Raw genomic sequence first — 57,671 nt, forward strand, 5'->3', positions numbered from 1 at the left:
CCCTGGCCGAGGCCGCCCGCAGCGAGGGCGAGGTGCAGCCCGTGGCCGGCCGGGTCGTCGTCGGCAAGACCGTCAAGCTCGCCTACCTCTCCCAGGAGGTCGCCGAACTCGACCCCCGGCTGCGGGTCCTGGAGGCCGTCCAGCAGGTGCGTGAGCGCGTCGACCTGGGCAAGGGGCGCGAGCTGACCGCCGGGCAGCTCTGCGAGACGTTCGGCTTCAACAAGGACAAGCAGTGGACGCCGGTCGGTGACCTGTCGGGCGGTGAGCGTCGCCGCCTCCAGATCCTGCGCCTCCTCATGGACGAGCCGAACGTCCTCTTCCTCGACGAGCCCACCAACGACCTCGACATCGAGACCCTCACCCAGCTCGAGGACCTCCTCGACGGCTGGCCCGGCTCGATGATCGTCATCTCCCACGACCGTTTCTTCGTCGAGCGGACCACGGACCGGGTCTTCGCGCTCCTCGGCGACGCCGCCCTGCGGATGCTCCCGCGCGGCATCGACGAGTACATCGAGCGCCGGCAGCGGATGGAGGAGACCGCGGCGGCCTCGGCTCCGGCGGCCGTCGTGAAGCCCGCGGCCGAGAAGAGCGCCGCCGACCAGCGGGCCGCCAAGAAGGAACTCCAGAAGATCGAGCGGCAGTTGGACAAGGTCTCGGAGAAGGAGTCCAAGCTGCACGCCCAGATCGCCGACAACGCCACCGACTTCGAGAAGGTCGCCAAACTCGACGCCGGGCTGCGGGAATTGGTGGGCGAGCGCGAGGAACTGGAGCTGCGGTGGCTGGAACTCGCCGAGGACGCGTGAAGGGTGCGTGAAGGCGCATAACGACGGCATCACAGGCCGGTCCTCCCTTGGGAACAGGGGTGGATCGGCCCCGGGAGCCGTCCGGCACGGGTGATAGAAAGAGCCGTCTGAGAACTTTCTGAAGACGGCTCCGGGCGGGTCACTGACCTGGGGGCGTGGCTAAAAAACAGTGACATAGGGGGAACACGCTGATGGCTCAGCCGCCCAATCAGCCGCCGCAGCCGGGTGGTTTCGGAGCACCGCAGGACCAGCCGCAACAGTCACAGGCACCACAGGCGCCGCAGCCGCCGCAGGGTGGCTTCGGCGCGCCCCAGTTGCCGCCGCAGCCGCCTCAAGGCCCGCCCGCCCAGCCGCCGCAGCCGGGTTACGGCTATCCGCAGCAACCGCCGCAGCAGCCCGGCCCGTACGGTCAGCCGCCGCAGGCCGGTCCGTACGGTCAGCCCCAGCAGCCGGGCCCCTACGGCCAGCCCGGCCAGCCCGGGCCCTACGCCCAGCCGGGGCCGTACGGTCAGCCGAGCGGGCCCTACGGCCAGCAGCCCGGTTACGGCTATCCGCAGCCGCCCCAGTTCCCCGGCGCGCCCGGCGCTCCCGGGACCCCGCCCGGCGGGCGCAACCCCTTCAAGGGGCGGCCCGCGCTGGTGGTCGGGGCTGCGGTGGCGGCGCTGCTGGTGATCGGCGGGACGGTGTTCGCGGTCACGAACGGCGACGACGACGGCGGCAAGAAGCCGATCGCCGGGCCGAGCGACGACGGCAAGGCCACGACGAGCGGCGCACCGGCGAACCCCGGTGACGGCAGCGGCGACGGCGGCGAGGACACCCAGGACTTCAACGCGGACCGCAAGGCCGGCGAGGCGAAGGTGCTCTGGTACAAGGAGGCGCCCGACGCGCCCGCCTCGGGCGCCGACGCACCCGGCATGTGGATCACCTCCAAGACGGCCGTGAAGGCGGCGTACAAGGAGGTCGTCGCGTACGACGTCGGCGACGGCAAGCCCACCTGGGACACCATCGCCCTTCCGCAGAAGATCTGCGCGGTCACCCCGCAGAAGACGGCGGACGACAAGGTCGTCGTGGCGTACATGAGCGGCACCAGCGACCGCGCCAAGTGCAACCAGCTCCAGCAGATCGACCTCGGCACCGGCGCCAAGGGCTGGAAGGGCGTGGTCGCGGACGGCGCGCTGTTCGACAGCGCCATCAGCATCGAGCTGTCGCTGTCCGGCAACACCCTGATGGTGGGCCGCTCGCAGTCCGGCACGGCGTACGACGTCCGTACCGGCAAGAAGCTGTACGACAAGCAGAAGTACGGCGACTCCTGTTTCCCGACGGCGTTCGCGGGCGGGGCCCGGCTGATCGCGGTGGCGTCCTGCGACGCGACCGAGGCCAACGAGCACGACGAGATCCAGGAGCTGGACCCGGCGACCGGCAAGGTCAAGTGGACCCAGAAGTTCGACAAGGGCTGGTCGGTCGCGAAGACGTACTCGGTCGACCCGCTGGTGGTCTACAGCACCAACGAGGACAAGAACACCTGGAACATCGCCACGTTCAAGCCGGACGGCTCCTACCGCTCTCAGGTCGGCTTCGACGAGGACTTCGCGCCCGACTGCGACTCCGGCTTCCTCCAGCGCAACCTCACGGGCTGCACGGGCACGGCCTCCGACGCGAACACGCTCTACCTGCCGACCGAGTCGAGCAGCGGTCCCAACGAGATCGTGGCGATCGACCTCTCCACCGGCAAGGAGAAGTGGCGGGTGAAGTCCCCGACCGACGAGGCGATGCTGCCGGTGAAGGCCGAGGGCGGCAACCTCGTCGCGTACGTCGAGCCGTCGTACGACGGGGCCGGCCGGGTGGTGGGCATCCCGACGGCCGGGTCCGCCCACACGCCGACGACGCTGATGCAGCTTCCCGAGAGCACGGCCGAGATCGAGGACAGCTTCTACTCGCGTGACCTCGCCTGGGTCGACGGGCGCCTCTACCTCTCCTCCACCCGGCTGACGGGCAACGACGACTCGAAGGAGAAGCTGATGCTCGCCTACGGCAAGTGAGGCGACCCACCGCCTTCCCCGCCCCGTCGACGTCCCCGCCCGTCCGCCCGAGCTTTCCCGAGCGTTCTCCCGAGGTATCCACACCATGACCCAGCCGCCGCCCCCACCGCCGAACCAGCCCCCGCAGCAGCCGCAGCAGGGCGGTTTCGGCCCGCCCCGGCCGCCGCAGGACACGCCGCCGCAGGACGCCGTGCCCAAGGACGCGACGCCTCAGGACGCCGCGCCGCAGCCTCCCGCCCCCAACCTGGCGAAGGCCCCGGAGCCGGGCTACGGCTACCCGCAGGCGCCCCAGCCGGGCCAGGCGCCCCAGCCGGGCCAGGCGCCCCCGACCCCGGCGGCTCAGCCGTCCCAGGCTCCTACGCCTCGGCAGACGCCTCCGCCCCCGGCCCCGTCCGGGCCCCCGCAGCAGCCCCAGCCGGGGTACGGCTACCCGCAGGCGCCGGGCCAGCCGGCACCCCCGGCCGCCCACCCGGGTTACGGCTATCCGGCCCAGCCGGGCGCGCCCGCGCCCTCCGCGTACGGTCAGCCCCAGCAGCCGGGCCCCTACGGGCAGCCGACGCCCCCGTACGGCCAGCAGCCCGGCTACGGCTACCCGGGTCAGCCGGGTCAGCCGGGTCAGCCGGGTCAGCCGGGGTATCCGGCCGCGCAGGCGGGTTACGGCTACCCGGGGCAGCCCACCATGCCCATGCACCCGCAGGCCGGCGGCCCCGGACAGGGACCGGGCGGCGGCGGCAAGAAGTTCAACGCGCAGGTGGCGATCATCGTCGGGGCGGTCGTCGCGATCGCGCTGATCGTCGGCGGCGGCGTCTGGTACGCGAAGTCGAGTGACGGCGGCAAGAAGGAGGAGAAGAGTACGGCCGGCCCGACCGGCGGCGGTGACACCGGCGGCACGGGAGGCACCGGCGGCACGTCCTCCGGCGGCACGGAGAAGGTGCCGGCCGACCCCGCCTCGGACGTCCTCTTCAAGATCCCGATGCCCGTGATCAAGAAGGACGACAGCGTCGGCGTCAAGGGCTCCTGGCTGACCGACAAGGCGTACGTGAAGACGGGCGTCAACGAGGTCGCCGGCTACGACCTCGACAAGGGCACCAAGCTCTGGTCGGTCCCGCTGCCCGGCCCGGTGTGCGAGGCCAGCAGGTTCGCGACCGACGACTACCGCACGGCGGTCACCTTCCAGGCGAGCGCGGCCGACACGGCCGCCTGCGACCAGGTGGCGGCGATAGACCTCGCCGCGGGCAAGCAGCTGTGGAAGAAGACCGTCAACTCCGGTGACTACCCGATCAGTTTCAATAACGTGACGGTCAGCGCGAACACGGTCGCCCTCGGCAGCACCAACGGCGGCGCCGCCTTCGACATCGACTCCGGCAAGGTGCTGTGGTCGCCGAAGCCGGCCGACACCTGCTACGACTCCGGCTACGGCGGCGGCCCGAAGCTGGTGGCGGTCCGCAAGTGCGGCGCGTACGACAACCCCGAGCTGCAGATCCAGACCATCGACCCGGTGTCCGGCAAGGTGATCTCCGAGTACAAGCTGGCCACGGGCATCGACTACGCGTCCGTCGTGTCCAGCGACCCCCTGGTGGTGGCCGCCGACGTCGGTGACAGCGCCGGTGACGGCAGTGGCATCTCGGACTTCTTCTCCATCGACAACAAGACCGGCAAGCTGCGCACCCGCATCTCGGTCCCGGGCGACGAGTACGCGGCCGACTGCGAGGGCATCACCAGGATCGAGGCCTGCACGGGCCTGGCCGTCGGCAACGACCGGATCTACGTCCCGACCGAGGAGCACGACGGCACCGGCGAATACAGCCGGACCAACGAGGTCATCGCCTTCGACCTGGCCACCGGCAAGCAGACCGGCCAGCGCGCGGACGCCGGGGACGGCTACACGATCTATCCGCTGCGCATGGACGGCAGCAACCTGATCGCCTACAAGCGGCCGCCGTACGACAAGGGCGGCCAGGTCGTCAGCATCGCCGGAGGCTCCTTCAAGGAGACCAAGCTGCTGGAGAACCCGGCCACCGACGCGGTGCACGACCTGGAGACCAGCATGTCCCCGGAGTACTCCGAGGTCCTCTTCTCCCAGGGACGCCTGTACATGTCCGAGGTGTACGCCGACGACGGCTCGCTCTCGAGCGGTGATCCGCAGTACCTCGCCGTCGCGTACGGTGCGGGCAGCTGATCATCTTAATCGCCGTGACGGCCCCGCCCCTGCTCAGGGGCGGGGCCGGTCACTTATCGCTCATGACCCTCGAAAGCGAGGAATTTCGGCGATCCGGGGCACTTCTCACCAGTAGGGGGAGCGCAACGTCGAACAAGCGTGTAGCTTCCGGGGGCATGAAGGACGGGGTGCCGGGGGGCGCCCTTTGTTGGTCCGTGTGAGTCCGTGTGAGCCCGTGAGGGCATCCATGGGGGGACTGGGGGGTTGCTCGTTGGGAGTGCGGCTGATGGTGGTCGACGACCACCGACTGCTCGCCGAGGCACTGGCCTCGGCGCTCAAACTGCGGGGGCACCGGGTGCTCGCCGCGGCGGCACCGGCCGCGGGCGCGGCGGAGCTGGTGATCACCCGCGCCCCGGAGGTGTGTCTGCTGGGTACGGCGGTCCCGGCCGAGCCGGGCATCTTCGACCCGGTGGTCCGCATCAAGCGGGAGCGGCCACAGGTGGCGGTCCTGGTCCTCGGCCCGGTACCGAGCCCCCGCGGCATCGCGGCGGCCTTCGCCGCCGGCGCCTCCGGCTACGTACGCCACGACGAGCGCATAGAGGGCGTGGAGCGGGCCATCATGAAGGCGCGGGCGGGCGAGGCGGCGGTGGCTCCGACGCTGCTGCAAGGCGCGTTCAGCGAACTCCTGAACCCGGCGGCCCAGCCGGACGACGAGGGCCAGCGGCTGCTCCAGATGCTCACGCCCCGCGAGGTGGAGGTCCTGGTCCGGGTCGCGGACGGCGAGGACACCCGCCTGATCGCCGCCGGCATGGGCATCGCCCCCTCCACGGCCCGCACGCACGTCCAGCGGGTCCTCATGAAACTCGGCGTCGGCTCCCGCCTGGAAGCGGCGGCCCTCGCGGCCCGCACGGGCCTGCTGGACCGCGCGGGACCACTGCCGCACACGTCCCGGAACAGGGAAACGGGTACGGGGCCGGAGCTCTGACGAACTCCGGCCCCGTGTCCGGGGAGTCGCGGGCGGGTCAGCCGAAGCGCAGCTTCGTCGTGGCCCACGCGCTGTCCGCGCTGATCACCGCCGTGCCCGTGCCGATCACCGCGGCACCGCCCTTGTAGAAGTAGACGCTCCCGGCGCTGGACAGGGCCCAGAGGTCGGGAACGCCGTCGTTGTCGACGTCCGGGGTGCCGTACAGGTGGCTCGTGGGCACCGTGGTGGTCGACCATCCCTCGGCGTAGACCTCGTCGGCGCCCGTCTTGGAGGCCGCCGCCGTCGACAGGGAGGCGATGGTGGAGCCCCCGGCGCTGTCCTTGACGCCGAACCGCAGGTAGAGACGGCTGGAGGAGCCGGATCGCCACAGCAGGTCGGGGGCGCCGTCGGCGTCGTGGTCGCCGACCGAGACGAGGTCGCGGTCCAGCCACGCCGTGGAGGCGATCTTGGTGACTGTCAGGAACGTGGCGCCGGTGTAGCCCTCGAAGGCCCAGAGCTCACCGCCGGTGGCGGTGGCGAACAGGTCGACGCGGCCGTCCGCGTCGTAGTCGCCCACGATGATCTGGTCGAAGGTCGCCGGGTCCGGGGAGCCCGAGGGGAGCCGGACGGTCATGCGCCGGGAGATGTCGACGCTGCCGTACCCGTCGCCGGGGTAGACGTACAGCTTGCCGTCGGGCATCCGGGAGAAGACGTCGCCGATGCCGTCGGCGCCGAGGGCGTCGCCGCCGTGGGCGATCAGCGCCGCCGTGCCGTCGGCACCCACCCAGTAGGCCGGCGCGTGGTCCACGCCGTCCTCGTCCGGGTCGGAGAGCAGGCCGACGCCGTCGTCGTGGGCGGCTTCCATGCCGACGTGCAGGTCACCGGCGGTCGACGAGGGGTACATCCACAGGTTGCCGCCCGAGCTGATCGCGAACAGGTCGGGGGTGCCGTCACCCGTGGTGTCGCCGTCCTCGTCGGCGGTGTCGCGCGGGGTGACGTAGAACAGGTACTTCGTGCCGATCGAGACATTGCCCGCGCTGTCCACGGCCCGCGCGTACAGCACGTTGGGGCCGGCGAGCGGCGGCGGCAGCGACACGGTCGTCGAGGCGCCCGCGGTGACGGTCTTGCTGCTCGCGTAGGTCGTGGTGTTGAAGGACCACTGGAACTTGGTGACGTCGGTGTCCTCGTCCGGCGCGAAGGTGAAGTTGCCGGACGTGCCGAACTTCACCGTCGACCAGACCGAGCCGTCCTCGTCCGCCGCCGGGAAGGCGGTGGAGGTGATCAGCGGCTCGTTGGGCACGCTGCTGTCGTAGATGAACCGGCACACGTACGGATCGGAGGTCGGCGCGTACGGCGAGGCGGCCCCGCTGGAGTCGATCGCGCGCACCCGCCACGAGTACTGGTAGCCGTTGGTGAACGACGACTTGGCGACCGTGACCGACGCCTTGCCGGCGCTGGTGACCGTGACGTTCTTGTCGAGGATCTTGCTGTCGCCGTAGCCGGTCCGCCACAGCTCGAAGTCCAGGTACTTCAGGTCCTGGCGGGTGGAGATGTCGTCCGGGTCGGAGGAGGCGGCCGACAGCACGAGATCGCGTTTGCCGATGTGCAGGTACGGGGTGGTGCGGTCGCAGGTGCCGCCCGGCGTCTGGACGACCGAACTCGGCGTCTTCGGCTTGCGGTTGTAGACGAGGGTGAGCTTGGGGGCGCTGTCGCCCTCGGCGCGGAACTTCTTCCAGGCGTACGCCGAGTCCTCGGTGCTGGCCCGCAGTCCGATGGTCATCGAGGACCAGCCGCCGTCCGCCGCGTCCTGCGCGACCGACTTGGCGTCGTAGCTGACGTAGGAGTCCGGGCAGGAGGAGTTGTAGCCGTACGCGAAGGACTTGGTGCCGATCTCCGACTTCCAGTCCGGCTGGTTGTTCCACGTGGTCTTGGAGGAGATCCCGGAGGTCAGCCACACCTGGGTCTCGCGCGCGGAGCACGACCAGGAGTAGGTCTCGCGCAGCCGGATGGAGGCCGAGGAGATGCTGGCGCCCTTGATGCTGGTGGACCAGCCGAGCTTGAAGAACGAGCGGGACAAGCCCCAGGTGGTGGACTCGAAGCCGACGCGGGCCTCGGTGGTTCCGCTGTTGTAGTTGGCGCCGTCGTAGAAGCTGGAGCTCGGGTACTTCTTGTAGGCCGTGGTCCAGTTCTTCGTCTTGCCGTAGATCGTGGGGTCGACGAAGACCGGGTAGACGGTGTCCGCGTCCGTGAGCAGGTCGGTGTCCGGCACGATCGACAGGGCGGTGGAAGCGGTGCCCGGGGCGCTCAGCTCGGTTCCGGCGAGCGCCAGATGGGTGCCCGGGTCGGGGCCGGCGAGGCCCGGCAGGGCGAACACCTGGGCGTCGGTGAGCGCGGCGGACGACGCCTGGCGGAAGGCGGCCGGGTCGGCGGTGGCCGCGCCGGTGTCCCCGGTGGCGGGATTCTCGGTGGTGGTCGCCGTCGGCGCGTCGGTGTCCTGTCCGTCCTCGGGCGCGGCGCTCTCCTCGCCGACCGGCGCGCCGGGTTCCTCGGAGTACGACGGGGCCGGCTCGGCGGCCTCCTCGGTCGGCTCGGGGTCGGCGCCCTCGGTGACGGCGTACGTGCCGGCGGAGTCCCACAGGTAGGGGGTGGGGGAGACGGCGATCTCCTGGCCGTCGCGGTCCGTGCCGGTGACGATCTTCGTGACGGGGTCGAGGTGGAAGGTCAGGTCGGGGGAGGAGAGCCCGTAGGACAGCCGGGTGAGCGCGGGGTCGGCCGCGGCCTCGGCGCTGTGCACGACGAGGACGTGGCTGAAGCCGCCGGCCTGGGCCGTCAGCATCAGGTCGACGCCGTCGAGGACCTCGCGGTACAGCGCGCTGGCCCCGCTGACCGCCGGCTCGGGCAGGGTGCCGGGCCAGCTCAGGGTGATCTCGTGGCCGCCGCTGGTGAGGGTGGCGAGCTCGGAGAAGCCCTCCGTGGCGTCGGCGACCCGCACGGCGTCACCGCCGCGCGCGACGGTGTAGACGGCGGGGCGCACGACCGTGGACGCCGGGCCCGTGCCCGAGGCGCCGCGGCCGTCCGTGCTCTTCGCGCCGCTCGCGCCGCTTCCGCTGCCCTTGCCTGCCTTGCCGCCGGCCGAGAACACCACGGGATCGACGGTTGCCCTGGCGGCCCAGCCCTGTGCGGTCCGGGCCAGGCTCGTGTCGATGGGCTTCCAGACCCCGTTCACCCGGGCCCGCACCGGCGCCCCGTGGGCGACCAGCTCGAAGCTGCCGTCCGGGCGCGCGTACGTCGTGGACGTCTCGTCCCGCATCGCGGTGACCTCGACGCGCTTGCCCGCCGCGACGGCCCGCGCCTGCGCGGCGTCCTGGTCCAGCGGACGGGCGGCGGCCTTCTTCGTCCCGGCGGGGGCGTCGGCTGCGCCGGGGTCGTCGAACAGCGGCACGGCCAGCAGCCCGACGCCGATCGCGCCGGCGACGGCTGCGGCGACCCCTGCCCGGCCGCGCCCGGACGCGGGCAGGCCGAAGCGACGACGTTCCATGGGCTTGCGCCCCCTCCCCCTGAAATCCCGGGCGAGCCCGAGATTCTGTGAATGAGCTATGTCGCTCCCGGGGATCTGCTTTTCGCATTCCACGCCCGGAAAGCGCGCACCAGAGCATCGCCGATGCCGTGGAGATTGCGCCACACCGCTCGGTCGCCTTTGCCTTTCCGTGACCTTGGAGGTGAGGCGAGGCGGCCCTCGCGTACGTCTAACAGGTGGGGCTGAGCAGGGAGTTCGCGTCCCGGGCGTCTTGCGCCAAACGATCACAATTTGCCCATGCGTGGCAGTGCATTGACCGGCATTTGACCTGGTCTTTCAGTTATTGAGCCATGCACGTATCTTTTTCTGCGGACTGCGGAATTTCTCCGGTGAGCTAAATCACGCGCCTTCTCGGACCTGTTGACTTTCCATGAAGATTTGCCAGAACATTCGTGCTCATCAATGGCCGGAACTGTGGGCGCGGGGGCTGTCGCTGTGTGGGGATCGCTGTCATGGAGCGGCAGGGGGTGGCGTGTGAGCACACGTGCCGAACGCCGCAGACGGGCGCGGATGCGCGCCGGTGTGGTCGGTGCGCTCGCCGTGGCGCTGGTGCTGGGCGTCTCGCCCGCCGCCGTGGCGCTGCCGCCGGGTGACGACCGAAGCGGCGTCGACCTGGTCGACCTGCCGGACGCCGAGCAGGCGGAGGGCGAGGAGGGCGGCAATCTCGCCGAACTGACCACGGCCGAGGCCGAGCAGCCCGTCGAGTACGACCCGAGCCAGGTCACCGCCCCCGTCGGCGGCACCGCGACGAAGGACCTCACGGGCCTCGCTCCCGGCGACCTGGTCCCGCTCACCCAGGCTGACGGCAGCACGCTCCCCGTCGAGGTCGGCGCCCCCGAGGACGCCACGGCGGCCGAGGCCACGGCCCTGGAGGGCGAGTGGCAGGTCACCCTCGCCGGCCAGGGTGAGATCGCCACCACCGCCATCGAGGGCGTGGCGCTGACGGTCACCCCGCCGGCGGAGGCGACCGGCGACGCCGTGATCGCCCTGGACTACACCGACTTCTCCGAGCTGTACGGCGCGAACTGGGCGGACCGGCTGTCCTTCGTGCAGTACCCGGCCTGCTTCCTGACCACCCCGGACACCGAGGGCTGCTCGGAGCCGACCGAGGTCTCCACCGACAACGTGGTCGCGCAGACGGGCACCGACGCCGACGGCGACGCGGTGTTCGAGCGCCGCATCCTGGCGACCGTCGACACCGAGGTCCTCGCGGCGGGCGGCACCAGCGCTTCGACCGCGTCGACGGCCGCCGCCTCGGACGAGGGCACGGTCACCGACGGCGTGTACCGGAAGGCCGGTACGCAAGACGGCGCCCGGCTGGCGACGCTCGCCGCCGCGACCGCCGACGGCTCCGGCTCCTCCGTCCTCCTCGCCACCGACTCCGGCTCCGGCTCCAAGGGCGACTTCGGCGCGACCCCGCTGGTCAGCGCCGGTTCCTGGTCGGCCGGAGGCAACGCGGGCGGCTTCACCTACTCGTACTCCCTCCAGACCCCGAGCGTCCCCGGCGGCCCCTCGCCGTCGGTGTCCTTCGGCTACAACTCGCAGGGCGTGGACGGCCGCACCTCCGCCTCCAACAACCAGCCCTCCTGGGTCGGCGACGGCTGGGAGTACAACGCGGGCTCCATCACCCGCACGTACACCTCCTGCCGCGACGACCAGACGAACGGCAACAACACCAAGAAGACCAGCGACCTCTGCTTCGGCTCGTACAACGCCACGCTCACACTCGGCGGCACGACGACCGAGCTGGTCCTGCCCGACAGCGCGAGCAGCCCCTACGGCGACAAGTGGGTCACCGCGAACGACGACGGCTCGCGCGTCGAACTGCTGCGGGACACCGCCCTGGACAACGGCGACGCCGACGGCGAGTACTGGCGCGTCACCACCCGCGACGGCACCCAGTACTACTTCGGCAAGCACAAGCTGGCCGACGACTGGGCGAGCGGCGACCCGGTGACGAACTCGGTGTTCACCGCGCCCGTCGCCGGCAATCAGTACGGCGAACCCTGCTACATGGCGGGCGACTTCGCGGGTTCCTTCTGCGACCAGGCCTGGCGCTGGAACCTCGACTACGTCGTCGACACCAACGGCAACGCGATGACGCTGTGGTGGGCCAAGGAGACCAACCACTACGCGAAGAACAACAAGTACAAGACGCCCGTCTCCTACGACCGCGGCGGCTGGCTCAAGCGCATCGAGTACGGCCTGACCACGGCCGACCCGTACGCGACCCCGATCTCCAAGGTCACCTTCGACGTCGACGAGCGCTGCTTCAAGGAGGGTGAACTCGCCTGTACGGCGGAGGGCGACGAGAACGACAACTTCGCCTCCGGCGACTTCGCGAAGAACCGCATCTGGTACGACACCCCGGCCGACCTGTACTGCGCCGCCGGCAAGGAGTGCTACGTCCCCGTCCCCACCTTCTGGTCGCGCAAGCGGCTGGCCCAGGTGACGACGTGGACCCAGCGCACCCAGGGCTCCACGGCCCTGTCGAAGGTGGACAGCTGGACGCTCCAGCAGTCCCTGCCCGCCGACCTCACCGACGAGGGCACCGCCCTGTGGCTGGAGTCGATCACCCGCACCGGCTACGACACCGAGGGCGAGTCCCTCACCCTCAACCCGGTGCAGTTCCTCGCCAACAGCCAGCCGATGCCCAACCGGGTCAAGGAGGGCGCGAACGACCCGAACCCGGCCTTCGACCGGCTGCGCATCGCCCGCGTCGTCAGCGAGTACGGCGGCGAGACCGTCGTCACCTACAAGGCGCCGTCGGGCGCGTGCAGGACGGGCAGCGGCTTCCCCGCACCGGACGCGAACACCGGCCTGTGCTTCCCGGTGTTCTGGAACGCCGACCCGGACGTCGAGACCACCGACTGGTTCAACAAGTACGTCGTCGAGTCGGTCCAGGAACTTCCGGCGCTCACCGGCGTCGAGGCGATCACGACCACCTACGACTACCTCGGTGATGGGGCCTGGGCCCTGAACCAGGCCGAGTTCTCCAAGAAGAAGACCCGCACCTGGGACCAGTGGCGCGGCTTCGCCCGCGTGCGCACCTACACGGGCGCCGACAGCGACGCCGCGTACGTGTCCACCAAGCGCGGCATGACGGAGACCCGCTTCTTCCGGGGCATGGACGGCGACCCCCTCTCCGGGGGCGGCACCCGCTCGGTCACCGTCAAGGACTCCGAGGGCGTCACCGTCGCCACCGACGAGGAGCCGTTCGCCGGCCGCGTCGCGGAGTCGCTCACCTACGCCTCGGCGACCGCCGACACCTGGCTGACCAGGACCGTCGACAAGCCGAAGGCCGTGAAGCTGGCCTCCCGTGCCCGCTCCGGCGGCATCCCGGACCTCAAGGCCTGGCGGGTCCTCACCCCCGAGTCCCTGACCTACACCCGTTCCTCCGGCGCCGGCGACGACAAGCGCACCGTGCGCGTCCTGCGCACCGTCACCGACTACGAGGACACCTACGGCCTGCCGACGCAGGTCGCCGAGTACAACGACTGGTCGGCGGACTCCGCCGTCAACAACTCCGACGACGACACCTGCACGGTGATGTCGTACGTCCACAACACCGCCAAGCACCTCATCGGCCTGGACCGGCAGACCCTCACCACCGCCGGCACCTGCGCCCAGGCGGCCACGGCGACGGCGGCCGACTGGATCGACGGCTCGCGGGTCGCCTACGACGGCCAGGCCTACGACGCCGCTCCCACCAGCGGCAACGCCACCGCCACCTGGGCGATCACCGGCACCGGCGGCGGCTGGGTCAAGGACGGCGAGGTCACGTACGACGGCTACGGCCGCACGACGTCCACGAGGAACGCCGTGGCCATCGCCAACGGCGACACCGCGAAGGCCGTCACGACCTACGTCCCGGACACGGGCCAGGTCTTCCAGATCACCACCACCAACGAGCTGAACCAGAGCGAGACCAGCACGCTGGAGCCCGGCCGCGGGGTCGCCCTGACCGACCAGGACGTCAACGGACGCGTCACCACCTACACGTACGACGCCCTCGGCCGCGCCACCCAGGTGTGGAACCCGTCCCGCGCGACCTCCAAGTCGCCGTCGGCGAAGATCAGTTACGACACGACGATCGGCCAGCCGGTCTCGATCACGACCGAGTCGCTCACCGACAGCGGCGACTACGGCGTCTCCACCGTCATCTACGACGGCCTCGGCCGCGAACGCCAGAAGCAGGAACCGGCGGTCGGCGGCGGACGCCTCATCACGGACACCCTGTACGGCGCCAACGGCACCATCCGGCAGACCAACAACGCCTACTACGACAAGGACGCCCCCTCCACCGTCCTGTTCGAGCTGGAGTCGGACTACCAGGTCCCCAACGCGACGCTGTACGCGTACGACGGCCTGGGCCGCACCCTCACCGAGACCCCGTACCTCAACGGCACCGAGGTCCCGGCGAAGGCGAGCCGCTACGAGTACGGCCTCGACAACTCCACGGTGATCAACCCCACGGGCGCGGCCGCCCAGCGCACCTGGTCCGACGCGATGGGCCGCACGGTCCGCGTGGACACGTACACGGACGCGCTGCGCGCCGCCTACCGCTCGACGACGTACACGTACGACGAGCGCGGCGACCGGGTGGAGGCCAAGGACTCCCAGGGCAACGCCTGGACCTGGGAGTACGACGCCCGGGGCCGCGAGATCGAGGCGACCGACCCGGACGCGGGCACGACCACGACCGCGTACGACATCCTGGACCGGCCGCAACTGGTCACGGACGAGAACGCGGCCGTCTACACGGTCTACGACAAACTGTCCCGCCCGATCGAGCAGCACAAGGACTCCGCCACCGGCACCCTGCTGGCGAAGACGACCTACGACACGCTGATCGGTGGCGTCGGTCTGGCGACCTCGCAGACCCGTTACACGGACGGGATGGCCTACACCACGGCGGTGACCGGCTACACGGCCGACTACCAGCCGACCGGCCAGAAGATCTCGATCCCCGAGTCGGTGGCGCTCTCCTACGGCCTCCAGAAGGACTACGTCTACAGCTTCGAGTACTCGGACTCGGGCGTCGTCCAGGCGGTCAACCTGCCGTCGGTGGGTACCCTGCCCGCCGAGAAGATGGTGATCCGCTACAACGAGGACGGCCTGCCCGTCTCCACCTCGGGCCTGGCCTGGTACACCGCGCAGACCTCGTACTCCCCGTACGGCCAGGTCCTGCGCACGGCCAGCGGCGAGAACCCCAACCGTGTCTGGACGACCAACCTGTTCGACGAGGCGACGGGCGAACTGACCCAGAGCATCGTCGACCGCGAGTCGACCAGCGACACCACGGCCGTCACCGGCCACCGCGTCAACGCCCGTTCCTACGCCTACGACCCGGCCGGCAACGTCACGTCGATCGCGGACACCGCGAACTCGACGACCGACCGTCAGTGCTTCACCTACGACGCGCTGGGCCAGTTGAGCGAGGCATGGACCGCCCCGACCAGCTGCACGGCCACCGGCAAGACCGCGGCGGCCCCGAAGTACTCGGACGGCACGACCAATGTCACGGCGGCGAACAGCGGCTACTGGCAGTCGTACACGTACGACGCGATGGGCAACCGGAAGAAGCTCGTCGAGCACGACCCGGGGCTGGACACCACCAAGGACGCCACGACCGACTACACCTACGGCAAGGCGGACGGCACCCAGCCGCACACGCTGACGGGCATGTCGTCGACCTACAAGGCTGACTCGGGCGCACAGGTCACCAAGGCCACGAGCCTCACCTACGACGACGCGGGCAACACGCTCACGCGCACGTACGACGGCTCCGAGCAGGCACTGACCTGGACCTGGGACGGACAGGTCGAGAAGGCCACCGGCTTCGGCGAGAACGGCGCCGGCGCCTGGCTGGGCCTGGCGAACAAGTGCCTGGACCTGGCCGGCGGTCTGACCACGGCCGGCACTCCGCTCCAGCTGTACACCTGCAACGGGTCCAAGGCGCAGAAGCTCCGCATCGACGCGGCGTCCTCCGCGACCCCGTCGACGGGCGCGCTGAAGGTTCTGGGCAAGTGCGTGGTCCCGAAGGACAGCGGCACGGCGAACGGCACGCCGGTCGTCATCGCCGACTGCACCGGCGCGACCGCCCAGCAGTGGACGGCGACGTCCACCGGCACCCTGAAGCACGTCTCGTCGGGCAGGTGCCTGGACGTCCCGAGCTCCAACTCGGCCGACAGCACCGACCTCCAGCTGTACACCTGTGACGGTTCGGCGAAGCAGGCGTGGGCGCCGGACAAGGAGACCAAGTACGTCTACGGCGGTGACGGCCAGCGCCTGATGGCGATCTCCGCCACCGAGCGCACCCTGTACCTCGGCGAGTCGACGATCTCCGTCAACGCGGCCGGCGGTCCCGCCTACACCGAGCGCTACTACTCCCAGGCCGGCGCCCCGACCGTGATGCGCCACGCGCAGGGAACGGGCACGGCGGAACTGTCCGTCCAGATCACGGACCAGAACGGCACGGCGTACGCCAACGTGGCGCTGACGTCCGGGAACAAGGTCAAGTTCTCCAAGACGGACGCGTTCGGCGTGGAACGGTCGGAGCCGGGCACGTGGCGCTCCCACCAGGGCTATGTCAGCGGCGGAGAGGACACGAGCAGCGGCCTCGTCCACCTGGGTGCGCGGGAGTACGACCCGAACACGGGCCGTTTCCTGTCCGCCGACCCGGTCCTGGACATGGCCGACCCGGTCCAGATGAACGGCTACGTCTACTGCGAGAACAATCCGGCCACCTTCGCCGACCCGTCGGGTCTGGCGTCGGAGGGCGGCAGCGCGGAGTACGGAGGCCCCTCGGCGTCCGACGAGGCGTCGGCGAAGAAGACGCTCGCCACCTCGGTGGCGGATGTGATCCTGTCCATCGGCTGGGCCGCTCTGAAGGAGTTCGTCGGCTGGGACAGCGTGGTCGGCTGCTTCTCCCGAGGTGACGTCTGGTCCTGCGGCGACCTGTTCCTCAACGCCATCCCCTGGACGAAGGCGTACAAGGCCTTCGGCATCGCCAAGGCGGCGTACCGGATCGCCAAGGCGATCAACGCGCTGATGAAGGCCAAGGAGAAGGCCCGCAAGATCATCGAGCTGGCCCGCAAGGCCCGTGAGCTGGCCCGCAAGGCGGCCGAGGCCAAGAAGAAGGCGGCCGCACTCGCGGCGCAGCTCAGAAAGAAGGCCAAGGAAGCGGCGACCCGGCAGGCCAAGAAGGCTGCACAGAAGACGGGTAACGCGGTCCAGAAAGCGAAAAAGGCGGCTGCGAAGAAGTCGGAGCCGAAACCGCGGCAGGCGAGGGCGAAGGACGAGTCCGGGGGAGGCGGCAGCTGCTCGAAGAAGGAGGCCAACAGCTTCGTCCCCGGCACCCGCGTCCTGATGGCCGACGGCACCACCAAGCCGATCGAGCAGGTCGAGAACGGCGACAAGGTCCTGGCGACCGACCCGGAGACGGGTGAGACGGCCGTTGAGACGGTGACTGCCGAGATCGTGGGCGAGGGCGTCAAGCACCTGGTCAAGGTGACCGTCGCGATCGGCGACGGCGAGCGGACCGCCCAGGTGACGGCCACCGAAGGACACCCGTTCTGGGTCCAGGAGTTGGGCGAGTGGGTCGACGCCACGGACCTGCGGAGCGGTGAGTGGCTGCGCACCAGCGCCGGCACGTACGTCCAGGTCACGGCGGTCGAACGCTGGACGACCCAGCGGGCCACGGTTCACAACCTGACCGTCAGCGACCTCCACACGTACTACGTGCTTGCGGGTACGTCACCTGTCCTCGTCCACAACTGCGGCAGCGCGCCCAACCACGTCAAGCAGGCTCAGGACGAGCTGGCCGGTGAACGCCAGACGACCGGCCGGATCTTCGATGGAGACGGGAACGCACTCGGCGCGGACGATGGGGTGCACCAGCTGACCAGCGGTACGGACATGCTTTCTCCGCGAGCCAACGCCTATCTGCACCAGGCCGCCGGTAACGGCGTCGGGCCGCGCATCAACCCGCGCGGAAGGTATCCCCAGGACACCCACGTCGAGACCAAGTACGCGGCCTGGATGAGGGACAAGGGCATCACCGAGGTGGACGTGGTGATCAACAACGCGGCGGTGTGCAGTGACTTCCACAACTGTTCGACGGCGGTCAGGGCGATACTCCCGAAGAACTCCGTCATGAGAGTGTGGGAAGCCGGGGCCAAAGAGGCGAAAGAGTTTTGGGGAACAGCTTGATGCTCAACGTGCGGTCGGGCGCCACGTACTCCTACGCGCAGACGTGGCCCGAGATGGCTGAACTGATCACCCGGGCCGTCGAGGGGCAGCGGTTCGAGGTTCCGGGTGTCGGGGCCGGCGACAACGTGCTGTTCTTCTTCGCCGACCGGCGGCACACGGCGGACACCTACGACTGGTGGCCGGACAACCATCTGCACGTCAGCGTCAACGTGGCGACCGGCTACGGCGGCCTCGTCTGGTACGTCAGTCCGGATCGTGCCGATGCGGCAGGAGACGAGACGTCCCAGTGGTGTTGGGTCTCCGACAACCCCACTCCACCCGACTTCGATCCCCAGGTGCTCTCCGATCCGCACAGCCCGCTCTGTTTTCATCCGCGGAGCACGGTGCCCGTCGAGCAGATCCGGGCCGCGCTGGAGGAGTTCTGCCGTAAGGGCACGGGCGACCGGCCGGAGTCCGTCCGATGGGTACACGGTGAGATCAACGGCGAGCGGCTCGACGATGAGTAGCCGCACCGGGCGTCGAACTGCCTTCGGCACGGTGGCGGGGCTGTGCGCGCTGCTGTCGGCGTGTGACGTGGCGAGCGGTGGGGGTGGTGGCAGTGGCGACGGTCTGCTGAAGCCCACCGCGCAGCCGGGCGCCACGGTGCGGGCCGGCGGCCTGGGCAGCGCGGCGCTGGTCTCGCGCGACACGAGCGGCTTCACCGTGTCCACGCCGGACGACGCCCGCGAGGTGCAGGTCACGCAGGACGCCTGCGCTCCGCTGGCGTACGCCCTGTCCGGCACGGCCGTCGGCAAGCCGGCCACCACGGTCGTACGCAAGGCCACCGGCGAGGGCGCCACCGTCACCGTCGTCCTGGCCGAGTACGGGTCCGACCGGGCCCAGCAGGCGATGGACGCGATCGCCACCGCCCTCGACGAATGCGCGGCCGGCTTCACGGCCACGGTCGACGGCGACGAGCACAAGGTCGGCAAGGTCGCCCCGGAACTCGCTCCCGAGGGCGTGGATCAGGCGATGGCCGTCGGCGCGACGGTGGCTCGGTCCTCCGGCAAGGCCACCCCGACCAAGGCCGTGGTCCTCCGCTCGGGCAACACGGTCGCCTACCTCAGCGGCACGCCGTCGGTCCCGGCCACGGTCCTGGACGCCCAGTTGGTGAAACTGCGAGGCTGACCGCATGAAGCTGCGAGCGACGGTCCGGCGGGGTGTGCGCCTCGGCGTGACGATCGGCGCCTGGCCCGCGGGGATCGTCGGCACCCTGTGCCTGGTGGCGGCGTTCGTCTTCCTGACCGGCGGCCACGACGGCACCGCGGGGAAGCTGACGATCGCGGGCGCGTGCGCCGTGCTCGGCAGCATGGCGGTGGGCGTCACCCTGGGCACGGCCACCGGCCTCGCCCTGGCGCTCGCACCCCGCGGCCTCCTCACCCGCCCCCCGCTGCGCGGCCTGCTGGCGGCACTCACCGCCGGGCTGCCGGTCGCGGCCCTGTCCGTCGCCGCCCTCACCGGGGACGGCTACACCCTCGCGAGCTACCCGCCGTCGATCCACTTCCTCACCTGGTCGGCGACCCTGACGATCGCCCTGGTGGCGGCGGCCCGCAGCGGTGACATCGCCGGGTGCGGCGCCGGCTGCGGCGCCGATCTCTGACGGGCGCCGATGAGTTTCGCCGCGATCCGCGGTCAGAGATCATGACCGAACCGGCAGCGACGCCCCGACACCCCGAGGACCTCACATGCGCACCCTGATCAGCACCGCGTTCATCTCGCTCGACGGCGTCGTCGAGGCACCGGGCGGCGAGCCCGGTTACCGGAACGCCGGATGGACCTTCAAGGACATCGAGTTCCTGCCCGAGGCCTTCGAGATCAAGGGCCGGGAGCAGACCGAGGCCACCGCGATGCTGCTGGGCCGGACCAGCTATGAGGCGTTCAGCCCCGTGTGGCCCGACATGGCGGACTTCGCCGACTACAAGGTGATGCCGAAGTACGTCGTCTCCACCACCCTCACCGAGGACGACCTGGTGTCGAACTGGGGCGAGACGACGATCCTGCGCTCGCTCGACGACGTCGCCGCGCTGAAGGAGACCGAGGGCGGCCCGATCATCGTCCACGGCAGCGCCTCCCTCAACCAGTCCCTCTCGGACGCCGGCCTGATCGACCGCTACCACCTGCTCGTCTTCCCGCTCCTGCTCGGCGCGGGCAAGCGGCTGTTCAGCGCCACGGACAAGGACACCCAGAAGCTGAAGCTCGTCGAGCACGAGGCGTACGCCAACGGCCTTCAGAAGAACGTCTTCGACGTCGTCCGCTGAGGCGCGAGTCCGGCGCGTATCCCTGCCAGGAGGTGAGCGAGGGCGACGGGCGTGGCGGTGAGGGCCGTGTCCGGGGCGTCGCTCTCACGGAGGTGAAGGGCCACGGGGGCGGCGGAAGCGGCGAGTTCGACGCAGGTGTTGCCGTTGCCGCCGTCTGAGAACGTGGACTTCTGCCAGGACGCGGCGAGTTCGATGCACGTGTCCCCTTCGCCGCCGTCGGAGAACGTCGACTTCTGCCAGCGCAGGGTGTGGTTCATGAGGGCCTCACAGCTCCTTCGTCAGGCGGTGAATGAAGTCCCGCGACGTCAACGGGTCCAGCGACGCGTCCTCCACTCTACGAAGGAGTGTTCGGAGCCGGTCCAACTGTGGTTCCTCATCGATGAACACGACCCCGGTCGGGGCGTCCCGTAGGCCGGTGTCCAACCGAGGCACCGGGCCTCCCGCGTACACCATCGAGGCTCCGGCACCGGCGAAGCCGTCCTGATCGGTGGGGATGACCCGCACAGTGACGTGACCCTGCTCGATCTGGTCGAGAATCCAGCGGAGTTGAGATAGGGAGACCTGACGGTCCGCCACTCTGACTCGCAGGGCGAACTCATGGACGATCGTCTCGTACGGGGTGGACGCGACCCCTTCGATGACGGAGCGCCTCCTCGTCCGGTACTCGACCCGGGGCGCAAGTTCGCTCTCGGCCAGCTCCGGGCGCATGTACCTGAAGACTGCTCGGGCGTAGTCCGGGGTCTGGAGGAGGCCGGGGACGCGGTTGATGACGACCTCGCGTAGGAAAGCCGCATGATGCTCGGCCTCGGCCACATCCAGGTTCACCTGAGGCAGGACTCCCCGGTATTCGTCCCACCATCCACGTGAGCGATCGCCCGCCATGGCCGCGAGCGCGTCGATGAACGCCTCGTCCGTGCAGGCGTAATGCTCGGCGAGGCGTCGGATGCGCTCCGCGCTGACGGCCGCGATGCCTGCCTCCACCTGACTCATCTGGGCCGAGGTCGAGTTCAGGAACGCTGCGACCTCGCGGGCCTTGAGCCCCGCCGCCTCGCGCAGTTTGCGCAGCTCCGCGCCTAGGCGCACCTGTCGCGCGGTGGGATGGGCCCTCGCCGCCATGTGTTCCCCAACGTCCTTGTTGTTGTGCCTCGTTCGAGTGTCAGATTACGGCAGTGGCTTGCGGAGGCGAAAATTATCGCCTTACCGTCAGTGGCGCACCGCACACGCTGCGGAAGTGCACCGCTTCGTCCTGCCATGACGGCTGCGGCAATGCCACCGCGCGTAAATCCCCTCACTTCACTCGGAGTTGACGCATGTCCGATCCCTGGGAGTACTCCCTCCACATCCCCTGCGATCCCCGCGCTGTCACGGTCTGCCGCCGCACCCTGCGCCTGATCCTCACCCTGCACGGACTGATCCACCTCGTGGACACGGCGGAGCTGCTCGCCTCGGAGCTGGTCTCCAATGCCGTACTGCACACCAAGGGCCCCGCGTGCCTGCGTCTCCGTTTCCGGGACGGGGTCCTGCAGATCGGTGCCTGGGACGCGGACCCCGAGCCGCCCGAGCCGCCGGGACGGCTGGAAGGGCTGACCGAGGCCGAGAGCGGGCGCGGGATGGCCCTCGTCCGGGCCTGCTCGGACCTCTGGCACTGGCAGCCGCTGACCCGGATGGGGCATCGGGGCAAGCTCGTGTGGTGCGAGCTGGTGGCGGCATAAGGCTCAGTCCGTGGTGCAAAGCCGATAATCACGACATACGGTGCGTAACCGTAACGTCTCGCTCTGTAGCGAGGCACGCCATCCAGACGGAAAAGGGTATGCAATGCGCAAGCTCCGCAACACCGCTCTCGTGGCCGCCATGATCGCAAGCCTCGGCGTGGCCGGCGCCGGATTCGCCTCCGCCACGGTCTTCGGCGCGGACGGGGACTCCCGGGAGTGTGCCAACCACGTGGAGAACATCTCGTTCGGGCTCATCAACATCCCGAACCTGAACCTCCCGCTGCTCGGCCTCTCGTCGAACCAGGACGCGACCCAGCAGATCTGCAACAACGGGGACGACGCCATCAACGCGAACGTCGCCGACCACGAGTAGACGCACTGAGCCGGCTCCGGGATCCGGCGGATCGGATCCCGGGGCCGGCTCACCTCGCGACCGGGCCGCTACTCGCCCCGCGGGGACTCCCGGGGCCCCGGGGACTCCCCGCCCAACGCCTCCGGCGGCAGCGTCGGGGTGACCGGCGCCACGGGCCGCAGCTTCAGCCAGGCCAGGAAGAAGATGCCCAGGCCCAGCATGGCCAGGCCGGTCCACAGGTTGATGTTGATCCCCTGGGCCTTGTCGATCTCCGCGTCGCTGTCCGTGATGCCGGCGATCGTGACGATCACGCCGTAGACGACGAACAGGCCGCCGATGATGCGCCGCAGGTCGAAGATGCGGGCCGCGGTCGCGGACTTCTCCTCGAGTTCCGTGACCTCCCGCTGGAGGTCGGCCTCGGAGTACCCCGCCCGCCGCAGCCGCTCGGCAGCCTCGGCGCGCTCAGACGGTTCGAATTGCTCGGACATGGTCTCTCCAGTCTCCCGCGGTATTCGCGACCGGGCTCAGAACGAGAACGGGATGTAGCAGACGGCGGCCAGGACGATCGCGCTCCAGCCCAGCAGCGCCGGACGCCGATACCACGCGTCGTCGCCCGCCGCCGGCGGCTCCGCCATGCCGGGGGAGACGGTGCCGTAGACCAGGCCCTCGAGCTCCTCGGCCGGCTTGGGGGCGGTGAAGAGGGACACCGCGAACATGACCACCGCGCCCGCCACGAAGCCCGCGATCGCGGAGACGAAGTTCGCGCCCTGGTCGGTGGGGATGCCGATGATGTCCTGCTTGTAGAGGACGAAGTAGTTGACCATCGCGGCCGTCGTGCCCGCGAGCAGGCCCCAGAAGCCCGACTTCCTCGACGCCCGCTTCCAGAACATGCCGACGATGAAGACGACGAACATCGGCACGTTGAAGAAGCTGAACAGCGTCTGGAGGTAGCTCATGATGTTCGAGAAGGACGAGGCGAGGAACGCCGTGCCCACCGAGGCCGCCACACCGATGGCCGTGATGAGACGGCCGAAGCGCACGTAGTACGTGTCCTCCCGGCCCCGCACCACGTACTTCGCCCAGATGTCGGTCGTGAACACCGTGTTGAAGGACGACACGTTCGCCGCCATGCCCGCCATGAAGGCGGCCAGCAGGCCGGTCACCGCGATGCCCAGTACACCGTTGGGCAGCAGCTCCTGCATGAGGTACGGGATCGCGTCGTTGTACTGGAGATCGGAGTCGGCCGTGCCGATCTTCGGCACCAGCACCGCCGCCACCAGGCCCGGGATCATCACCAGGAAGACGATGAAGATCTTCGGGAACGCGGCGATGAGCGGGGTGCGCTGGGCCGCCGACAGGTTCTTCGCCGACAGGGCGCGCTGCACCTCCGCGAAGTTCGTCGTCCAGTAGCCGAACGAGAGGACGAAGCCGAGGCCCAGCACGATCGTCAGCCAGTTCGCGCCGAGCGGGTTGTCGCTGCCGATGCCCGTGCCGCCCCAGGCGGTGACGAAGTCGTCGCCGTGGGACTCGGTCAGGGAGTCCGTCAGGCCGTCCCAGCCGCCCACCTTCTTCAGGCCGAGCACCGACAGCGGGATGAGCGCCGCCAGGATCACGAAGAACTGGAGGACCTCGTTGTAGATCGCCGAGGAGAGACCGCCGAGCGTGATGTAGGCCAGCACGAAGGCGCCGGCGACCACGATCGCCACCCACTGCGGCCAGCCCAGCAGCGCCTCGACGACGATCGCGAGGGCGTACAGGTTCACGCCGGAGATCAGGATCGCCGCGAAGGCGAAGAGGGCCGAGCTCAACAGGTGGGCGCCCCGGTCGAAGCGCAGCAGCAGGAACTCGGGGACCGAGCGGACCTTGCTGCCGTAGTAGAACGGCATCATCACCAGGCCCAGGAAGACCATCGCCGGGATGGCGCCGATCCAGTACCAGTGGACGGTGTACGCGCCGTACTGCGCGCTGTTCGCGGCCATGCCCAGGATCTCGGTCGCGGCCAGGTTGGCCGAGACGAACGCGAGGCCCGTGATCCAGGCGGGCAGGGAGCGTCCGGAGAGGAAGAAGTCGAGGCTGGTCTTCACCGATCTGCGGGCGGCGAAGCCGATGCCCAGGACCACGACGAAGTAGATGCCGAGGATCGTGTAGTCGAGCCAGTTCGTCGGGAGGCGTAGCTCTGCCGCCAGCTGTGCTGCCGTGTAGGCCGGGTCTGTGGGGGTTCGCATGCCCTGCTCACTTCTTTTGGTGTTCTTTGTTTGGTTGTGACGATGACTCGCGTGGGGGTTTATGGTTTTATGTGTTTGGTTCTGTTGGAAGCTTCGCTAGGTGTACGGATCTAGGTCTGCGGGTCTAGAGGTACGGATGGAGAGTCGCGGTGAAGAAGACCTCGACCCGCTTGGCCGACGGTCGTGAGCTGATCTACTACGACCAGCGGGACGACTCGGTGCGCGACGCGGTGGACAGGCGTCCGCTGGACCCCACGGTCACCACTTCGGAGGTACGGCGGGACCCCCTGCTCGGCGATTCCATCGCCGTGGCCTCGCACCGGCAGGGGCGCATCTACCACCCGCCGGCCGACGAGTGCCCGCTCTGCCCCTCCCAGGGCGACCGGCTCAGCGAGATCCCGGACTCCTCGTACGACGCCGTCGTGTTCGAGAATCGTTTCCCCTCGCTGGCCGGCGACTCCGGGCGCTGCGAGGTGGTCTGCTTCACCTCCGACCACAACGCGTCCTTCGCCGACCTCACCGAGGAGCAGACGCGACTGGTCCTCGACGCGTGGACGGACCGGACGTCCGAGCTGTCGCATCTGCCCTCCGTGGAACAGGTGTTCTGCTTCGAGAACCGTGGCGCCGAGATCGGCGTGACACTGGGTCACCCGCACGGGCAGATCTACGCCTACCCGTTCACCACTCCGCGCACCGCCCTGATGCTGCGTTCGGTCGCGGCGCACAAGGAGGCGACCGGCGGGGAGAACCTCTTCGACGCCGTCCTGGAGCGCGAACTCGCCGACGAGCGGGTGGTCCTGGAGGGTGAACACTGGGTCGCGTTCGTGCCGTACGCGGCGCACTGGCCCTACGAGGTGCACCTCTACCCGAAGCGCCGGGTGCCGGACCTGCTCGCCCTCGACGAGGAGGCGCGCACAGAGTTCCCCCAGGTCTATCTGGAACTCTTGAGGCGCTTCGACCGGATCTTCGGCGAAGGTGAACCGCCCACGCCGTACATCTCCGCCTGGCACCAGGCGCCGTTCGGCGCGCTGGAGGAGTTCGAGGGTGTCAACCGGGACGACTTCGCGCTCCATCTCGAGCTTTTCACCATTCGCCGCACTTCCGGCAAGCTGAAGTTCCTCGCGGGCTCCGAATCAGGCATGAACGTCTTCATCAACGACGTGCCGCCGGAGTTCGCGGCCCAGCGACTGCGAGAGGTAGCGAGTTCATGAGCGGGACCACCGGAACGAGCGGCAAGTATCTGGTCACGGGCGGCGCGGGCTACGTCGGCAGCGTGGTCGCCCGGCACCTGCTGGAGGCCGGCCACGAGGTCGTCGTCCTCGACAACCTCTCCACCGGTTTCCGCGAAGGCGTCCCGGCGGGCGCCTCGTTCATCGAGGGCGACATCCGCGACGCCGCCAAGTGGCTCGACGACTCCTTCGACGCCGTGCTCCACTTCGCCGCGTTCTCGCAGGTCGGCGAGTCCGTCGTCAAGCCAGAGAAGTACTGGGACAACAACGTCGGCGGCACCATGGCCCTGCTCGGCGCCATGCGCGAGGCCGGCGTGCGCAAGCTGGTCTTCTCGTCCACGGCGGCGACCTACGGCGAGCCGGAGCAGGTCCCGATCGTGGAGAGCGCGCCGACGAAGCCCACGAACCCCTACGGCGCCTCCAAGCTCGCCGTCGACCACATGATCAGCGGCGAGGCCGCCGCCCACGGGCTCGGCGCCGTCTCCCTGCGGTACTTCAACGTGGCCGGCGCGTACGGCGAGCAGGGCGAGCGCCACGACCCCGAGTCGCACCTCATCCCGCTCGTCCTCCAGGTCGCGCAGGGCCGCCGCGAGGCCATCTCCGTCTTCGGCGACGACTACCCGACCCCCGACGGCACCTGCGTCCGCGACTACATCCACGTCGCCGACCTCGCCGAGGCCCACCTCCTCGCCGTCGCCGCCGCCGAGCCGGGCGAGCACCTCATCTGCAACCTCGGCAACGGCAACGGCTTCTCCGTGCGCGAGGTCATCGAGACCGTCCGCGAGGTCACCGGCCACCCGATCCCCGAGGTCGTGGCCCCCCGACGCGGCGGCGACCCGGCCACCCTGGTCGCCTCGGCGGCCACCGCCCGTGAGCGGCTGGGCTGGAACCCGTCCCGCGCGGATCTCGCGGGTATCGTCGCGGACGCGTGGGCGTTCGCGCAGCACATCGCAAGCAGCGCAAGGGAGTCGTAGTGGGGGCACAGGAAGTTCGCGAGGGTTTCGTCCGGCTGTACGGGGCCGAGCCCGAGGGCGTCTGGGCGGCGCCCGGCCGCGTCAACCTCATCGGCGAGCACACCGACTACAACGACGGCTTCGTGATGCCCTTCGCGCTGCCGCACATCGCGGTCGCGGCGGTCGCACGGCGTACCGACGGTGTGCTGCGGCTGCACTCGGCCGACCTCGACAGCGGCGTCGCCGAACTGCGGCTGGACGACCTGGCGCCCGAGTCCGACGGCAGCTGGACGGCGTACCCGGCCGGAGTCGTCTGGGCGCTGCGCGAGGCCGGCCACCAGGTGACCGGCGCCGACATCCATCTGTCCTCGACGGTTCCGTCGGGCGCGGGTCTGTCGTCGTCCGCGGCGCTGGAGGTCGTCGTGGCCCTGGCGCTGAACGACCTCTACGACCTCGGGCTCCAGGGCTGGCAGCTCGCCCGCCTGTGCCAGCGCGCCGAGAACGTCTACGTCGGCGCGCCCACCGGCATCATGGACCAGACGGCGTCCGCGTGCTGCGAGGCCGGCCACGCGCTGTTCCTCGACACCCGCGACCTCTCGCAGAAGCAGATCCCCCTCGACCTGGCCGCCGAGGGCCTGCGCCTGCTCGTCGTCGACACCCAGGTCACGCACGCCCACAGTGGTGGCGAGTACGGCAAGCGGCGGGCCGGCTGCGAGAAGGGCGCCGCCCTCCTCGGCGTCGACGCGCTGCGCGACATCGCGTACGCCGACCTGGACGCGGCCCTCGACCGGCTCGGCGACGAGGAGGAGGTCCGCCGCCTGGTCCGCCATGTGGTGACGGAGGACCAGCGCGTGGAACAGGTCGTCGCCCTGCTGGAGGCGGGCGGCGACAGCCGTGCCGTCGGTCCGATCCTGACGGCGGGCCACGCCTCGCTCCGGGACGACTTCCGGGTCTCCTGCCCCGAGCTGGACCTCGTCGTCGACACCGCCCTCGCCCACGGGGCGCTCGGTGCGCGGATGACCGGCGGCGGGTTCGGCGGGTCGGCGATCGTGCTGGCCGAGGCCGCCGATGTCGAGACGCTCACCAAGGCCGTCGAAGAGGCGTTCGCGGCCGCGGGGCACAAGGCTCCGCGCGTGTTCGAGGCGGTCCCGGCGGCGGGGGCGCGTCGGCTGAACTGAGTTCTTCCCGTCCCGACCCCGAGTTCTTCCCGCCCCGACCCCGGGGACCGCGTCACCCCAGCCTTTTCGTCAGGGTGAACTCCGTCAGCCCCGGGGGGTAGTCCTCGATCACGCACACCACCTCGTAGCCCCGGCGTTTGTAGAACTCCGGGGCCTGGAAGTCCCAGGTCTCCAGGCGTACGCGGTCGCAGCCGCGCTGCTCGCGGGCGATGCGCTCCGCTTCGGCGAGGAGGGCGCTGCCCAGGCCCGTGCCCCGGTGCCGGGCGTCGACCCAGAGGTGGCTGACGTGCAGCCAGGTCGTCCAGGTGTGGCCCACCAGACCGCCGGCCAGGTCGCCGCCCGGGTCCGTGGCCCAGACGTGCAGCGCCGACTCGCGTTCCGCGGGCGTGCCGCGCAGTGCGCGCAGGACCGGGGAGGCCTCGGTGTTGGTGGCGAGGAGCCGCGAACGGAGAAGATCGCGGCGAGTCCTGTCGACTTCTGTCTCAAGACGAAACATGCGGCACACCATAAGCGCGGTGGCCGAACCAATCCTGCAATTTGCCTTCCGCTGTACGCCCGCGGCCCTACCCTGTGAACAGTGCCGGTGGGGGCCGGTACTGATCAGGGGGCGAGACAGTCGGGTACGGCGCCCGCGGTGGGGGTAGCACTCTCTGCACGGCGGCGGCCGTTGCGGCAGCGGCTTCCCCTCCGGGCGTCGTATCCGCGCAGGTCGTCGTTCTCCGTCTCCGGACCTTGGGGTATCCCCTGCTCTGTCAAGGAGCTTGGGGGAGGGGGTTTCGTGGTTCGCATTCGTGTACTGGTCGTCGATGACCACCGTATCTTCGCCGAGTCACTCGCCGCGGCACTGGCCGCCGAGCCCGACGTCGACGTGTCCGCGGCCGGCAGCGGCCCGGCGGCACTGCGCAGTCTGGAGCGCGCGGCCGCCGAGGGGCGCCGGTACGACGTGCTGCTCGTCGACGCCGATCTGGGCGCCGCCCTGCCGGGCATACGGCCCGCCGTGCCCGTGCAGGAGGTGGGGGAGGACGGGCTCGTCGACGGGATATCGCTGGTCGTGGGGGTCCGTGCCGCGCAGCCCCATGTCCGGATCGTCGTCCTCGCCGAGAAGGACGATCCGCGCCGCGCGGCCCTCGCCCTCCAGGCCGGGGCGTCCGGCTGGGTGGCGAAGGACTGCTCGCTGTCCCGTCTGCTCACCGTCATCAGAGGCGTGCTGCGCGAGGAGACGCACCTCCCGGCCGCGCTCCTGACGGGCGTCCTGCGGGAGCTGACGGCCGCCCGCAAGCACCGCACCGAGAGCGAACGGCTGGTGGAGTCGCTCACCCCGAGGGAGCGGGAGGTGCTGCGCTGCATGGTCGCGGGACTGGGCAGGAAGGCGGTCGCCGACCGGCTGTTCCTCTCCCCGCACACCGTCCGCACCCATATGCAGAACGTCCTCGGGAAACTGGGCGTGCACTCCACCCTCGCCGCGGTCGCGCTGGCGCGCCGGGCCGGGGTGGGGCCGGTGGACCTAGCCGGGGATGTTGTCGAACGGGGCGGTCAGCTGGCGTAGCAGGCCCGCCAGTTCACCGCGCTGGGCGTTCGAGAGCTCGGCCAGGATCGCTCGTTCCTGGTCGAGCAGGCCGGCGAGGGCCTGGTCGGCGCGGTCCTTGCCGTCGTCCGTGAGGCGGACGAGCACACCCCGGCGGTCGCTCGGGTCCGGCAGCCGCTCCACCAGGCCCTTCTTCGCGAGCCGGTCGATACGGTTCGTCATCGTGCCCGAGGTCACCAGCGTCTGCGTCAGCAACTGCCCCGGCGAGAGCTGATAGGGCGCCCCCGCACGGCGAAGCGCCGTCAGGACGTCGAACTCCCAGGGCTCCAGCTGGTGCTCGGAGAACGCCAGACGGCGTGCGCGGTCCAGGTGCCGGGCCAGTCTGCTCACTCGGCTGAGTACTTCCAGCGGCTCCACGTCGAGGTCCGGGCGCTCCCGGCGCCACGCTGCGACCAGCCGATCGACCTCGTCCTCCATGACGATCAGTGTAGTGGTTGTGTCGATGTGAAGTCTCTTGATATGGATCCTCTTGATGTCGAGTCTCTTGACGTCAAGATAAATGACGGGGGAAAGTACCAGGCATGACGACCAACCCCTCCTGGGACCCCGCCCAGTACCTGCGCCACGCCGGTCACCGCGCCCGCCCCTTCGGCGACCTCCTCGCCCGCGTCCCCGACCTGCCCGGCGACCCGCCCCGCATCGCCGACCTCGGCTGCGGCCCCGGCAACCTCACCGCCGTCCTCGCCGACCGCTGGACCACCGCCCGCGTCACCGGCTACGACAACTCGCCCCGGATGCTCGCCGACGCGGCGGCGCACGCGGGCGCGCGCCTCGACTTCGCCGACGCCGACCTCGCGACCTGGGTGCCGGAGGAGACGTACGACCTGCTCGTCTCGAACGCCGCCCTCCAGTGGGTGCCCGGCCACCTCGACGCCTTCGCCGGCTGGCTGGACGGCCTCGCCCCCGGCGGCGCCTTCGCCTTCCAGGTCCCCCACAACATCGACGCGCCCCTGCACGCCCTCATGCGCGAGCTCGGCCACGGCGTCCGCTGGAAGAGCCGCCTCGGCCACGTCCTGCGCCACGAGGACTCCGTCCACGCCCCCGGCGACTACCTCGACCGGCTGGCCCGCCTCGGCTGCGCCACCGACGTCTGGACGACCACCTACTTCCATGTGCTCCAGGGCGACGACCCCGTACTCGACTGGGTCAAGGGCACCGGCCTGCGCCCCGCCCTCGACGCCCTCGCCGACGACCCCGAGGCCCGCGACGCCTTCGTCACCGAATACCGCGACCTGCTCCGCGAGGCCTACCCGAGCACGGAGTACGGCACCGTCCTGCCGTTCCGCCGCCTGTTCGCGGTGGCCGTGAAGGAGGCCTGACGTGCCGGCCGCCGTCGACCATGTCCAGCTCGCCGCCGCTTCTACGTCCGGGACTCCGTCGGCAACCGGCTGGAGTTCCTGGAGGCCGACAGGGGGGTTTGAGGGGCGCCGGACGGGTCACCCGCAGTGTTGAGACCACACGCAGACCTGACTGGGAGTGATGAACAGTGGCAGGCGAGCAGAAGGCCAAGGGCAAGATGGAGCAGGCCAAGGGCAAGGCCAAGGAGACGGTCGGCCGTGCCGTGGGCAACGAGAGCCTCGAGGCCAAGGGCCGCGCCGAGCAGGCGAAGGGCGACGCCCGTCAGGCCAAGGAGAAGACCAAGGACGTCTTCAAGCACTGAGGGCGTGACGAGGCGCGGCAGTGGCGCTGACGCGCCGCGGCGCCGACGGCACGCATGCCGACGGGCCCCGACCTTCGTGGTCGGGGCCCGTCGCATGTGTGCCGCGTCGCCATGTGTCGTGTCGCCATGTGTCGTGTCGCCATGTGTCGTGTCGCCATGTGTGACGGCGCCGTGTGTGACGGCGTTCCGTCAGGCCTTTCGGCGGCCTATCAGGTGCGGCTTCGCTTCCAGCCCGTCCAGCCCGTGCCAGGACAGGTTCACCAGGTGGGCCGCCACCTCCGCCTTCTTCGGGCGGCGTACGTCCAGCCACCACTGACCGGTCAGGGCGACCATGCCGACCAGGGCCTGGGCGTACAGCGGGGCCAGCTTCGGGTCGAAGCCGCGGCTCTTGAACTCGCGGCCCAGGATGTCCTCCACCTGGGTCGCGATGTCGGAGATCAGGGACGCGAACGACCCGGTCGACTGCGGGATGGGGGAGTCCCGCACCAGGATCCGGAAACCGTCCGTGTACTCCTCGATGTAGTCGAGGAGCGCGAACGCCGCCTGTTCGAGGAGCTCGCGCGGGTGGCCCGCCGTCAGCGAGGACGTGACCATGTCCAGCAGCCGGCGCATCTCCCGGTCCACGACGACCGCGTACAGCCCCTCCTTGCCGCCGAAGTGCTCGTACACCACCGGCTTGGAGACCCCGGCCTTCGCCGCGATCTCCTCCACCGAGGTGCCCTCGAAACCCTTCGCCGCGAACAGGGTGCGACCGATCTCGAGCAGCTGCTGGCGCCGCTCCGCACCCGTCATACGGGTGCGCCGGGCGCGCCGCGGCTTCGCTTCGTTACTGGGGGTGCTGCTGGGATCGGTCGCCACGCCGTCAATCATGCCGCCTCGGCGGTGGCCTTCCCCCGTCGGGAGTCGTCCTCACCGGTGTTGCGACGCGAATCGATACGCGAGCGTGACGGCCAGCGCACGTCGTAGGCCCACCCGAGCATCTCGAACCACCGGATGAACCGCGCCGAGGAGTCCAGCTGGCCCCGCATCACGCCGTGCCGTGCCGACGTAGGGTCCGCGTGGTGCAGGTTGTGCCAGGACTCGCCACAGGACAGGATCGCCAGCCACCAGACGTTGCCGGAGCGGTCACGCGACTTGAACGGGCGCTTGCCCACCGCGTGACAGATCGAGTTGATCGACCACGTCACGTGGTGCAGCAGGGCCACCCGCACGAGCGAGCCCCAGAAGAACGCCGTGAACGCGCCCCACCAGGACATCGTCACCAGGCCGCCCACCAGCGGCGGCAGCGCCAGCGACAGGATCGTCCAGTAGACGAACTGACGGGACACCGCGCGGATCGCCGGGTCCTTGATCAGATCCGGCGCGTACTTCTCCTGCGAGGTCTGCTCCTCGTCGAACATCCATGCGATGTGGGCCCACCACAGGCCCTTCAGCAGGGCCGGGAGCGTCTCGCCGAACCGCCACGGCGAATGCGGGTCGCCCTCCGCGTCCGAGTACTTGTGGTGCTTGCGGTGATCGGCCACCCAGCGCACGATCGGGCCCTCCACCGCCATCGAACCCATGATCGCCAGCGCGATCCTGAGCGGCCGCTTCGCCTTGAACGAACCGTGCGTGAAGTAGCGGTGGAAACCGATCGTGATGCCGTGGCAGCCGAGGAAGTACATGAAGACCAGCAGACCGAGGTCCAGCCAGCTCACCCCCCAGCCCCACACCAGCGGCACCGCGGCCAGTACCGCCAGGAACGGGACGACGATGAAGATCAGCAGCATGATCTGCTCGATCGAACGCTTCTGCTCGCCACCCAGAGTGGCGGAGGGCGTGGGGGTACCGTCGGGCGCCTTCAAAGGGTCATCGATCACGTTGGAGCTGCCTGTGGTCATGCGCGTCCCCTGGGGGGTCTGGGAATGAGGGAGATGCCGTTGTTCCGCACACCGCGGAAGGTCGCACAGCGAACCAATGCCACTCCCTACGGTTCCGTAACCTACGGCATCGTAAGTATGGCAGTGCCTTGCCGGGCGGCAAGAGCCCGCCAACCTGCGCGTCCCCATGGACACCTATCCTTGGAGACAGTCGGACAGCGCGGTCCGCTCTGTTTTCTTCCCGGATGTCCGGCCCCTATGCGACGCCCGCCGCGGGGCCGACGTCCGGGTTCCCTCCCGGACGAGCTTCAACACTGCAAGGAGCCGCACCTGTGAGCAGTGCCGACGACCTTGGCCAGGCCACCACAACGACCAGCACCGAGCTGCGCGCCGACATCCGCCGACTGGGTGACCTGCTCGGCGAGACCCTCGTACGGCAGGAAGGCCCGGAGCTCCTCGACCTGGTCGAGAAGGTCCGCCGCCTCACCCGCGAGGACGGCGAAGCCGCCGCCGAACTGCTGCGTGGCATCGAACTGGAGACCGCGGCCAAGCTGGTCCGCGCCTTCTCCACCTACTTCCACCTCGCCAACGTCACCGAGCAGGTCCACCGCGGCCGCGAACTGCGCGAGCGCCGCGCCGCCGAGGGCGGCCTCCTCGCCCGCACCGCCGACCGCCTCAAGGACGTCGACCCCGAACACGTCCAGCAGACGGTCCGCCACCTCAACGTTCGCCCGGTGTTCACGGCGCACCCCACCGAAGCCGCGCGCCGGTCGGTACTCAACAAGCTCCGGCGCATCGCCGCGCTCCTCGAGACCCCCGTCATCGAGGCCGACCGCCGCCGCTACGACACCCGCCTGGCCGAGAACATCGACCTCGTCTGGCAGACCGACGAGCTCAGGGTCGTACGCCCCGAGCCCGCCGACGAGGCCCGCAACGCCATCTACTACCTCGACGAACTCCACGCGGGCGCCGTGGGCGACGTCCTGGAGGACCTCACCGCCGAACTGGAGCGGGTCGGCGTCAAGCTCCCCGAGAACACCCGCCCGCTCACCTTCGGCACCTGGATCGGCGGCGACCGCGACGGCAACCCCAACGTCACCCCCCAGGTGACCTGGGACGTCCTCATCCTCCAGCACGAGCACGGCATCAACGACGCGCTGGACATGATCGACGAGCTGCGCGGCTTCCTCTCCAACTCCATCCGCTACACCGGCGCCACCGAGGAACTCCTGGAGTCGCTGAAGGGCGACCTCGAACGGCTGCCCGAGATCAGCCCCCGCTACAAGCGCCTCAACGCCGAAGAGCCCTACCGGCTCAAGGCCACCTGCATCCGGCAGAAGCTCGAGAACACCAAGCTGCGCCTCGCCAAGGGCATCCCCCACGAGGCCGGGCGCGACTACCTCGGCACCAGCGAGCTCCTCGCGGACCTCACCCTCATCCAGACGTCGCTGCGCGAACACCGCGGCGGTCTGTTCGCCGACGGCCGGATGAACCGCACCATCCGCACCCTCGCCGCGTTCGGCCTCCAGCTCGCCACCATGGACGTCCGCGAGCACGCCGACGCCCACCACCACGCCCTCGGTCAGCTCTTCGACCGTCTCGGCGAGGAGTCCTGGCGCTACACCGACATGCCCCGCGAGTACCGCACGAAGCTGCTCGCCAAGGAGCTGCGCTCCCGCCGGCCGCTCGCCCCCTCCCCGGCGCCCGTCGACGCCGCCGGCGAGAAGACCCTCGGGGTCTTCCTCACCGTCAAGCGGGCCCTGGAGGTCTTCGGTCCCGAGGTCATCGAGTCGTACATCATCTCGATGTGCCAGGGCGCCGACGACGTGTTCGCGGCGGCGGTCCTGGCCCGCGAGGCCGGCCTCGTCGACCTGCACGCCGGCTGGGCGAAGATCGGCATCGTGCCGCTCCTGGAGACCACGGACGAGCTGAAGGCCGCCGACACCATCCTCGAGGACATGCTCTCCGACCCCTCCTACCGGCGCCTCGTCGCGCTGCGCGGAGACGTCCAGGAGGTCATGCTCGGCTACTCGGACTCCTCGAAGTTCGGCGGCATCACCACCAGCCAGTGGGAGATCCACCGCGCTCAGCGCCGGCTGCGCGACGTCGCCCACCGCTACGGCGTCCGGCTGCGGTTGTTCCACGGCCGCGGCGGCACCGTCGGCCGCGGCGGCGGCCCCTCGCACGACGCGATCCTCGCCCAGCCCTGGGGCACCCTGGAGGGCGAGATCAAGGTCACCGAGCAGGGCGAGGTCATCTCCGACAAGTACCTCATCCCCTCGCTGGCCAGGGAGAACCTGGAACTGACGGTCGCCGCGACCTTGCAGGCCTCCGCTCTGCACACCTCTCCCCGCCAGTCCGACGAGGCCCTCGCCCGCTGGGACGCGGCCATGGACGTCGTCTCCGACGCCGCCCACGACGCCTACCGGGCCCTCGTCGAGGACCCGGACCTGCCGACGTACTTCCTCGCGTCGACGCCGGTGGACCAGCTCGCCGACCTGCACCTGGGCTCCCGGCCCTCCCGCCGCCCCGGCTCCGGCGTCTCGCTCGACGGCCTGCGCGCCATCCCGTGGGTCTTCGGCTGGACCCAGTCCCGTCAGATCGTCCCCGGCTGGTACGGCGTCGGCTCCGGCCTCAAGGCGCTGCGCGAAGCAGGCCTCGACACCGTCCTGGACGAGATGCGCGATCAGTGGCACTTCTTCCGGAACTTCATCTCCAACGTCGAGATGACCCTCGCGAAGACCGACCTGCGCATCGCCCAGCACTACGTCGACACCCTCGTCCCCGACGACCTCAAGCACGTCTTCGACCGCATCAAGGCCGAACACGCCCTGACCGTCGCCGAGGTACTGAAGATCACCGGCGAACCGGAACTGCTCGCGGCCACCCCCGTGCTCAAGCAGACCTTGACCATCCGCGACGCCTACCTCGACCCCATCTCCTACCTCCAGGTCACGCTGCTCAAGCGCCAGCGTGACGCCGCGGCCGCGGGAGCCGAGCCCGACCCGCTCCTCGCCCGCGCCCTGCTCCTCACCGTCAACGGCGTCGCCGCGGGCCTGCGCAACACCGGCTGACCCGCACCCGGCACGAAGAGGCGCCCCGGTCCACACGGACCGGGGCGCCTCTTCGTACCCGCACGCACACCACGTACGCAACCGCTCACTCACACCGCTCACTCACACCGCGAGGAACGCCGCCGTCAGCAACGCGACGCCCGACCCCGCCAGCACCCACCCCACCCGCGCCCGCCCCAGACCACCCGCGACCACGATCGACGCCAGCAACAGCGCCCCACCGAGCGGCACCCACGCGTACAGGACCCCGGCCGGACCGGACCGGAGCACCTGGTCACTGCCCGGCTTGATCACCACGGTGTAGATCCCGCCCTTGCGCACCGCCACCGACTTGTCGATCTCCACGCGCGCGCGTGCCGTCGACCCGGCCGACAGCGGCGTGTACGGCCCCGCGCACGTGTCCTCGCCGCAGCGCGTCACCTCGACCGTGCCCTGCTCCCGGCCCTTCGTCAGCATCACGTGCTGCGCGGACCCCCAGGAACCCCATATCCCCGCGAACAGGATCAGTACGGCGACCGTGCCCATCGCCACGAGCCGCCCGAACCGCAACGCGGTCTCCGAGGCCGAGCTCCTGGCAGCACTCCTGGCCGGGCTCTTGCGGGCGTGACCCCGGCGGCGGTGGGACGAGGCTGCTGTGGCAGGCATGGCCGGGATCATTGGCCATGCCTGAACGGCCCGTCAACCTCGGTGGGTGACAAGTCAGGAGTTGTACGTGCTTTGCGCCCGCTCCAGCCCCTCGAGGACCAGGGCCTCCGCCGCGTCCGCCGCACGGTCCACGAAGTAGTCGAGCTCCTTGCGCTCGCCCGAGGAGAAGTCCTTCAGCACGAAGTCCGCCACCTGCATCCGCCCCGGCGGCCGCCCGATGCCGAACCGCACGCGGTGGTAGTCCGCGCCCATCACCTTCGTCATCGACTTCAGACCGTTGTGCCCGTTGTCCCCGCCACCGAGCTTCAGCCGCAGCATGCCGTAGTCGAGGTCCAGCTCGTCGTGGACCGCGACGATGTTCGCCACCGGCACCTTGTAGAAGTCCCGCAACGCGTTCACCGGACCGCCCGACACGTTCATGAACGACATCGGCTTCGCCAGGATCACCCGCCGGCTCCCCGTCCCCGGCGGACCCAGCCGCCCCTCGACGACCTGCGCCTGCGCCTTGCCCGCCCGCTTGAACCGCCCCCCGATCCGCTCGGCCAGCAGATCCGCCACCATGAAACCGATGTTGTGCCGGTTCATGGCGTACTCCGGACCGGGATTGCCGAGACCCACGATCAGCCAGGGGGCATTGGCGTCGGTCGTCACGTCCATGTCTCCTTGATACGCGCAGACCGCCGCTCCCCGGAGGAAGCGGCGGCCGACGGGATGAGGTTCCGGGAAATCAGGCCTCGGTGGTCTCGGCCTCGGCGTCCGCCGGGGCCTCCTCCGCCTGGGCGGCCAGGACCTGGAGGACGACCGCGTCCTCGTCGGTCGCCAGCGTGGTGCCCTTGGGCAGCGGGATGTCCTTCGCGAGGATGGCGGCGCCGGCCTCCAGGCCCGCGATGGAGACGGTGACCGACTCCGGGATGTGCGTGGCCTCGGCCTCGACGTTCAGCGTGCTCAGCACGTGCTCGAGGAGGTAGGCGCCCGGGGCCAGCTCGCCCTCGGTGTGGACGTAGACCTCGACGTTGACCTTCTCGCCGCGCTTCACGAGGAGCAGGTCGACGTGGTCCAGGAAGCCCTTGATCGCGTCACGCTGGACGGCCTTCGGGATCGCCAGCTGGGTCTTGCCGTCGATCTCCAGGCTGAGCAGGACGTTCGGGGTGCGCAGCGCGAGCTGGAGCTCGTGGCCCGGCAGCGTGATGTGCACGGGGTCGGCACCGTGGCCGTAGACCACGGCGGGAACCTTGCTGTCACGGCGGATACGGCGGGCGGCGCCCTTGCCGAACTCGGTGCGGGTCTCGGCTGCGAGCTTGACCTCGGCCATGTTCACTCCTCGTAGAACGGGGGAAAGGTGGTCACCCGGCCAAACCATCGGCCTGCTACGAAGAGCGCGTCGATAACGGACCGCCGTACACACACGTGTACGGCCTCCCTCGCCGAGCAACTGTGGCAGTTTACGCAGCGGGAAGGCCGTACAGGAAATCGATCTAGACGAGGACCGTCACTGCTCGTCGAAGAGGCTCGTCACCGAACCGTCCTCGAAGACCTCGCGGACCGCGTTCGCGATCGTCGGGGCGATCGACAGCACCGTGATCTTGTCCACCTCGAGCTCACCCGGCGTCGGCAGGGTGTTGGTGAAGATGAACTCGCTGACCTTGGAGTTCTTGAGGCGGTCGGCCGCCGGACCCGACAGCACACCGTGCGTCGCCGTCACGATGACGTCCTCCGCACCGTGCGCGAACAGCGCGTCCGCGGCGGCGCAGATGGTGCCGCCCGTGTCGATCATGTCGTCGACGAGCACACAGACCCGGCCCTTGACCTCGCCCACGACCTCGTGGACGGTCACCTGGTTCGCCACGTCCTTGTCGCGCCGCTTGTGCACGATCGCCAGCGGCGCGCCCAGCCGGTCGCACCAGCGGTCGGCGACCCGTACCCGGCCCGCGTCCGGCGACACGACGGTCAGCTTGTCGCGGTCCACCTTGCTGCCCACGTAGTCGGCGAGCAGCGGCAGCGCGAAGAGGTGGTCCACCGGGCCGTCGAAGAAGCCCTGGATCTGGTCCGTGTGGAGGTCCACCGTCAGGATCCGGTGGGCGCCCGCCGTCTTCATCATGTCGGCGATCAGACGGGCCGAGATGGGCTCGCGTCCGCGGTGCTTCTTGTCCTGCCGGGCATAGCCGTAGAACGGCACGATCACCGTGATCGAACGGGCCGACGCGCGCTTCAGCGCGTCGATCATGATCAGCTGCTCCATGATCCACTTGTTGATCGGAGCCGTGTGGCTCTGGATCAGGAAGCAGTCCGCACCTCGCGCCGACTCCTGGTAGCGGACGTAGATCTCACCATTGGCGAAATCGAAGGCCTTCGTCGGGACGACCCCGACACCCAGCTGGTGGGCGACCTCCTCGGCAAGCTCGGGGTGGGCGCGGCCGGAGAAGAACATCATCTTCTTCTCGCCGGTCGTCTTGATCCCGGTCACAGCACTGTCTCCTCAGAGGTGTCTCAGCTGGGGTGTCGAGAGACCTCGCCGCTGGGCGCGACGGGCCGTCTCAGCTGGTGGGGTGCGGGTGTGCACCTATCACGGTACGCCGTGTCCGACGCGTCCGTTTCCGGTCAGCTTTCGCTTTCCGCCTGGCGGGAGGCCGTCTCGGCCGCCTTCGCCGCCGCGCTGCCCGGCCGCTTTCGGGCCACCCAACCCTCGATATTCCGCTGCTGACCACGGGCCACGGCCAGCGAGCCGGGCGGCACGTCCTTCGTGATCACGGACCCGGCGGCGGTGTACGCGCCGTCCCCGACCGTGACGGGAGCCACAAACATGTTGTCCGAACCCGTACGGACATGCGACCCGACGGTGGTGTGGTGCTTGTCCTGTCCGTCGTAGTTCACGAACACGCTCGCCGCGCCGATGTTGGAGTACTCGCCGATCGTCGCGTCACCGACGTAGGACAGATGCGGAATCTTCGTCCCCTCGCCGATGGAGGCGTTCTTGGTCTCGACGTACGTGCCGATCTTGCCCTTCGCCCCGAGGCGGGTGCCGGGACGGAGGTAGGCGTACGGGCCCACGGTCGCGTTCGCACCGATGCGGGCGTTGTCGGACACGGTGTTGTCGACCCGGGCCCCCGCACCGACCTCGGTGTTCCTCAGCCGGCTGTTGGGGCCCACCTCGGCGCCCTCGCCGAGGTGCGTGCTGCCGTGGAGCTGCGTACCGGGGTGGACGACGGCGTCCTGCTCGAAGGTGACGGTGACGTCGATCCAGGTCGTCGCCGGGTCGACGACGGTCACGCCGGACAGCATCGCGGCGGTCAGCAGCCGGTCGTTGAGAATCCGGCGGGCCTCGCTGAGCTGCACCCGGTTGTTGATGCCGGCGATCTCGCGGTGGTCGGCGGCGACGGACGCGCCGACCCGGTGACCGGCCTCCCGGAGGATGCCGAGGACGTCGGTGAGGTACTCCTCGCCCTGGCTGTTGTCCGTGCGGACCTTCTTCAGCGCGTCGGCCAGCAGCGGCCCGTCGAACGCGAAGACCCCGGAGTTGATCTCACGGATCGCGCGCACCGCGTCGTTGGCGTCCTTGTGCTCGACGATCGCGGTGACGGTGCCGGTGGCGCCGTCCCGGACGATCCGCCCGTAGCCGGTCGCGTCCGGCACCTCGGCGGTGAGGACGGTGACGGCGTTCCCGTCCGCGTGGTGGGTGGCGGCGAGCGCCGCGAGGGTCGCGCCGGTGAGCAGCGGGGTGTCGCCGCAGACGACGACCACCGTGCCGTCGACGTCGCCGCCGAGCTGCTCGAGCCCCATCCGGACGGCGTGCCCGGTGCCGTTCTGCTCTTCCTGTACGGCGGTGCGCACGCCGGAGTCGACCTCGGCGAGGTGCGCCGTGACCTTCTCGCGTGCGTGTCCGACCACGACGACCAGGTTCTCGGGGTCCAACTCACGGGCCGCGGCCAGCACATGACCCACGAGGGAGCGGCCGCTGATCTCGTGCAGGACCTTCGGTATGGCGGACTTCATACGGGTGCCCTCACCCGCTGCGAGAACGACGACGGCTGCCGGGCGAATGGCGCTCACGGAAGTTGCCCTTCGGCTGTGGAGTGGGGTGGGACATCCGAAGGATACCGGGGCGTTTCTTCGACGACATGAGAGCGGGCCCTGACAGTGCTGTCAGGGCCCGGTTCGGCAGCTCCGCCGGCTGGATTCGAACCAGCGTCTCAAGGCTCCAAAGGCCTGCGGGATGCCGCTACCCCACGGCGGATTGCTGCCTTAGACCTTACCGGAGGAAGGGAGGGGCATGATCCCGCGCGGCGGAGTCCACCATGCCCTTCCACCACCCTTCGATCTGACGGTAGAGATCAGCTGCCTGCGCCACCCGGATCACCAGGCAGCCGTGGTAGCTCTCGCCTACGTTCTTGCGTACCGTCTTGGGGTTGTGCTTCTTGATCGTCGCCCTCTGGAAAGCCGAGACGTCGACGCCCACCAGGTCTGCCCAATAGCGGTTGGAGCCGTCTACGTCGGCAGTGACGTGAATCATCAAGCGGTACGTCAGGCGCTCGGGTCCGACGCCCAGCAGGTTGAGCCAGGCCAGGTAGAGCTGGATCACTCCTGGGTCGCTGTTGACGAAGATGACGTTCTCGCGGCGGGCGTAGGGCTTGTCCTTGGATCCCTCGGCCCAGTACAGAGCGACGCCCGCCATGAAGAGATCACGGCCGGACAATTCGCCGATCTGTGCTGTTGCGGCCGCCTTGGTCCTCTGTCGTTCTTCGTCACGCACCGCCAACTCGTGATCCCACCTCATTCGATTGGCCAGCCTTGCCTGCTCCACAGGGTCGCGACGCTCCGGTTTCGGCAGGTCCCGTACCCACAGTGAGATCGCACTCTTCGAGCACCCCAGCTCTACCTGGATCTGGTCGTAGGTCCAACCCTGGAGCCGTAACTCCCTTGCCTTGTCGCGAAGGTCGTCCTTCGCGTTCGGCCGCTTCGTCCACTCGGGGGGCGGCTCGCCTTCCAGGAGCCGGTTGAGGATGTCGTTGTTGTCGACGTGGAGTCGATCGCGGATCTGCCGTCGGCTGAATCCCGCCCGCCGCAGTGCCACCGCCCGCTCCCGAAGTGCCTCGAAGTCCGCGTACTTGCCGAGGGAATGTGCCATGTGCATACCGTCCGGGCGGAATGCAGGGTTCCGGGCTCGAACGGGCGCGGTTCGGCAGTTCGAGGGATACCGGTGGGTTTCGACGCTGTTCGGTTACGGAGTGTGGTGGGCGCCGGTCCGGGAAAGTCGCCGGAAAAGCCGGGGGTCGCGCCCGTAGGCTGGAGGCATGACCACGACGGGGGAAGAGGACACGGCGGCCCTGGGAGGGCCGTGGTGGTGGACCAGATGGCGGAGCGCGGCGTTCGACTGGAGCCTGGGGCTCGTGTCCGCCGTGGAGTGCGCGGTGGAGGGGATCCCGTTCGCGCGGGATGCCGGGATCCCGTCGGCGGCGGGGGTGGTGTTCGGGCTGCTCGCCGGGTCCGTCCTGGTGGTGCGGCGGAAGTGGCCCATCGCGGTGGTGCTGGTGTCGATCGCGATCACACCGGCCCAGATGGGCTACCTGATGGGCATCGTGGGGCTGTACACGCTCGCCGCCTCCGAGCTGCCCCGGCGGATCATCGCCTCGCTCGCCGGGATGCAGCTGGTGGGGACGTTGATCGTGACGTTCGTACGGGTCCGGCAGAGCATGGACCAGGGCCGTCTGACCATCGGTGACTGGTTCATCCCGTTCGCCGCCATCACGACCTCCCTGGGGCTCACCGCCCCGCCGCTGCTGCTCGGGATGTACGTCGGCGCCAGGCGGCGGCTCATGGAGAGCCTGCGCGAGCGGGCGGACAGCCTCGAGCGGGAGTTGCAGCTGCTCGCGGAGCGGGCCGAGGAGCGGGCGGAGTGGGCGCGTGGCGAGGAGCGCACCCGGATCGCGCGGGAGATGCACGACGTGGTCGCGCACCGCGTGAGCCTGATGGTCGTCCACGCCGCGGCGTTGCAGGCCGTGGCGCGCAAGGACCCCGAGAAGGCGGTGCGGAACGCGGCCCTCGTGGGTGACATGGGGCGGCAGGCGCTGACCGAGTTGCGGGAGATGCTCGGGGTGCTGCGCAGCGGTGGTCCGACGGAGCGGGCGGCGTCGGTGCCGGTGGTGGCGGTGGGGTTGGCCGCCGCGGTGGTGGTGGAGGAGGGCGAGGGGCCCTGTCTGTCCGAGCTCGACGAGCTGGTGGGGCAGTCGGCGGCCGCGGGGATGGTCGTGGAGCTGCTGGTGGAGGGGGACGTGCGGGCGTACGCGGCGGAGGTGGAGCAGACGGCGTACCGGGTGGTGCAGGAGGCGCTGACGAACGTCCACAAGCATGCGGCGGGCGCCAAGACGCATGTGCGGCTGGCGCATCGGGAGGGCGAGATCGCGATGCAGGTGGAGAACGGACCGCCGCCGGAGGCGTCGGCGTTGTCGGCGGGGTTCCCGTCGGGGGGCAACGGGCTGGTGGGGATGAAGGAACGGGTGGTGGCGCTGGGCGGGGTGTTCGTGTCGGGGCCGACGGAGGCGGGGGGTTTCCGGGTGTCGGCGGTGATACCGGCGCCGTAGGCCCCCGGGGGCAGGGGCCGTGCCGGCCGGTCAGCCGGCTGTGAGGCGGACGGGTTCGAGGCCGGAGGCGAGGGTGCCGAGGGCTTGGTCGATGTCGGGGCCCAGATACCAGTCGCCGGTGTGGTCGAGGGCGTAGACGCGGCCTTCGGCGTCGATGGCGAGGATGCCCTGGGTGTCGGTCTCCGTGCCGAGGGGTGCCACGTCGGTGTCGAGGGCGCGGCCGAGGTCGGCCAGGGTGCGGGCGAGGTGGAGGCCGTGCAGGGGGTCGAGGTGGACGGTGGTGGGCGCGACCTGGCGGCCGGGCCCGGTGGGCGCGATGGTCAGGCCGCCGAATTCGGCCCAGGCCTCGACGGCGGCGGGGAAGACGGCGTGCCGATGGCCGGCGGGTGAGATGTGTTCGCGGAGGGTGTCGGCCCAGATCTCGGCCTGCTTGATGTCCCAGCGTCCGGGTTGCCAGCCGGCGGCGCGCAGGGCGGCGTCGACGGGGACGGGGAAGCGTGTGGTGGAGGTGCGGTCGGGGTGCATCGGCCCTTCGTTCGTCGAGCTGGTGGTGCGTGGCCCGGTGGGGCCGTCGTGTCGTCCTGTGCGGGGGGTGGCGGGGGTGACGGTGGGACGCGGTTCAGTCGCCCGTGGCCGACGGATCGACGATGCGGACGCCGAAGTGTGCGCTGAGCGCGGTGCAGGCGCGGCAGGGGGCGGCGAAGCTGCCGTGCAGGGGATCGCCGTCCTCGCGGATGCGACGGGTGGTGAGTTTGGCTTGTTTGAGCGTTTTGCGGGCTTCCCCGTTGGTCATGGGGCGACGGGCGGCGCGTCTGCTGCGGGCGGCGTCGGCGGCGGTGATGTGCCGCGAGATGAGGAGCGCCTCGGCGCAGCGCCCGGTGAAGCGGTCGCGTTGGGTGCTGGCGAGGGTGTCGAGGAAGTCCTGCACGAGGGGGTGCAGGGACGGGGGCTGGTCGGCGCGGGCGGCGGTGCTGGTGAGAGTGGCGCCGCGGACGGAGAGGGCGGCGGCGACGGTGGGGAGTATGCCGTCCCTGCGGTGGCGGAGGACGGGCGCGTGCGGGGCCTCGGTGGCGGACCAGCCGATGCGGGGGTCGCCGGACGGGCCGGTGTGCGGATCGGCGTGCTGACCGGCGTGCGGACCGCTGTGCGGGGCGCCGGTCCGGCCGGCGTCGTGGGCGGCCGTGTTGCCGGTGAACAGGTTGTCCGACCTGCCGGTGTGTGACCCTGTCTGCGTCGCGTTCATGATCGTTTTCCCCTCCCGTGCATCCCCCCGGAGGTCACAGAGTGCCAAATGGCGTGGCGGGTGGGGAAGCTGGGGCGGTCCGACACGCCCGGGTTCGGGCGGGCTGTCACGGCGGGGTGACGGCTGGTCACGGAAGCGGAGGGCCGGTGACCGCCGTCGTCGTACCGCATAGGCTGTCGGCACCGTCGGCGCGCGGTTGACGCGCGTTGGAGATTGTTGGAGACAGTCGATACGGGGCGTGGTGGGTGGATCCGGAAGCGGAACCGGCCGCTGCGGGCCGTACAGAGTGCCGCAGGGGGCAACCGCCATGACGACAGGTCGGCTCGGGCTAGGGGCACCTCCCAGCCGCCAGGCTGGGGGACAAGCCGCGCCGCCGAACGCGGCCTATGCCGGGCAGGTCGTGCATTTCCCGGATCCGGTCCGGGCGGCACGACACCCGAGGGGCGTGCGGATGGACGAGCGGGGCTACCCCGACTTCTCGCCCTATGCGCGGGCGGCCGCGGAGATCGCGGATCCGCCGGAGGGCTTCGGCGTGGACGAGTTGCGGTTGACGGACTACGTGTCGGCGAACGCGGTGCTCTCGGCCTCGGGACACGAGCTCTGGGACACGGTCTCGAGTGTGGCGACGCCGCACGGCTGGACGTGGCACCACGTCGTGGGTTCGCGGCGGCTGGAGTTGGTCCCGGTCGAGGTGAAGGCGCTGCTGCGGCATCACGGCGGCGTGTCGTCGGCGGTGGTGGACCAGGCGAAGCGGGGCACGCGGCCGTTGCAGGAGACGCGTCCGGCGCACTTCGGGCTGCCGAAGTCGGGTGTGGCGGTGACGGAGCAGCAGGTCCAGGGCGTCGAGGAGGACCTCGGGTACCGACTGCCGGGGCCGTACCGGTCGTTCGTGAAGGCGGCGGGCGGTTGTGCGCCGGTGGGCACGGCGTTGGACGCGGAGCTGGGGCTCCTGGTGGACCAGCCGTTCTTCACAGTGCGCGACGAGGCTGCGGTCAACGACCTCGTGTACGTGAACAAGTGTCTGCGTGACCATCTGACGAAGGACTATCTGGGCGTCGGGTTCGTGCAGGGCGGGCTGCTCGCCGTGAAGGTGCGGGGCGAGCGGGCCGGTTCGGTGTGGTTCTGCGCGTACGACGACGTCCGGGACGTGGATCCGGCGTGGTCGCCGGCGGAGCGCATGGAGCGGCTGTTGCTGCCGTGCGGTGAGGACTTCGACGTCTTCCTGTCGAGGCTGGCCGGTAATCCGCCGGAGTTGGAGACGGTGGCCAATCTGATGGTGGACGGCGGGTTCGCGCGTGCGGTGCCGACGGCGGCTGCGTCTTCGGTGGGGGAGTGAGCTGGACGATGGTGACGTTCGCGCAGGCGCAGGAGCGCGCCGAAGAGTGGATCAACGGGGATGTGCCGGCGTATCAGCACCGTGAGGTGCGGGTGCGGGAGTTCGAGCTCGGATTCGTGGTGTGGGCCGAGGACCGCGCGGAGGGACCGCGTTCGGACGGCGGCGCGCAGCGGCTGGTGATCGCCCGGGACAGCGGGGAGGCCACGTTGTGGCCCGCGGCGCCGGTGGGCGAGGTCATCCGCCGGTACGAGGAGCAGTACGGCCGCACGGACGCCCCCGCCGATGCGGTGCCGGCGCCGGCGGCCCGGGTCGATCTGAATCAGACGTCGTTCCTGTTGTCGCCGCCGGAGTGGTTGCAGGAGGCGGCGGACAAGCTGGGGATCGCGGATCGACGGGAGGCCGGTTCCGGGGCTGGAGCCGGGGCCGGTTCCGGGAACGGATCCGGGAACGGCGAGGCCTCTTCGGCGCCGGGGTCTGCCTCGCATCCGGGTGCGGGCACGGGGGCGGGCTCCGGTTCGGGCGGCTCGGCCGGTGCTGTCCCCGTCGGGGCGCCCGGGGGGCCCGGGGGCGGCGATCCGTCGCTTCCCCGGACCCAGGGCGGGGCGCCGGGGAACGCGCTGCCCGAGACTCAGGCGGGCGTGCCCACGGGTGCGGGTCCCGGTGGGCCGTCGGCGCCCGCCGCTCCCGTCGGGGCGACGCCGTGGGCGGGGACGGACACCAACGCCGACTCCGGTGACGACCGTTCCGTGTCGCTGCCCGCGACCGTGTTCGCGCCGCCGCTGAGCGGCTCCGACGACGAGGCGGTGCCGCCGACGTCCGCGCCGGACGCCAAGACGGCGCTGATCGCGGGCGGCAGCCGGCTGCCGCGGACATCGGTCGCGCCCGCGCTCGACGCTCCGGGGACGGGTGGCGTGGGCCCTGGCGGTACGGGGGCGGCCGGGAACGCACCGGGCTCCCCGACCCCGCCGACTGCTCCGAACCCGCCGGCTGCTCCGACTCCGCCGTCCGGTCCGGCCGGTTCTTCGTACGGCTATCCGCAGGGGCCGGGCGCGGGCGCGCCGGGTGGCCAGGGTGGCCCAGGCGGGCCGGGTGGTCCGGGGGCTTCGTCTTCGGCCCCGTCCTCGGCGGGTGGGCCGGGTACGCCACCCCCGCCCGTCGGGTCTTCCTACGGCTATCCGCAGGGCGCGGGCGCTCCGCCGCCTCCGGCCGGCCCGGGTACGCCCGCGCGGCCGCTCGCGCCGAACGCCGGTGACATCGCGGACGCCGCGACCAGCAAGGCGGCGCCGCCTCCGCGCCGTCACCGTGGTGGAGGGGCGCAGCCGCCGCCTCCGCCGAGTGCGCCGGGCATGCCGGGTGCGCGACCGGGGAACACGCCCCCGCCTCCGCCGTCCGGCCCGGGTGCGCCCGGTACCCCGGCGGGCGGCTATGTGCCCACGCAGCTTGTGTCGGCCCTGGGCCCGGACGGGTCTCCGGGTCCGGCGGGTCCGGGGAGCCCGGGTGCGGGGGGTGCGCCGCAGCCGCCTGGTGCGCCCGGTGGGCCGAACCCGCCCGGGGGCACGCCTCCCGGTGGCGTGCACCATGCCGCGACGATGCTTGCCGACCCCGGCCGGATGGGACCGGGCGCGCCGCAGCCGCCGGGCGCCCTTGGCGGCCCCGGTGTGCCACACGTGCCTGGCCCGCCCGGCGCTCCGGGGATGCCGGGCGCCCCCGGCGCGCAGGCCGCTCCGGGCGCCCCCGGTGCACCGCAGGCGCCGGGTGCTCCCGCCTTCCCGGGCGCCCCGGGCAACCCTGGCGCGCCCGGCGCCCCCGGTGCGCCCGGCGCCGTTCACCATGCGCAGACCATGCTGGCCGGGCCCCACGCGGGCGGCCCCGGCGCGCCTCCGCCGCCGCAGGCTCCCGGTGGCCCCGGCTTCCCGGGCGCTCCCGGTATGGCTCCCGGCGCGCCCCAGCCTCCGATGCCGCCGGGCGGACCGGTGCCGGGGCAGCCGCCCGCGTACGGGTACCCGCAGCAGCAGGGGCTGCCGACGGTCGGCCCGGGTTATCAGGCCGTGCTGCGTTTTCGCGCGCAGGACGGCTCGGAGCAGCAGCTGATCCGGCGTTCGGCTCCGGGGACCCCGCACCCGGAGTGGCAGATCTTCCACGAGCTGCGGGCGATGAACGTGCCGCCGGACCAGGTGCTGGAGCTGCACACGGAACTGGAGTCGTGCGAGCTGCCGGGCGCGTACTGCGCGCGGATGATGCGGGAGCAGTGGCCGCAGGCCCGGATCACGAGCATCGCGCCGTACGGTACGGATCACGCGAGCCGGCAGCAGGGCATGCAGCAGTTGCTGGCGCACCAGGGCGAGTTGCACCAGGTGGCGGACGGACCGGCGCGTCCGGCGCCGGTCCGTGCGCCGTTGCCGCCCGTGCAGGCCTCGCCGCCGGTTCCGCCGGAGGCGATCGGGCAGGAGCTGGCGGCCGTGTTCGGGCCGGCGGTGTTCCGCTTCGAGCAGGCCGCGGTGTCCCGCCAGGGCGTGCCGCCGGTCGTGGCGCACACCCTGGTGGTGGCGGGTCTGCCGGCCGACATGGGCCCGTTCTTCTGGGCGCAGGCCCAGCCGGGCCGGCCGGTGCCGACGCTGGCGGAACTGGCGTCCGAACGGGGTGTCCAGCCGGCGCCGGACGCGGGCTCGTACCTCGTCATGGGCAGCGACTTCGGCAAGGCGATCTGTGTGCAGTACGGCACGGCGAACATCGTCGCCGTGCCGGTGGAGGCGGGGCCGGGCGGTGTGTCCGTACCGCCGCAGTTCGTGAACAGCGGGCTGCCGGAGTTCGCGCGCTGCCTGGCGCTGCTCGGGCGGATGTGGCGGCTGCGGTTCGGTCTGAACCAGGAGCAGGCGGGTCGCTGGACCGTCGACTTCCAGGCCCAGTTGGCCTCGCTCGACCCGGCGGCGCTCGGTTCGCCCGAGAGCTGGTGGTCGGTGCTGCTGGAACAGATGTGGGACGGACTGCTGTGACGAGCGGTCGCCGCGCCTCGTAAGGACGAGGACGAGCAGGACGAGGACGAGCAGGACGAAAGGGGCCGGGCCCGGTCGGATGATCGGGGTCCGGCCCCTTTGCGTTCGGGGTTGGCCGTGACCTGCGTGCGGAGTGTCGCGTTATGAACACTTGCGCCCGATCCATCAAGATATGCGCGAAATCATCATGTCGTGTCCGTCGGGTGGCGAGGGGTTCCAGGATGAGCAGCGCATCGGTGTCACCGCCGGGGTTCGTGACCGTTCGCGGCCGCGGCTACCGGCCGGAGCAGGTCGAGGCGTACACCGCGGCCCTCTGCGCCGACCGGGACGCCGCGTGGGAAAGGGCCGCCCGGCTCACGGTGCTGGCCAGGGAGATGGAGGCCGAGGCCGAGCAGTTGCGCGAGGTGGTGACACGGCTCGCGCCGCAGACGTACGACTCCCTGGGGGAGCGCGCACGGCGCATCCTCCAGCTCGCGATGGAAGAGGCGGCGGACGTCCGCGACAACGCGCGCAGTGAAGCGCGCGAGCACCTCGCGTACGTCGAGACGTGCGCCCTCGATGTGCGCCGCGCGGCGCAGGAGGAGGCGGACGCGCTGCGCGCGGAGGCCGAGGAACGCGCCCGCCAGCGGTTGCTCGCGGCCCGCGCCGAGGCCGACGAGCTCCGCATCGGCACCCGGCGCGAGGTCAAGGAGTACCGGGGCGAGGCGCTGGCCGCCCTGCGCGAGGTGCGGCAGCGCACCGCCGGCATGCTCGCCGAGCAGGAGAAGGAGCACGTCGAGCGGTGGGACGCGGCGGAGCGCGAGGCGGCCGAGCGGGCCGCGGCCCTCGACGCGCGGTATGCCGGGTCGGTGGCCCGCGCGGAGACCGCGCTCTCCGAGGCCGAGCAGGCGTTCGCGGAGGCCGAGGAGGCGGCCCGCCTCCGCCAGGAGGAGGCACACGCGCGTGCCGCCGAACTTCTCACCGAGGCGCGCGCCCGGGAGGAGCGTGCCGTCCACGAGACGGAGCGGGTGCTGCGGGAGCACGACGAACGCCGGGACGACGTGCAGGCGCACATGGACCACGTACGCAACAGCCTGAGCGCCCTCACCGGCCGCACGGTCGACTAGGACCCGACGGCACCCGCCCGCTCACCGGCGGTCCTCACCGGCGGCTCTCACCGGCCGCACGGTCGACCAGGACCCGACGGCACCCAGCCGCGCTCACCGGCCGCATTGACGCCGGCTTTCGGCACACCGTCCTCGGACTGCCGACGCCCTACCCCGCCGACACCGCACGCCGGGTCGTCGACGAGCTCGTCATCCCGTCGTCGTAGACCCGTGCGGCCGGTGCGGCATGTGGTGGTCGCCTCCTTCGGTGAGGGGAGGCCGTCCCAAGGCCGTCCCGGTTGGTCAGCGGCGCCGTAGTGACGGGTCGAGCAGCGCGGGCGGGGTGTCGAACTTCTCGTGTGCGGCGAGGTCGGTGCCCGGGGCGACGACGGCGTCGATCGCGTCGAGCACGTCGGCCGAGAGCACGGTGTCCGCGGCGGCGAGCTGCGCGCGCAGATGGTCCGGTGTGCGGGGGCCGATGAGCGCGCTCGTCACGGCGGGATGCGCGGTCACGAAGCCGAGCGCCAGCTGGATCATGGTCAGCCCGGCCTCGTCGGCGACCGCGGCCAGCTGCTCGACGGCGTCGAGCCGGGCCCGGTTGGCGGGGACAGCGGTGTCGAAGCGTTGCGGCATGAACGTCGAGCGGCTGGTGGTGACGGGACGGCCCTCGCGGATCGCGCCCGTCAGCCAGCCCGAGGCCAGCGGGCTCCACACCAGGACGCCGAGCCCGTACTCCTCGGTCACGGGCAGGACGTGGGTCTCGATGCCGCGCTGGAGGATCGAGTAGCTGGGCTGTTCGGTGACGTAACGGCTCAGGCGGTGCTCGCGGGCGGCCCACTGGGCCTGCACGATGCGGTAGGCCGGGAAGGTCGAGGAGCCGAAGTGGCGGATCTTTCCGGCGCGCTGGAGATCGGTCAGCGCCGAGAGCGTCTCCTCGTCGCTGGTGCTCGGGTCCCATCGGTGGATCTGGTAGAGGTCGACGTGGTCGACGCCGAGCCGGCGCAGGCTCTCGTCCAGCTCGGTGACGAGCCAACGGCGCGAGCTGCCCCGCCGGTTGCGCTCGTCGCCCATGGGCATGCCGGCCTTCGTGGCCAGCACGATGTCGTCGCGTCGGCCGGCGATGGCCTTGCCGACCATCTCCTCCGACTCGCCGTCGCTGTACATGTCGGCGGTGTCGATGAGGTTGATCCCGGCCTCCAGGGCGGCGTCGACGAGGGCGGTGGCCTCTTCCTGGGTGGTGCGCCCGATTCTGCCGAAGTTCATCGCGCCGAGCGCGAGGGAGCTGACCTGTACACCGGTGCGGCCCAAGGTGCGGTACTGCATGACCGTTGTCTCCTCCGTGAGGATGAAGCGTGTGGCGGTACGCGTGCGTGGCTTGGTCGCGGGCCCGCCGCTCTGGCATGATGAGCAAACGGAACCGCGTCCCGTTTGAACATACGGAACGCTGTCCCGTTTAGCAATCCGTCAGATGGCGGGCCGGTCGGCGCAGAGCGAGCCAGACAGTGGACCGGCAGGCAGAGGCAGCGGCAGAGTCAGAGGCATCGGAGAGGGCGGCGCGGTGAACGACGGCGGCGGCGACGGGGGCGCGGGGCACACGGCCCGGCCTCAGCGGGCGGACGCCCGGCGCAACAAGGAGACCCTGCTCGACGCGGCCGCCGCGATCTTCGTCGCGGCGGGCGTGGAGGCGCCGGTGCGCGACATCGCGGCCAGGGCCGGCGTCGGGACGGCCACGATCTACCGTCACTTCCCGTCGCGGGCGGACCTCATCATCGCCGTCTACCGGCACCAGGTCGACGCCTGCGCCGAGGCGGGTCCGGCCCTGCTGGCGGAAGGCCCGACCCCGCACGCCGCGCTCGGGCGGTGGATCGACCTCTTCGTCGACTTCCTGGTCACCAAGCACGGACTCGCCGCCGTGCTCCAGTCCGACAACGCGGGCTACGAGACGCTGCACGCGTACTTCCTCGACCGCCTCGTGCCCGTGTGCGGTCGCCTGCTCGACGCCGCGACCGCCTCCGGTGAGATCCGGCCCGGCTTCCAGGCCTACGAGGTCATGCGCGGCGTCGGCAATCTGTGCATCGGCGCGGACAACGATCCCCGCTACGACCCGCGCCGACTGGTCGAACTCCTCGTCGCGGGACTACGCCGTCCGCACTGACCGTACTGACCGTGCTGACTGCGCTGCCCGCGCTGACTGCGCTGACCGTCGTCGGGCGGCCGGTGCGGGTCGCCCGCGTCGCCCCGCTCACCCCTCCCGGCGTACCGCGCCCGCCAGGATCCTGCCCTCCACCGCCTCGTACTGGCGGCGCTGCTCCTCCGCCTTGCGACGGCCCGAGACCACCGTGCCCAGCCAGCCGAAGGCGAAGCCCAGGGGGACGGTGACGATGCCCGTGGTGGTGAAGGGGAACCAGTTGAAGTCGGCCTCGGGGAAGGCGGAGACGGGCGACCCCGACACCAGGTTGGTGCCCGGCATGGTGAGCAGCACGGACAGGGTGCCGCCGATCAGGGTGGCCAGGAGGCCCGTCCGGGTGTAGCGGCGCCAGAAGAGGCTGTAGACGAGGGCGGGCGCGAGCGCCGAGGCGCCGAGGCAGAACGAGAGGGTGACCAGGGGCTGCAGGCTGCGGTGCTGGACCTGGGCGGCGAGCAGGATCGTCGGGAGGCCGACGGCCAGCGCGGACAGCCGGGCCAGGAGCATCTCGCGGCTCGCCGACATGTGCGGGTCGCGTGCCGCGAAGACGTCGTGGGCGAGGGAGTTGGCGCAGGCGAGGATCATGCCGGCGACCGAGGCGAGCACGGTGAGGAAGATCGCCGTCGTGACCGTCGTGAAGAGGAGGGTCTCGGCCATGGACACCTCGCTGCCGAAGGCGGCCCGGGAGCCCAGCAGATAGGCGGTGTTGCCCTGCGGGTCCGCCTGCGCGATCACCGCACGGCCGACGATCGCCGTCGCACCGAAGCCGACGACCGTCATGACCAGCACGAACAGCGCGACACCGGAGACCGCCCAGGACATCGACCGGCGTACCTGACGGGCGCTGGAGGCGGTGTACATGCGCATGGTGATGTGCGGCAGACAGGCACCGCCCAGGACGACCGACAGCTGAGCGGTGATCATGTCGACGCGGGGGAAGGGGCCGTCGGCGAACTCCAGCCCCGAGTGCAGGAAGGCGTCGCCGACCCCACTGCCCTCGGCCGCCGCGTCGAAGAGGGTGCCCGGGTTCCAGTCGAAGCGGTACAGGACGAGCACGGCGATGAACGTGCCGGATCCGAGCAGCATCACGATCTTCAGCATCTGGATGAGGGCGGTGCCCTTCATGCCGCCGATCGCCGCATAGCTGATCATCAGCACGCCCATGCAGACGACACAGCCCGTCTTCACCGAGGCGCCGGAGAACCCCAGGATGAAGGCGAGCAGCTGGCCGGTGCCGGCGAGCTGCACGAGCATCATCGGCAGCAGCGCGGCGAGTGTCACCGCGCACGCCGTGATGCGCACCGCCCGCCCCGGCATACGGCGGGCCAGCGCGTCGCCCATGGTGAACCGGCCCGCGTTGCGCAGCGGTTCGGCCAGCAGGAACATCATCAGCATCAGGGAGAGTGCCGTACTGAGGGCGAGGACGACGCCGTCGTAGCCGCACAGCGCGATCACCCCGCCGGTGCCCAGGACGGTGGCCGCCGAGATGTAGTCCCCCGCGATGGCCAGGCCGTTGCGCAGCGGGGAGAGGGAGCGGTAGCCGGTGTAGAACTCGGCGAGGTCGTCGCGGTCGGGGCCGGTCATCACGCACAGCAGCAGCGTGATCGTGGCGATCGCGGTGAACGCGACGAGGGACATCGTCTGCGCGTCGTCGCTGAACTCCGTCATCGTCCGGCCTCCTTGGTACGGGTTCCGCGCGCGTCCCGCTTCGCGTCGATCTCGGAGAGTTTGCGGATGCGGTCGGCGAGCGGGTCCACATGGCGGCGGGCGGTCCGCTCGTACAGGACGATCGCCAGGCAGGTGACCGGGAGTTGCAGCAGGGCGAGCAGCAGACCCGCGGGGAGGCCGGTGGCGACCCTGCCGGTCATCAGGGACGGCGCGTACGCCGACAGGACCAGGAAGACGACGAAGTAGCCGAGCGCGGTGAGTGTGGCCACCCGCCGCTGGCGGCGGTAGGCGCCGCGCAGGACCCGCAGGTCGCTGTGGCGGCCCAGCGGGGCGTGGTCGGCCGGCCGGCGTCGAGGTGGCTCGGGCGGCTGGGGCGGCGGCTGCCATGGGTAGGTCGGGCCGGGGTGTGACGGGTCGTGTGACATCCCGTGCTCCTTGCGTGGCTCGGGTCCGTGGCGGCGGACCGCAGGGAGTGGGGGGCGGTGGTGCGAGGGCGCACGTTACTCGGGAGTACGGCGGCTGCGAAGAGTTTTCACCAAACTGAGTGGTCGGTATGCGCTTACTGCGCGAAATACCGCCTGACCTGGGGTGTTACCCGCGTTAACCCCACGCCTGCGTGGCCGATGTATGGCTCCTGTGGGCTTTGTGGCGATCTTCTTCACGGAGCGTGGCGGGACCATCGGCCAGTCGGCCAGTCGGCCAGTCGGTCAGTCGGTCAGTCGGTCAGTCGGTCAGTCGGTCAGTACGGGGAACTTTCGTGGGGCCACGCACAGCAGCACCAGGAAGGCGAGTGCGGCCGCGCAGGCCGCGCCCAGGTAGACGGCGTGCACGGCGCTCGCGACGGCGTCCCGGACGGCATCGGGCGCGGTGTCGGCGTCCAGGGCGCGGGTGACCGAGTCCAGGTCGCCCGCGCCGCCCAGCCGGGCCGCCAACACCCCGTTGGCGACCGCGCCGAACACCGACGCGCCGATCGTCTGCCCCGTCTGCCGGCAGAACAGCACGGACGCGGTCGTGGTGCCGCGTTCCGACCAGCCCACCGTCGACTGCACACCGACCAGGAGCGGGAGCTGGAAGAGGCCCAGCGCGGCGCCGAGCAGCAGCATCAGCAGGGCCGGCTGCCAGGCCTCACCGGGATACGGCAGGAACGGGAACGCGAACAGGATGAGCGTCGCCGCGCCGATGCCCAGCAGCGCCGTGTCGCGGAACCCGATGCGCCGGTAGACGTGCTGGCTGAGGGCGGCGGAGAGCGGCCAGCTCAGGGTCCAGACGGAGAGGACGAACCCGGCGGCCACCGGCTCCAGGCCCAGCACCGACTGGGCGTACGTCGGCAGGAACACCGTCGGAGCCACCATCAGCAGACCCAGCGCGCCCAGCGCGAGGTTGACCGCCGCGATCGTGCGGCGGCGCCACACCCAGCCCGGGATGATCGGTTCCGCCGCCCGGCGTTCGATGACGACGACGAGCCCGGCCAGCGCCAGCCCGGTGCCGAACAGGGCGAGTGACGGCCCCGACAGCCACGGCCACGCCACCCCGCCCTGCACCAGCGCGGTCAGCAGCACCCCGCCGCACGCGAACACCGTCAGTGCGCCCGCCCAGTCGACACGCGCGCGTGCACGCGACGCGTCACCCGTCGTGCGTACCCGCGACCCGCCACGCGCGTGTGTCGACGACTCCCGCCCGGACGGCGACGACTGCCGTTGCGGTTCGTGCAGATGACGGATGATCAGCCACAACGCCAGCGCCCCGATGGGCAGGTTGACGAGGAAGATCCAGCGCCAGTCCGCGTAGGCGGCCAGGAGCCCGCCGATGCCGGGCCCCGCGACCGCCGAGACCGCCCACACCGTGGACAGTTTCGACTGGATCTTCGGCCGCTCCTTCAGCGGATACAGGTCGGCGGCGAGCGTCTGCACCGTGCCCTGCAACGCCCCGCCGCCCAGGCCCTGCACGATGCGGAACGCGATCAGCGCCCCCATGTTCCAGGCCAGGGCGCACAGCAGCGAACCGAGCAGGAAGAGGGTCGCCCCGGCGACCAGCACCGGCTTGCGGCCGAAGGTGTCGGACAGCTTGCCGTAGACGGGCAGGGTGACCGTCACGGCGAGCAGATAGCCGGAGAACAGCCAGGAGAAGACGGAGAACCCGCCCAGGTCGCCGACGATCTGCGGGACGGCCGTGGAGACCACGGTGGAGTCGAGGGCGGCCAGCGCCATGGAGAGCATGAGGGCGGCGACGACCGCTCGTCTCCGGTGCGGTGCGGTCGGCCGCGCGGCCTCGCGTGTCGCCGGTTGGATGTCCCCCACCTGATGCCCCCCGTATCTCCCGTGCCCCTTGCATCCAACTTCCGGGGATCAGCTTCCCACTTGCCCCTCGCGTAGCGGGAGGGTGGAGCCTGACCGGGCCGGAGGGTGGAGACGACCCCGATGGACCCTCCACCCCGCGGTGGACGGCCCCTAGGGGTATCTCCGTACTACGGCTCGGGGAGGGTTCGTACTGCCGGAGGAGGAGATGGGCGGGGTCCCGTCCTTAACCTGGCTTTACGCCGCTGGGGGGCGGCCGGCACCACTTCCGGGGGGTGGGGTTAACCCCCCGGAAAGACGGGCCCGAGCACCAGCGCGAGGGACCCCCTTCCGCCGACAGACTCTTCGACGTAGCGCCTCGCACCATCCCTTGCACATCCGAGGCGCTGCTCATCCGCTTCTGATATCCGACATAGGAGACTTACCGTGACTTCGGCTGTGACCATTCCCAGGCACGGGGGCACTGGAGGGCGTACGGCCGTAGCCGCGCGGGCGCGGCAGGTCGTCAAGGCGTACGGGTCCGGTGAGACCCGCGTCGTCGCCCTGGACCACGTCGATGTGGACATCGCCCGCGGTCAGTTCACCGCGATCATGGGCCCCTCGGGGTCCGGCAAGTCCACGCTGATGCACTGCCTCGCCGGTCTCGACACCGTCTCGTCCGGGCAGATCTACCTGGACGAGACCGAGATCACCGGGCTCAAGGACAAGAAGCTCACCAAGCTGCGCCGGGACCGGATCGGGTTCATCTTCCAGGCGTTCAACCTGCTGCCCACGCTCAACGCGATAGAGAACATCACGCTGCCGATGGACATCGCCGGCCGCAAGCCGGACAAGGCGTGGCTGAGCCAGGTCGTGGAGACCGTCGGGCTCGCCGACCGCCTCCGGCACCGGCCCACCCAGCTCTCCGGCGGCCAGCAGCAGCGCGTCGCCGTGGCCCGGGCCCTCGCCGCCCGCCCGGAGATCATCTTCGGGGACGAGCCGACCGGAAACCTCGACTCGCGCGCGGGCGCCGAGGTCCTGGGCTTCCTGCGCCGCTCGGTGGACGACCTGGGCCAGACCATCGTGATGGTCACGCACGACCCGGTGGCGGCCTCGTACGCGGACCGGGTGCTGTACCTCGCGGACGGCCGGATCGTCGACGAGATGTTCAAGCCGACCGCCGAGACCGTCCTGGACCGGATGAAGGACTTCGACGCGCGGGGGCGTACGTCATGACCGTCATGAAGACCTCGATGCGCAACTTCTACGCGCACAAGGGGCGCATGGCCCTGTCGGCCGTGGCGGTCCTGCTGTCGGTGGCGTTCGTCTGCGGGACGCTCGTCTTCACCGACACGATGAACACCACCTTCGACAAGCTCTTCGCCAGCACCTCCTCCGACGTGACGGTGAGCGCGAAGAGCGCCTCTGACACCGGTGAGACGACCTCCGACAACGGCAAGCCGCCGGTCATGCCGGCCTCCGTGCTCGGTACGGTCCGCAAGGCGGGCGGGGTGAAGTCGGCGGAGGGGACCGTCTTCTCGACCTCCGCGACCGTCGTCGACGCCGACAAGGACAGCCTGTCGCCCTCCAGCGGCGCGCCCACCATCGTCGGCAACTGGAACGGCAACGACGCCCGCACCATGGAGATCACCGACGGTGCGGCGCCCAAGGGCTCCGACCAGGTGATGGTGGACGCGGACACCGCCGACAAGCACCACCTGAAGCTCGGCGACGAGATCGGCGTGATCACCGCGGTCGGCACGCACACCGCGAAGATCTCCGGCATCGC

46 protein-coding genes and 1 tRNA gene (2 of these 47 cut by a window edge) are annotated in these 57,671 nt (G+C 70.6%); 25 read left to right on the forward strand and 22 right to left on the reverse strand.

What is annotated here, in order from left to right:
- The 4 genes from ACIRPU_RS27445 to ACIRPU_RS27460 all read left to right on the forward strand — a co-directional run.
- On the forward strand, positions 1-803 hold the final stretch of the coding sequence (locus ACIRPU_RS27445; protein WP_403871898.1) for an ABC-F family ATP-binding cassette domain-containing protein. 1,003 nt of this gene lie to the left of the window's left edge; only the last 803 of its 1,806 coding nucleotides appear in the window; the start codon falls outside the window, past its left edge; it ends in the stop codon at positions 801-803.
- A gap of 191 nt (positions 804-994) precedes the next feature.
- Complete coding sequence (locus ACIRPU_RS27450) at positions 995-2,842, forward strand: PQQ-binding-like beta-propeller repeat protein (protein ID WP_403871900.1); 1,848 nt, start codon at positions 995-997, stop codon at positions 2,840-2,842.
- Positions 2,843-2,927: 85 nt separating this feature from the next.
- The gene (locus tag ACIRPU_RS27455; RefSeq protein ID WP_403871902.1) at positions 2,928-5,021 is read left to right on the forward strand and encodes a PQQ-binding-like beta-propeller repeat protein; all 2,094 of its coding nucleotides are present in this window, start codon (positions 2,928-2,930) and stop codon (positions 5,019-5,021) included.
- 265 nt (positions 5,022-5,286) lie between these two features.
- Entirely contained in the window at positions 5,287-5,985 is a 699-nt protein-coding gene (locus ACIRPU_RS27460; protein ID WP_403871904.1) for a LuxR C-terminal-related transcriptional regulator, read from the forward strand.
- A 37-nt stretch (positions 5,986-6,022) separates the two neighbouring features.
- Here the strand turns inward: ACIRPU_RS27460 and ACIRPU_RS27465 are convergent, their stop codons facing one another.
- Complete coding sequence (locus tag ACIRPU_RS27465; protein WP_403871906.1) at positions 6,023-9,502, reverse strand: DNRLRE domain-containing protein; 3,480 nt, start codon at positions 9,500-9,502, stop codon at positions 6,023-6,025.
- A gap of 513 nt (positions 9,503-10,015) precedes the next feature.
- Here ACIRPU_RS27465 and ACIRPU_RS27470 point away from each other — a divergent pair.
- The 5 genes from ACIRPU_RS27470 to ACIRPU_RS27490 all read left to right on the forward strand — a co-directional run bounded on the left by ACIRPU_RS27470 (position 10,016) and on the right by ACIRPU_RS27490 (position 20,052).
- Positions 10,016-17,755 (forward strand): DddA-like double-stranded DNA deaminase toxin, encoded by a 7,740-nt coding sequence (locus ACIRPU_RS27470; RefSeq protein ID WP_403871908.1) that lies wholly within the window; start codon positions 10,016-10,018, stop codon positions 17,753-17,755.
- Entirely contained in the window at positions 17,755-18,261 is a 507-nt protein-coding gene (locus ACIRPU_RS27475) for an Imm1 family immunity protein (protein WP_403871910.1), read from the forward strand. The genes ACIRPU_RS27470 and ACIRPU_RS27475 overlap by 1 nt, the downstream gene beginning before the upstream one ends.
- Complete coding sequence (locus tag ACIRPU_RS27480; protein ID WP_403871912.1) at positions 18,254-18,922, forward strand: hypothetical protein; 669 nt, start codon at positions 18,254-18,256, stop codon at positions 18,920-18,922. Before ACIRPU_RS27475 ends, ACIRPU_RS27480 begins: the two co-directional genes overlap by 8 nt.
- Positions 18,923-18,926: 4 nt before the next feature.
- Positions 18,927-19,394 (forward strand): hypothetical protein, encoded by a 468-nt coding sequence (locus ACIRPU_RS27485; protein ID WP_403871914.1) that lies wholly within the window; start codon positions 18,927-18,929, stop codon positions 19,392-19,394.
- Positions 19,395-19,479: 85 nt separating this feature from the next.
- Entirely contained in the window at positions 19,480-20,052 is a 573-nt protein-coding gene (locus ACIRPU_RS27490) for a dihydrofolate reductase family protein (RefSeq protein ID WP_389508376.1), read from the forward strand.
- Here ACIRPU_RS27490 and ACIRPU_RS27495 read toward each other — a convergent pair.
- Entirely contained in the window at positions 20,022-20,309 is a 288-nt protein-coding gene (locus tag ACIRPU_RS27495; RefSeq protein WP_403871916.1) for a DUF397 domain-containing protein, read from the reverse strand. The two genes, ACIRPU_RS27490 and ACIRPU_RS27495, sit on opposite strands and share 31 nt — an antisense overlap.
- A 7-nt stretch (positions 20,310-20,316) precedes the next feature.
- Positions 20,317-21,168 carry a helix-turn-helix domain-containing protein gene (locus ACIRPU_RS27500; RefSeq protein ID WP_403871918.1) on the reverse strand — a complete coding sequence of 284 codons (852 nt, stop codon included), beginning with the start codon at positions 21,166-21,168 and terminating at the stop codon, positions 20,317-20,319.
- 194 nt (positions 21,169-21,362) lie between these two features.
- Here ACIRPU_RS27500 and ACIRPU_RS27505 point away from each other — a divergent pair, with 194 nt between their 5' ends.
- Entirely contained in the window at positions 21,363-21,764 is a 402-nt protein-coding gene (locus ACIRPU_RS27505) for an ATP-binding protein (RefSeq protein ID WP_403871920.1), read from the forward strand.
- A gap of 103 nt (positions 21,765-21,867) precedes the next feature.
- Complete coding sequence (locus tag ACIRPU_RS27510; protein ID WP_403871922.1) at positions 21,868-22,137, forward strand: hypothetical protein; 270 nt, start codon at positions 21,868-21,870, stop codon at positions 22,135-22,137.
- Positions 22,138-22,205: 68 nt separating this feature from the next.
- Here ACIRPU_RS27510 and ACIRPU_RS27515 read toward each other — a convergent pair whose 3' ends face one another.
- Entirely contained in the window at positions 22,206-22,604 is a 399-nt protein-coding gene (locus ACIRPU_RS27515) for a hypothetical protein (protein WP_403871924.1), read from the reverse strand.
- A 36-nt stretch (positions 22,605-22,640) separates the two neighbouring features.
- A complete protein-coding gene (locus tag ACIRPU_RS27520; protein ID WP_403871926.1) occupies positions 22,641-24,341 on the reverse strand; it encodes a sodium:solute symporter family protein in 1,701 nt (566 codons plus the stop codon).
- 149 nt (positions 24,342-24,490) lie between these two features.
- On the opposite strand from ACIRPU_RS27520, the gene galT reads away from it, so the two are divergent.
- Genes galT through galK form a run of 3 tightly spaced genes read left to right on the forward strand, consistent with a single transcriptional unit; the run spans position 24,491 to position 27,701 of the window.
- Positions 24,491-25,552, forward strand: coding sequence for a galactose-1-phosphate uridylyltransferase (gene galT, locus ACIRPU_RS27525; RefSeq protein WP_355704439.1), 1,062 nt, complete (start codon positions 24,491-24,493; stop codon positions 25,550-25,552).
- Positions 25,549-26,544 (forward strand): UDP-glucose 4-epimerase GalE, encoded by a 996-nt coding sequence (gene galE / locus ACIRPU_RS27530; protein ID WP_403871928.1) that lies wholly within the window; start codon positions 25,549-25,551, stop codon positions 26,542-26,544. The genes galT and galE overlap by 4 nt, the downstream gene beginning before the upstream one ends.
- On the forward strand, positions 26,544-27,701 hold the full coding sequence (galK, locus tag ACIRPU_RS27535) for a galactokinase (protein WP_403871930.1): 1,158 nt from the start codon (positions 26,544-26,546) through the stop codon (positions 27,699-27,701). Before galE ends, galK begins: the two co-directional genes overlap by 1 nt.
- Positions 27,702-27,753: 52 nt before the next feature.
- Here the strand turns inward: galK and ACIRPU_RS27540 are convergent, their stop codons facing one another.
- A complete protein-coding gene (locus tag ACIRPU_RS27540) occupies positions 27,754-28,209 on the reverse strand; it encodes a GNAT family N-acetyltransferase (RefSeq protein WP_403871932.1) in 456 nt (151 codons plus the stop codon).
- A 270-nt stretch (positions 28,210-28,479) separates the two neighbouring features.
- Between ACIRPU_RS27540 and ACIRPU_RS27545 the strand changes: the two genes are divergently transcribed.
- On the forward strand, positions 28,480-29,247 hold the full coding sequence (locus ACIRPU_RS27545) for a response regulator transcription factor (RefSeq protein WP_355704444.1): 768 nt from the start codon (positions 28,480-28,482) through the stop codon (positions 29,245-29,247).
- Here ACIRPU_RS27545 and ACIRPU_RS27550 read toward each other — a convergent pair.
- Positions 29,206-29,703, reverse strand: a complete 498-nt coding sequence (locus ACIRPU_RS27550; protein WP_020128438.1) for a MarR family winged helix-turn-helix transcriptional regulator — start codon at positions 29,701-29,703, stop codon at positions 29,206-29,208. The genes ACIRPU_RS27545 and ACIRPU_RS27550 overlap by 42 nt on opposite strands.
- Before the next feature lie 104 nt (positions 29,704-29,807).
- Here ACIRPU_RS27550 and ACIRPU_RS27555 point away from each other — a divergent pair, with 104 nt between their 5' ends.
- The gene (locus ACIRPU_RS27555) at positions 29,808-30,605 is read left to right on the forward strand and encodes a trans-aconitate 2-methyltransferase (RefSeq protein WP_403871935.1); all 798 of its coding nucleotides are present in this window, start codon (positions 29,808-29,810) and stop codon (positions 30,603-30,605) included.
- A gap of 167 nt (positions 30,606-30,772) precedes the next feature.
- Complete coding sequence (locus tag ACIRPU_RS27560; protein WP_403871937.1) at positions 30,773-30,946, forward strand: CsbD family protein; 174 nt, start codon at positions 30,773-30,775, stop codon at positions 30,944-30,946.
- A gap of 189 nt (positions 30,947-31,135) precedes the next feature.
- Here the strand turns inward: ACIRPU_RS27560 and ACIRPU_RS27565 are convergent, their stop codons facing one another.
- A complete protein-coding gene (locus ACIRPU_RS27565) occupies positions 31,136-31,816 on the reverse strand; it encodes a TetR/AcrR family transcriptional regulator (RefSeq protein ID WP_062645257.1) in 681 nt (226 codons plus the stop codon).
- On the reverse strand, positions 31,813-32,826 hold the full coding sequence (locus ACIRPU_RS27570; protein WP_403871939.1) for an acyl-CoA desaturase: 1,014 nt from the start codon (positions 32,824-32,826) through the stop codon (positions 31,813-31,815). Before ACIRPU_RS27570 ends, ACIRPU_RS27565 begins: the two co-directional genes overlap by 4 nt.
- Before the next feature lie 311 nt (positions 32,827-33,137).
- Here ACIRPU_RS27570 and ppc point away from each other — a divergent pair, with 311 nt between their 5' ends.
- Positions 33,138-35,879 carry a phosphoenolpyruvate carboxylase gene (gene ppc / locus ACIRPU_RS27575; protein WP_403871941.1) on the forward strand — a complete coding sequence of 914 codons (2,742 nt, stop codon included), beginning with the start codon at positions 33,138-33,140 and terminating at the stop codon, positions 35,877-35,879.
- A 102-nt stretch (positions 35,880-35,981) separates the two neighbouring features.
- Here the strand turns inward: ppc and ACIRPU_RS27580 are convergent, their stop codons facing one another.
- From ACIRPU_RS27580 to ACIRPU_RS27610, 7 genes are all read right to left on the reverse strand, one after another.
- Positions 35,982-36,536 carry a hypothetical protein gene (locus ACIRPU_RS27580; RefSeq protein WP_403871943.1) on the reverse strand — a complete coding sequence of 185 codons (555 nt, stop codon included), beginning with the start codon at positions 36,534-36,536 and terminating at the stop codon, positions 35,982-35,984.
- A gap of 42 nt (positions 36,537-36,578) precedes the next feature.
- Positions 36,579-37,181, reverse strand: coding sequence for an aminoacyl-tRNA hydrolase (gene pth, locus ACIRPU_RS27585; RefSeq protein ID WP_403871945.1), 603 nt, complete (start codon positions 37,179-37,181; stop codon positions 36,579-36,581).
- Positions 37,182-37,251: 70 nt separating this feature from the next.
- A complete protein-coding gene (locus ACIRPU_RS27590) occupies positions 37,252-37,836 on the reverse strand; it encodes a 50S ribosomal protein L25/general stress protein Ctc (protein ID WP_403871947.1) in 585 nt (194 codons plus the stop codon).
- 177 nt (positions 37,837-38,013) lie between these two features.
- Positions 38,014-38,988, reverse strand: a complete 975-nt coding sequence (locus tag ACIRPU_RS27595) for a ribose-phosphate diphosphokinase (protein WP_020128448.1) — start codon at positions 38,986-38,988, stop codon at positions 38,014-38,016.
- Between the two features lie 134 nt (positions 38,989-39,122).
- Positions 39,123-40,571, reverse strand: a complete 1,449-nt coding sequence (glmU, locus tag ACIRPU_RS27600) for a bifunctional UDP-N-acetylglucosamine diphosphorylase/glucosamine-1-phosphate N-acetyltransferase GlmU (RefSeq protein WP_384116964.1) — start codon at positions 40,569-40,571, stop codon at positions 39,123-39,125.
- A gap of 112 nt (positions 40,572-40,683) precedes the next feature.
- A tRNA-Gln gene (locus tag ACIRPU_RS27605) sits at positions 40,684-40,755 on the reverse strand.
- 15 nt (positions 40,756-40,770) lie between these two features.
- Complete coding sequence (locus ACIRPU_RS27610) at positions 40,771-41,646, reverse strand: hypothetical protein (protein WP_403871950.1); 876 nt, start codon at positions 41,644-41,646, stop codon at positions 40,771-40,773.
- Positions 41,647-41,812: 166 nt separating this feature from the next.
- Here ACIRPU_RS27610 and ACIRPU_RS27615 point away from each other — a divergent pair, with 166 nt between their 5' ends.
- A complete protein-coding gene (locus ACIRPU_RS27615; protein ID WP_403871952.1) occupies positions 41,813-43,099 on the forward strand; it encodes a sensor histidine kinase in 1,287 nt (428 codons plus the stop codon).
- Between the two features lie 30 nt (positions 43,100-43,129).
- On the opposite strand, the gene ACIRPU_RS27620 is transcribed toward ACIRPU_RS27615, so the two are convergent.
- Together ACIRPU_RS27620 and ACIRPU_RS27625 are read right to left on the reverse strand one after the other, a co-directional pair.
- Positions 43,130-43,624 carry an SUKH-3 domain-containing protein gene (locus tag ACIRPU_RS27620; protein WP_403871954.1) on the reverse strand — a complete coding sequence of 165 codons (495 nt, stop codon included), beginning with the start codon at positions 43,622-43,624 and terminating at the stop codon, positions 43,130-43,132.
- 94 nt (positions 43,625-43,718) lie between these two features.
- Positions 43,719-44,342 carry a YwqJ-related putative deaminase gene (locus ACIRPU_RS27625; RefSeq protein ID WP_403871956.1) on the reverse strand — a complete coding sequence of 208 codons (624 nt, stop codon included), beginning with the start codon at positions 44,340-44,342 and terminating at the stop codon, positions 43,719-43,721.
- 307 nt (positions 44,343-44,649) lie between these two features.
- Between ACIRPU_RS27625 and ACIRPU_RS27630 the strand changes: the two genes are divergently transcribed.
- From ACIRPU_RS27630 to ACIRPU_RS27640, 3 genes are all read left to right on the forward strand, one after another.
- Positions 44,650-45,678 (forward strand): SMI1/KNR4 family protein, encoded by a 1,029-nt coding sequence (locus tag ACIRPU_RS27630; protein WP_403871958.1) that lies wholly within the window; start codon positions 44,650-44,652, stop codon positions 45,676-45,678.
- 8 nt (positions 45,679-45,686) lie between these two features.
- The gene (locus ACIRPU_RS27635) at positions 45,687-48,671 is read left to right on the forward strand and encodes an SUKH-4 family immunity protein (RefSeq protein WP_403872134.1); all 2,985 of its coding nucleotides are present in this window, start codon (positions 45,687-45,689) and stop codon (positions 48,669-48,671) included.
- Positions 48,672-48,892: 221 nt separating this feature from the next.
- Positions 48,893-49,777 (forward strand): cellulose-binding protein, encoded by an 885-nt coding sequence (locus ACIRPU_RS27640; RefSeq protein WP_403871960.1) that lies wholly within the window; start codon positions 48,893-48,895, stop codon positions 49,775-49,777.
- A 282-nt stretch (positions 49,778-50,059) separates the two neighbouring features.
- On the opposite strand, the gene ACIRPU_RS27645 is transcribed toward ACIRPU_RS27640, so the two are convergent.
- Entirely contained in the window at positions 50,060-51,079 is a 1,020-nt protein-coding gene (locus ACIRPU_RS27645; RefSeq protein ID WP_355704458.1) for an aldo/keto reductase, read from the reverse strand.
- 235 nt (positions 51,080-51,314) lie between these two features.
- Here ACIRPU_RS27645 and ACIRPU_RS27650 point away from each other — a divergent pair, with 235 nt between their 5' ends.
- Positions 51,315-51,911 (forward strand): TetR/AcrR family transcriptional regulator, encoded by a 597-nt coding sequence (locus ACIRPU_RS27650; RefSeq protein ID WP_403871962.1) that lies wholly within the window; start codon positions 51,315-51,317, stop codon positions 51,909-51,911.
- Between the two features lie 87 nt (positions 51,912-51,998).
- On the opposite strand, the gene ACIRPU_RS27655 is transcribed toward ACIRPU_RS27650, so the two are convergent.
- The 3 genes from ACIRPU_RS27655 to ACIRPU_RS27665 all read right to left on the reverse strand — a co-directional run bounded on the left by ACIRPU_RS27655 (position 51,999) and on the right by ACIRPU_RS27665 (position 55,906).
- A complete protein-coding gene (locus ACIRPU_RS27655; protein WP_403871964.1) occupies positions 51,999-53,609 on the reverse strand; it encodes a cation acetate symporter in 1,611 nt (536 codons plus the stop codon).
- A complete protein-coding gene (locus tag ACIRPU_RS27660) occupies positions 53,606-54,034 on the reverse strand; it encodes a DUF485 domain-containing protein (RefSeq protein WP_355704461.1) in 429 nt (142 codons plus the stop codon). Before ACIRPU_RS27660 ends, ACIRPU_RS27655 begins: the two co-directional genes overlap by 4 nt.
- Positions 54,035-54,340: 306 nt before the next feature.
- Positions 54,341-55,906: an MFS transporter gene (locus ACIRPU_RS27665; RefSeq protein WP_403871967.1), complete on the reverse strand. Its 1,566-nt coding sequence runs from the start codon at positions 55,904-55,906 to the stop codon at positions 54,341-54,343.
- A gap of 423 nt (positions 55,907-56,329) precedes the next feature.
- On the opposite strand from ACIRPU_RS27665, the gene ACIRPU_RS27670 reads away from it, so the two are divergent.
- Positions 56,330-57,118 (forward strand): ABC transporter ATP-binding protein, encoded by a 789-nt coding sequence (locus ACIRPU_RS27670; protein ID WP_142264694.1) that lies wholly within the window; start codon positions 56,330-56,332, stop codon positions 57,116-57,118.
- Positions 57,115-57,671: the 5' end (the start) of an ABC transporter permease gene (locus ACIRPU_RS27675; RefSeq protein WP_403871969.1), read on the forward strand. Its footprint extends 2,023 nt past the window's final position; the window shows 557 of its 2,580 coding nt (coding positions 1-557); the start codon lies at positions 57,115-57,117; its stop codon lies off the right edge, out of view. The genes ACIRPU_RS27670 and ACIRPU_RS27675 overlap by 4 nt, the downstream gene beginning before the upstream one ends.

Source organism: Streptomyces sp. NPDC102259 (assembly GCF_044766465.1).
Lineage (GTDB): Bacteria > Actinomycetota > Actinomycetes > Streptomycetales > Streptomycetaceae > Streptomyces.

Bases quoted from the DNA above. Each gene is read 5' to 3' on its own strand.
- ACIRPU_RS27450 (WP_403871900.1), top strand. From the start codon at position 995: ATGGCTCAGCCGCCCAATCAGCCGCCGCAGCCGGGTGGTTTCGGAGCA.
- ACIRPU_RS27455 (WP_403871902.1), top strand. From the start codon at position 2,928: ATGACCCAGCCGCCGCCCCCACCGCCGAACCAGCCCCCGCAGCAGCCG.
- ACIRPU_RS27460 (WP_403871904.1), top strand. From the start codon at position 5,287: ATGGTGGTCGACGACCACCGACTGCTCGCCGAGGCACTGGCCTCGGCG.
- ACIRPU_RS27465 (WP_403871906.1), bottom strand. From the start codon at position 9,502: ATGGAACGTCGTCGCTTCGGCCTGCCCGCGTCCGGGCGCGGCCGGGCA.
- ACIRPU_RS27475 (WP_403871910.1), top strand. From the start codon at position 17,755: ATGCTCAACGTGCGGTCGGGCGCCACGTACTCCTACGCGCAGACGTGG.
- ACIRPU_RS27480 (WP_403871912.1), top strand. From the start codon at position 18,254: ATGAGTAGCCGCACCGGGCGTCGAACTGCCTTCGGCACGGTGGCGGGG.
- ACIRPU_RS27485 (WP_403871914.1), top strand. From the start codon at position 18,927: ATGAAGCTGCGAGCGACGGTCCGGCGGGGTGTGCGCCTCGGCGTGACG.
- ACIRPU_RS27490 (WP_389508376.1), top strand. From the start codon at position 19,480: ATGCGCACCCTGATCAGCACCGCGTTCATCTCGCTCGACGGCGTCGTC.
- ACIRPU_RS27495 (WP_403871916.1), bottom strand. From the start codon at position 20,309: ATGAACCACACCCTGCGCTGGCAGAAGTCGACGTTCTCCGACGGCGGC.
- ACIRPU_RS27500 (WP_403871918.1), bottom strand. From the start codon at position 21,168: ATGGCGGCGAGGGCCCATCCCACCGCGCGACAGGTGCGCCTAGGCGCG.
- ACIRPU_RS27505 (WP_403871920.1), top strand. From the start codon at position 21,363: ATGTCCGATCCCTGGGAGTACTCCCTCCACATCCCCTGCGATCCCCGC.
- ACIRPU_RS27510 (WP_403871922.1), top strand. From the start codon at position 21,868: ATGCGCAAGCTCCGCAACACCGCTCTCGTGGCCGCCATGATCGCAAGC.
- ACIRPU_RS27515 (WP_403871924.1), bottom strand. From the start codon at position 22,604: ATGTCCGAGCAATTCGAACCGTCTGAGCGCGCCGAGGCTGCCGAGCGG.
- ACIRPU_RS27520 (WP_403871926.1), bottom strand. From the start codon at position 24,341: ATGCGAACCCCCACAGACCCGGCCTACACGGCAGCACAGCTGGCGGCA.
- galE (WP_403871928.1), top strand. From the start codon at position 25,549: ATGAGCGGGACCACCGGAACGAGCGGCAAGTATCTGGTCACGGGCGGC.
- ACIRPU_RS27540 (WP_403871932.1), bottom strand. From the start codon at position 28,209: ATGGTGTGCCGCATGTTTCGTCTTGAGACAGAAGTCGACAGGACTCGC.
- ACIRPU_RS27550 (WP_020128438.1), bottom strand. From the start codon at position 29,703: ATGGAGGACGAGGTCGATCGGCTGGTCGCAGCGTGGCGCCGGGAGCGC.
- ACIRPU_RS27555 (WP_403871935.1), top strand. From the start codon at position 29,808: ATGACGACCAACCCCTCCTGGGACCCCGCCCAGTACCTGCGCCACGCC.
- ACIRPU_RS27565 (WP_062645257.1), bottom strand. From the start codon at position 31,816: ATGATTGACGGCGTGGCGACCGATCCCAGCAGCACCCCCAGTAACGAA.
- ACIRPU_RS27570 (WP_403871939.1), bottom strand. From the start codon at position 32,826: ATGACCACAGGCAGCTCCAACGTGATCGATGACCCTTTGAAGGCGCCC.
- ACIRPU_RS27580 (WP_403871943.1), bottom strand. From the start codon at position 36,536: ATGATCCCGGCCATGCCTGCCACAGCAGCCTCGTCCCACCGCCGCCGG.
- pth (WP_403871945.1), bottom strand. From the start codon at position 37,181: ATGGACGTGACGACCGACGCCAATGCCCCCTGGCTGATCGTGGGTCTC.
- ACIRPU_RS27590 (WP_403871947.1), bottom strand. From the start codon at position 37,836: ATGGCCGAGGTCAAGCTCGCAGCCGAGACCCGCACCGAGTTCGGCAAG.
- ACIRPU_RS27610 (WP_403871950.1), bottom strand. From the start codon at position 41,646: ATGGCACATTCCCTCGGCAAGTACGCGGACTTCGAGGCACTTCGGGAG.
- ACIRPU_RS27615 (WP_403871952.1), top strand. From the start codon at position 41,813: ATGACCACGACGGGGGAAGAGGACACGGCGGCCCTGGGAGGGCCGTGG.
- ACIRPU_RS27620 (WP_403871954.1), bottom strand. From the start codon at position 43,624: ATGCACCCCGACCGCACCTCCACCACACGCTTCCCCGTCCCCGTCGAC.
- ACIRPU_RS27625 (WP_403871956.1), bottom strand. From the start codon at position 44,342: ATGAACGCGACGCAGACAGGGTCACACACCGGCAGGTCGGACAACCTG.
- ACIRPU_RS27630 (WP_403871958.1), top strand. From the start codon at position 44,650: ATGACGACAGGTCGGCTCGGGCTAGGGGCACCTCCCAGCCGCCAGGCT.
- ACIRPU_RS27635 (WP_403872134.1), top strand. From the start codon at position 45,687: ATGGTGACGTTCGCGCAGGCGCAGGAGCGCGCCGAAGAGTGGATCAAC.
- ACIRPU_RS27640 (WP_403871960.1), top strand. From the start codon at position 48,893: ATGAGCAGCGCATCGGTGTCACCGCCGGGGTTCGTGACCGTTCGCGGC.
- ACIRPU_RS27645 (WP_355704458.1), bottom strand. From the start codon at position 51,079: ATGCAGTACCGCACCTTGGGCCGCACCGGTGTACAGGTCAGCTCCCTC.
- ACIRPU_RS27655 (WP_403871964.1), bottom strand. From the start codon at position 53,609: ATGACGGAGTTCAGCGACGACGCGCAGACGATGTCCCTCGTCGCGTTC.
- ACIRPU_RS27660 (WP_355704461.1), bottom strand. From the start codon at position 54,034: ATGTCACACGACCCGTCACACCCCGGCCCGACCTACCCATGGCAGCCG.